The organism is Niveispirillum sp. BGYR6 (assembly GCF_027568365.1).
GTDB lineage: Bacteria > Pseudomonadota > Alphaproteobacteria > Azospirillales > Azospirillaceae > Niveispirillum.
The window spans coordinates 1-57,671 of record NZ_JANLNL010000016.1 but is presented as its reverse complement, the minus strand read 5'-3'; the positions used below and the strand labels follow the sequence as shown (position 1 = coordinate 57,671).

The following is a 57,671-nucleotide window of genomic DNA, read 5'->3' as shown; positions in this document are numbered from 1 at the left end:
TGCTGCCGGATTGGCAGGTACAGGCCAGCTACACCTATGCCAAGCCGGATCTGCCGCAGGGGTTCGACGTCAATGTCGGCCTGCCGCGCCATGTGGCCAAACTGTACAGCACCTATCGCCTGCCCGATGCCTGGAACCGGCTGACCGTCGGCGGGGGGGCCCGCTGGGAAAGCCGCAGCCGCTTTGTCGCCCGGGGTGATTTCGCCAGCGCCGTCTATTCCGTGCAACGGGACTTCATCATCCTGGATGCGATGGCGAAGTATGACCTGAATGACGCGCTGACCGCCTCACTGAACATCAGCAACCTGCTGGATGAGAAATATTATGCCAGCACCAATGTTTACAGCAACTTCTACGGCGAACCGCGCCGCTTCTCCCTGTCCCTGACCTACCGATACTGAAGGAGGCCCCATGCGCATCACCGGCCATCACCCGCTTTGGCGCATCGCCGCCGCCGTGCTGGGCGGCTATGCCTTCACCTGGGGCTTCATCGCCCTGGGTATGGCGGGCGCCTTCGCGCTCGGCATGTCGTTCCACGATGCCGAACATCTGACAGCCATCATCGGCTTCCTGATCTATCTGGTGCTGTTCCTGTGGGCCTTCGCGGCCCGCAGTCTGGCACGGGTCTGGACCGTGACGGCGGGCGGGGCGGTGGTGATGGCCGGTGCCGCCAGCCTGATCCAGCATCAGCTAACCTGACCGACAGGAACGAAGGAAACCACCCATGTTTCAGAGCTTCCGCCTCTCCATGGCCTGGCTGCACACCTGGTTCGGCCTGACGCTGGGCTTCGTGCTGATGGTCGTCTTCTTCTTTGGCGCGCTGTCGGTATTTGACCGGGAAATCGACCGCTGGGCCGTGCCGCAATCCCGCTTCGAACCCCAGCCGATGCCGCGCTTCGATACGATCCTGCGGCCGGTGTTCGAGCAGATGCAGCCGACAAAGGAGGCCATCGCGGCGATGGCGCCGCGCGTCAACGGCCCCATGCCGGAGATCTATCCGGTCATCGAGCGGATGGGGGCCTATACCACCCACCGTGACCCGGTGCTGAACCTGTTCGTCGGTTTCGACGTGCCCAATGCGAAAGACCCGGAAGAAGCCATCTGGGCCTATCGCACCATCGATCCGCGCACGGGTGAAAGTCTGCCCGATGACCGGCTGAAGATCGGCAGCGAGTTCTTCTATCCGCTGCATTACAGCCTGAACCTGCATTGGCGGGATATCGGATACTGGGTCGTCGGCTCGGCCGCCCTGGTGATGCTGGCGGCCCTGGTCAGCGGCGTGGTGATGCATCGCAAGATCTTCCGGGAATTTTTCACCTTCCGGCCGGGCAAAACCAGCCAGCGCAGCGTGCTGGACCTGCATAACCTGACGGGCGTGGTGGCCCTGCCCTTCCATTTCTTCTTCGCCTTCACCGGGCTGGTGATCTTCGCCGGCATCTATTTCCCCGTCGGCCACACCCAGTTGGACCCGCTGCATGAGATGAGCGAGCGGCTGGAGGCGGCGGAAACCGGCCTGCCGCATGACAGGGCCGGCGTATCCGCCCCGCTTGCCTCCGTTGATGCCATGGTGGCGGATGCGCAGCGGCGTTGGCATGACAAGGGCATGGCCGGCGAGGTGGGTTTTCTGGTGTTGCAGCATGTCGGCGACGCCAATGGCTATGTCAGCGTCTATCGCGCCGGCACCGACCGGATTGCCCTGACGGGCGAGGGTATTCATTACAAAGCCGCCACCGGGGAGCTGCTGCGTGAAGACCCGGCCCCCGGCTTTGTCGATAATCTCAACGAGTTCCTGACGGGCCTGCATCTCCAGCATTTCCGCCATTGGCTGCTGCGCTGGCTCTATGTGCTGGGCGGCTTGACGGGTTGTGTCTGTATCGCCACCGGCTTCATCTTCTTTGTCGAAAAGCGCAAGCGCCAACACGCCAAGCAGGGCGTCCAGGGCGCCCGGCTGGTGGATGCGCTGGCGGTCACCACGGTGACGGGCATGGTGCTGGCTGCCCTGGGAATGCTGATCGCCAACAAGCTGCTGCCCGACAGTTTGCCAGCCGGCTGGCCGCCGCGCGGCGATCTGGAACAATATGCCTTCTGGGCAAGCTGGCTGCTGGCCTTCATCCATGCGCTGGCACGCAGCGGGCCGGTGGCGGCGGGCCTGCTCTCCCCCGCCTGGGCGGAACAGTGCCGGGCCATCGCCGTGCTGGCGCCACTGGCCGTGCTGTTGAACTGGATCATCACCGGGGACCATCTGCTGCGCACCCTGTCGGCCCTTTACTGGCCGGTGGCCGGGCTGGACCTCTGCTTGCTGGCCAGCGCCGGCGTGGCGCTGCTGGCGGCAGCCAAGCTGAAGCGCCGGGCCCTGGCGGCCCCCGCCACCAACAAGGCCAAGACGGGAGCGGCCCATGCCTGAGATCGTGATGTTGAGCGTGGCCATGCTGGCCAGTATCGCCGGCATGGGCTGGCTGGCCCTGGCGATGGAAGCGCATTGGGGCCAGGTTTTCGGCCCCCGCGCCCAGCGCCCGCGCACCATCCGGGGCCTGCGGGTGGGCGGCGGGCTGGCCCTGGCCCTGTCGCTGGGCCTGTGCCTGGGGGCCGATCACCCCACCATGGCGGCCCTGGTCTGGATCATGACCCTGGCCGCCGGGGCCTTGACGGTGGCGTTTACCCTGTCATGGCGGCCGGGGCTGCTGCGGGTATTGCTGCCAGGGGTTTGAGGGGGACCATTCGGAGCGGTGGGCACACCGCTCCGAATGAACGGGGGTCTACGCAACACTGTGCAACGGAATTAAGGGGGGTGTTGCGTAGCGGAACCGGCTGTCAGTCCTTTGTGTCATTTGCACGCCAAGGGCTTATTTATGCTGCCAGCGCTGAAGCTTTAACCCTTCAAGGGATAGCGATCTCCATCCCGTCATGATAAACTCTATCTCATGAAAACAACATCCGCAAAACTTCGAAACGCCCCCAAATCCGGCCAGTTCATCCTCACCAGCGCGCGAGGGGGGAAGTTCTGCGCAGTTGAGGGGCTTACACTCTCGCCACGGATGGCAACCACCCTGCAGCAAGGTGCCGAACAAGGTCTCTCCGGGGATGAACGGCGGGCGTTGGTGATGGAAACCCTCCGGCGGAAATAGGGGTCCATTGCTCTATACAGCACACACCGACCCATTATGGATTCCCGGAACCACGGTTCTTCGAAATCGGCTCGGCATTACGAATCAGACCGAGCTAGACGAAGCGGAGTTGGCCTTCTTCCTTATTCGGGCTGACGAACCCCTTCCATCAGGCCATTTGGATATAGCGCACTATCGACGCATCCATCATCACCTGTTCCAGGATGTTTACGAATGGGCGGGAGAGTACCGGTCAGTCCGGATCGGCAAGGGCGGCAATTGGTTTTGCTTTCCTGAATATATCCCCCAAGCGCTGGGACAGGCATTTGCGGATTACGGCCCCATCGATGAAATTGCCAAACGTTCCATCAGAGAATTTGCACAGCTTACCGCGCATTTTCTGGCGGAAATCAATGCTGTTCACCCATTTCGTGAGGGGAACGGGCGCACACAACTGACTTTTCTGACAATGTTGGCAGCAAATGCAGGTTATTCGGTGAATGACAGCATCCTTGAGCCGAAGGAAGTGCTGTCCGCCATGATTGAGAGCTTTTGCGGGCAGGAGGAACGATTGTTCCGTTTGGTTCTGGCCTATATCTGTTAGGCCGCCCCTCACCCGCACACATTCTCCGCCGGTGTCGCACAGTAAAGCTCATACAGGGTCTGGATCACCCGGCCGGCTTCTTCGCTGGCCAGGGCGTAATAGATGGTCTGGCCGTCGCGGCGGGCGCGGACGAGGCCGTCCTTGCGCAGCAAGGCCAATTGCTGCGAGACCGCCGTTTCGCGCACGCCGATGCGCTGGGCCAGATCGCCGACGGAGCGTTCGCCCTGGATCAACTGGCACAGGATCATCAGGCGGGAGCGGTTGCCCAGCGCCTTCAACAGATCGACCGCACGGTCGGCATTGGCTTGCATGTCATGCATATTCATATCCATGCAGATAGAGCGGATTTCAGGGGGCGTCAACGGAGGGAGGGGCGTGACACGCGACGTCGAAGAGGGGGATGTTGGTTTTCATGCAACCATCACCGTCACCCCGGCGGAGGCCGGGGTGACGGTAGAGAGGGTGGAATGGTTACGGAAAACCACTGCACCCAAGAGACTGTCGTGAATAATGGCTTCAGAAAGCCCCCCTACACCACCTTCTCCCCATCGCGCAGCACGATGTAGATGCACGGGATCACCAGCACGGTCAGCAGCGTGGAAGACGCCAACCCGAACAGCAGCGACACCGCCAGTCCCTGGAAAATCGGGTCGGTCAGGATGGTGGCGGCCCCGATCATCGCCGCCAGGGCCGTCAGCAGGATCGGCTTGAACCGCACGGCCCCCGCCTCCAGCAGCACCTCCCGCAAGGTGTGACCCTTGCCGGCCCCGTGGCGGATGAAATCCACCAGCAGGATGGAGTTGCGGACGATGATGCCGGCCAGCGCGATGAAGCCGATCATCGAGGTGGCGGTAAAGGCCGCCCCCAGCAGCCAATGGCCCAGCATGATGCCGATCAGCGTCAGCGGGATCGGCGTCAGGATCACCAGCGGCAGGCGGAAGCTGCCGAACTGCGCCACCACCAGCACATAAATGGCCAGGATCGCCACGCCAAAGGCCGCCCCCATGTCACGAAAGGTGACATAGGTGACCTCCCATTCCCCATCCCATAACAGGCTGGGTTTACTTTCATCCGCCGGCTGGCCGGCCAGCCGGATGCTGGGCTTGGGCAGGTTGCCCCAATCATGCGCCGCTATCGCGTCGGCCACCGCCCCCATGCCATAGATCGGTGCCTCAAACCGGCCTGCCAGTTCGGCGGTCACCATATCGGTGAAATAACCGTCGCGGCGGTACAGCACGGGCGTTCCCTCCTCCCGCGTCACCCGCAGCACCTCCCCCAACTCCACCACCCGGGTGGAACCGGGGATGGCATTGGCCGGTACGGGGGTGGCGGCCAGCCGCTCGGTCCAGGCGCGGGCATCCTTCGGCAGGGCGATGCTGATATCGATGGGGTACCGTTCCTCCCCGCGATGGGAATAGCCCATGGGCGTGCTGCCCAGCACGGTCCGGATCGCCGCATACACGGCCGATTGTTCAACGCCCAGAAACTCCAGCTTGTCCTGATCGATGGATAGGCGCAGGCGCGGCTGGGGCGTGCCGAAACTATCGTCAATATCGGTGATGAAGGGGATGGTGGCGAACAGCTTGCGCAGCTCCAGCGCCACGGCGCGGCGGGTGGCGGTGTCGGGGCCGTAGATTTCCGCCAGCAGGGTGGCCAGCACCGGCGGGCCCGGCGGCACCTCCACCACCTTCAACACCGCCCCTTCCGGCAGTTTCAGGGCGGCCAGCAGCTTGGCGCGCAGGTCCAGGGCGATGGCGTGGCTTGCGCGATGCCGTTCCCCCTTGGGCAACAGGTTCACCTGCACATCGCCCAGTTCCGGGCTGGCGCGCAGGAAGCTGTGGCGGACCAGACCGTTGAAATTGAAGGGGGCTGCCGTGCCGGCATAGATTTGGGCTGACCGCACCTCTGGCAGGGTGCCGGCGATTTCCGCCGCCTGGAACAGCAGGCGCTGCGTGTCCTGCAGGCTGGCCCCGCGCGGCAGGTTCAGTTCCACCGACAATTCCGATTTATTGTCAAAGGGCAGCAGCTTCACCGTCACGCTTTTCGTGGCGAACAGGCCCAGCGCCACCAGGGTGGCAACCCCGATGACGGCCAGGAAAATCCCGGCAGGACGGCGGGAGGAGAGCAAGGGAGTCGCCACCCGGCGATAAAGCCGGCCCAGCGGCCCGCCATCATGGGCGCTTTTATCCCCCGCCGCATCGGCCCCTTTGCCGGAAAATTTCACCATCAGCCAGGGGGCCAGCACCATGGCGGCGAAGAAGCTGAACAGCATCGCCGCCGAGGCATTGACCGGGATGGGGGCCATGTACGGCCCCATCATGCCGGAAACGAACAGCATGGGCAGCAGGGCGGCAATCACCGTCAAGGTGGCAACAATGGTGGGGTTGCCCACCTCCGCCACCGCCTGCACGGCGGCGGTCAGCCGGTCGCGCCCATCCTGCATCGCCCAATGGCGGGCAATATTTTCCACCACCACAATGGCATCATCCACCAGAATGCCGATGGCGAAGATCAGCGCAAACAGGCTGACCCGGTTGACGGTGTAGCCCATGATATGGGCAGCAAACAGCGTCATCAGGATGGTGACGGGGATGACCACCAGGGTCACCAGCGCCTCCCGCCGGCCAATGGCCAGCCAGATCAGCGCCACGATGGACAGGGTGGCCAGCCCCAGATGGAACAGCAACTCATCGGCCTTTTCAGAGGCCGTCTGGCCGTAATCGCGCGTCACCTCCACATTGATGCCATCGGGGATCAGGCGGCCCCGCAGGCTTTCCACCCGTTGCAGAATATTTTCAGAAACGGTGACGGCATTGGCCCCGGCCCGCTTGGCCAGGGCCACGGTGACGGCGGGAACGCGGACGAAGGCGCCCTTGTCGTCCCGCACCAGGGTCCAGGTGCTGCGGTCCAGCGGTGCGCTGTCCAGCACCACCTGGGCGACATCGCGCACATAAACGGGGCGGCCATCGCGGCTGCCGATCAGCAGCAGGCCGATATCCGGCACGCCGCCCAGCGTCTGCCCGGCGGCCACGGTCACACTGCGCCCACCCTCCAGCAGCCGCCCGGCCAGGAAAGACCGGTTGGCGCCCTGCACCTTGGCCGTCAATTGTTCCAGCGTGATGCCGTAGAGCGCCAGCTTCTCCGGGTCGGGCTCCACCCGCACCTGTTCGCCGATGCGGCCGGACAGAAAGCTGGGGCCGATATCCGGTACCTTGATCAGGTCGGTGCGCAGCTTTTCCGCCAGCTTGCCCAGGTCGCGGTCGGTCCAGCGGCCGGCCTGATCGGGCTTGGGCGACAGGGTGAGCGTGACGATGGCCACATCATTGATGCCCCGCCCGACAATCAGCGGTTCGGGGATGCCGGTGGGGATTTCATCCAGATGCGCCCGCACCTTGGCATGGACGCGCAGGATGGCATCATCCTCCGGCGTGCCCACCTTGAAGCGGGCGGTCACCATCACCTGATCGTCGGATGTCTGGCTATAGACATGGTCAACGCCATTGATACCCTTGACGATGGCTTCCAGCGGTTTGGTGACCAGTTCCGCCGCATCCGGCGCCTTCAAGCCATCAGCGCTGACCAGAATATCCACCATGGGCACGCTGATCTGTGGTTCTTCCTCCCGCGGGATGATAGCCAGCGCGATCAGCCCGGCCACCAGAGAGGCCAGCAGGAACAGAGGTGTGAGCGGGGAACGGAGGGTGGCCCGCGTCAGCAGACCGGAAAGTCCGAGCTTCATGGCTGCACCAGAGTATCGCCGTTGTGCAGACCGGAGAGGATTTCCACCCCGGCCAGACCGCCGGGCAGCGGGCGGGGCTGGCCGCGCTGTACCGGCACCGGCTCCACCGTGCCATCGGGCCGACGCACCTGCGCGAAATCCAGCCCGAAGCGGCTGGTGAGATAGCTGGCCGGCACCAGCATGACGGGCCGGTCGCCCGCTTCGATCCAGACGCGCACACGCTGGCCGACATAATAATCGCCCAAGCCATCCACCTTGGCATCGGCCTGCACCCGCCCCTCGGCAATCTGCGGATAGACCAGGGTAATGGCCCCCTCCCCATTGCCGGCACCTTGGGCGATGTCCTGTGCGTCCAGCCGCACCGGCGCGCCCGGTTTCAGGCTGGCGGCATGGCGCTCGGGTACCGACAGGCGCAACACATAATCCCGCCTGGCGATGGTGGCCACCACCTCCCCCGCCAGCACCACGGAGCCTTGGGTGACAGGCACGGTCAGCACCCGGCCGGCGGCGGGGGCCAGCACCTGACCTTCGCGCATCTGCTGGCCCACCACGGCGCGTTCGGCCGTGCGGGCCTTCAGATTATTGGCGGCCACATCCAGGGCAGTGCGCAACTCATCCAGCCGCTGCCGGGTGATGAAGCCGTTTTTCGACAAAGCTTCCCCACGCTGCAGATCGGCCTGGGCCTGGGCCAGTTGGGCGCGGGCGGCGGCGATCTGGGCTTCCAGCCCGCTTTGCAGCAGGCCCAGCTTCTCATCCCCGATCAGGGCGATCACCTGACCGGCCGTGACCGTATCGCCTTCGCGCACGGTCAGGCCGGTGATGGTGCCGCCGGTGCGCACCCGCGCCGGCACCTTGTCCACCGTCTCCACCGTGGCGAACACGGGTTTTTCATCCGGCAGGGGCTGAAAGGTGACGGTGAAGTCCCCCCCTGCCGCCAAGGCGCTGGGGACCAGCAACAGGGCTGTCAGGGCGGGCAGCAGCAGGGTGCGCATGGGAGTTTCCCCGGTGGAGTGGGTTTGCTTTAATATTCATATATTCGAATATATCTATCTTTCCAGCCCGTCAATCACCCCATCCCTGCCGAGGAACCGGGGGATGGGATGCGATATATTCATACCTTCACATTTTTGAATATTTGATAGGCTGCTGTCATCGGGCGACAGGCGACGCCCCCTTTATGCGGGAGATGAAGGCGATGATGAATGTTGATAAAGCCGTGCTTTCCTTTGCCGGCACCATGGTGCTGACCAGTGCGGCCCTGGCCTGGCTGGTGGGGCCGGTCTGGCTGTTGCTCACGGTTTTCGTTGGTCTGAACATGCTGCAGGCCGGGATCACCGGATTCTGCCCGGCGGCGATGATCTTCCGCCGGCTGGGTCTGCCGCCGGGGGTGGCGTTCCGCTGAGGCAGCCGAAAAACACAGCAGTGCAGAAAATTGCCCCTGTGAACCAACCGGGACGGTTTGTCCGGTTGCCGTAAGCGCGGGGACGCGGCATCTATGGCGTCCCCGCGCCATGGCGCCGTTGCCGCCCGGTATCATGAAAGACCGTTCCAAGCCTGCCGCCGACCGCCAGCTCAAGCTGGGTGCCCTGTTCCAGTCGCTTGCTGACCTGTTCTGGATCGCCCAGGCCTGGATTCTGGCCACGGCGGTGCTGGCCATGGTGAAGGGGGCCGGCATGGCCGACCTGCTGGGCCCGGCGCTGGGCTTTGCCACCATCGGCATGGCCCGTACCGGGCTGGATGCGGCGGGGCGGCGGCTGGCCTTTCGCTCTGCCCGGCAGACCCTGACCGGCTTGCGCCGCGCGGCGCTGGACCATCTGGGCCGGCGGATGCCGCTGGACCCGACCCTGCCCGCCTCTGGCACCATTGCCGCCCTGCTGGCCGAACAGGCCGAAGCCGTCACCCCCTATCTGCAACGCTATGTGCCGGTGCGCTGGCGCTTGATGCTGGTCTGCCCGGCGCTGTTGCTGGCCGTGGCCTGGCATTCCTGGGCCGCCGGGTTGATCCTGCTGGTGGCAGCACCGCTGATCCCGCTGTTCATGGCGCTGATCGGCATCCGGGCCAAGAAGGCCAGCGAGGAACAGTTGATGGCGGTCGGCGGCATGAACGGCCTGCTGATGGACCGGTTGCGCGGCCTGCCCACCATCCGGGCACTGGATGCGGAAGACGCGGTGGCGGGCCGCATCCAGACGCTGGCCACGAAGGTGAAGCAGCAGACCATGGCGGTGCTGCGCATCGCCTTTCTGTCCTCTGCTGTGCTGGAGCTGTTTTCAGCCTTGGGGGTGGCGCTGGTGGCCGTCTATACCGGCTTCCACCTGCTGGGCCAGTTGGAATGGGGCACCTGGGCCGGGCGGCTGGATCTGGCGCAGGGCCTGTTCATCCTGCTGCTAGCCCCGGCTTTTTTTGAGCCGTGGCGCGACCTGTCCAGCGTCTGGCACGATCGCGCCAATGGGGAGGCCGCCATCAAGGCGCTGGGTGAACTGACCGGGACGGCCGCCGCCATGCCGGAACGTCCGGCCGCCCCGCTGCCACCACCCGGCACGGCGCTGGTGCTGAACGGCATCCGCTTTGCCTATCCGGGTGCGGCGTCCCCGGTGATCAATGGGTTTGACCTGTCTTTGCGGGCAGGCGAGCGGGTGGCCCTGCTGGGCCCCAGCGGCAGCGGCAAATCCACCCTGCTGGCGCTGGCTGCCGGCCTGTTGCAGGCCGACCAGGGAACGGTGCAGCGGCTGGACCGCATCGGCTGGGTCGGCCATCGGCCCTTCATGCAGAATGCCTCCCTGGCCGCCAATGTCAGCCTGGGCCGGCCCGGCAGCGATGCCGGCGGGCTGATCCGCCGGCTGCTGCCGGGCAAGGAGGCCGCGCGGCGTATCGGCGAAGGCGGGGCCGGCCTGTCGGGGGGGGAGGCGGTGCGGCTGGCGCTGGCCCGCGCGCTGGCCGACCCGGAGGCTGCCCTGATCCTGGCCGATGAACCGACGGCCCATCTGGATGCCGATACCGCCGCCGCCATCGGGGACATATTGGTGGCGGCAACGGCGGGGCGTACGCTGCTGGTCGCCACGCATGACCCAGCGCTGGCCGCCCGCATGGACCGCGTTGTGGAGGTCGGGGCATGAAGCGCGATCTGTTGACCATCCTGGCCCTGTTCCACCGCGCCGCCGGTCGCCCGCTGCTGCTGGGGCTGCTGGTTGCCGGGGTCACAACCTTGGCCGGGGCTGGGTTGCTGGGCCTGTCAGGCTGGTTCATCACCGCCACCGGCATTGCCGGGCTGGCGGCGGGGGCGGCGCTGGGGTTCGATGTGTTCCGGCCCGGTGCCGGCGTGCGCGGGCTGGCCATTCTGCGCACCGGTGCCCGCTATGGCGAACGGCTGCTGACCCATGATGCCACCTTGTCGGTGGTTGCGGCCCTGCGGGTGCGGCTGTTCCGGGCGCTGGCGCGGCCAGGGCTGGCGCGGGCGCTGGTGCAGCGGCCGGGGCGGCTGCTGTTCCGGCTGACCGGCGATCTGGATGCGCTGGACGCGCTGTATCTGCGGCTGATGGTGCCGTTGGCCAGCCTGCTGCTGATGGCGCTGGCCGCCGGCACCGGGCTTTATCTGCTGATCGGATGGAGCGGAATCGGCTTTGGCCTTTATCTGCTGGTGTTGGGCCTGACCCTGCTGGGCTTGGGCGTGCGCGGCAGTCTGGCACCGGGCGGGCAGCGGGCGGCCGCCCTGGAATCGCTGCGCCTGCGCGTGCTGGACCTGACCGCCGGCCGGGTGGAATGGCGGCTGGCGGGGCGCGCACAGGCTATGCGGGATCTGGCCCTGGCCGCCGACCGGCGGCTGGCCAAAGCGGATGAGCGGCTGAACCGGTTGGATATCGCCACCGGCATCATCCAGGGGCTGGCCGGCACCCTGCTGATGGCGGGTGCCCTGCTGCTGGGGGCCACGCTGGTGGCTGGCAATGCCATCACCCCGGCGGTGGCGGCCCTGCTGTTGCTGGTGAGCCTGGGCCTGATGGAGCCGGTGGCCGCCTTGCGGCGGGGTGCGGTGGAACTGGGGCGCAGCCTGCGCGCCGCCAGCCGCGTGGCCGCCGACCTGCGCCCCCTGCCCGCCCCGGCCACACAGGCACGCCCTGTGGATGGGGTGGTCCTGCGGCTGGAAAGCGTGCGCTTCCGGCATGATGGCATGGGGGTGGCCTTGTTTGACGGGCTGTCGCTGACCATTCAGGCCGGCCAGCATGTCGCCATCCTGGGCGAAAGCGGGGCCGGCAAGTCCAGCCTGCTGGCGCTGGTGACAGGCGAACAGCGGGCCGAAGCGGGCAGCATCAGCGCCCTGCCCTGGACCCTGCTGGGCCAGGAAACCGCCCTGTTTCAGGATGATCTGCGGGCCAATCTGGCCTTGGCCGACCCGACAGCAGACGATGCAAGGCTGATCCAGGTGCTGGCCGATGCCGGGCTGGCGGACGTGGTGGCGGCCTTGCCGGCGGGGCTGGACAGCCTGCTGGGCGAAGGCGGCAGCGGCCTGTCATCGGGCCAGCGCCGCCGGCTGGCGCTGGCCCGGTTTCTGCTGCGTGACCGTCCGCTCTGGCTGCTGGACGAACCCACCGATGGGCTGGACCTGCCCACCGCCCGCGACGTGCTGGCCCGGCTTAAGGCACGCGCCGACGGGCGGTCCCTGCTGGTGGTGACGCATCTGCGGCGGGAGGCGATGCTGGCCGACCGGCTGATCCGGCTGGAAGGCGGGCGGATCAGCCTGGATGTGCGGCGTGGGGAGGCGGGGTTTGAGGACGCACTGGCGGGGTTGCGGGGGGATTGAGGCCCCCTGCAACGCCAAGCATGGGCACAGAGCCTTACCCTGCTGCGACCTTCTGCACAGGCATCCCTTCGAGGTAACGCTGATCCGCCGATGACAATGATTTTCCGTGCGACAAAGATGTAAAGTGCTTGAAGCAGGTAAAACATGATGAAGGTCATCGCCAACGAAGCCTATGTCCCGGCAATCACTGCTAACCCCGGCTCTTATATCTGCTTTATTGCAGGCAATAAAATTGCAGTTGAAACTTTTGCCATTGAACCTGGAACGCATGAATTCAATTACGAGGTCAATTCGCGCAGCGTGAAGGATGGAATGCCGGAAGCCGTCGTCACGACCCGACAGGCCCTTGAGCGCGAATTCACCGAACGTCGTTATGTAAAACGCAGTCATGTGCCGCTCAGCGTCAGCTTTGCCGATGGCATCACAAAACCGAAAGCCGCAATCACCTATGGTGAAGTCGCGCCGCAGGTCTATGTGTCCAAGGTCGATACAATGTTGGTAGCGTGGAGTATCGAGTTCCTTTGGCACCGGCTGGCCGGGCCAGGGGGCGCGGGCCTTTCCCGCAACAGCAAAAAGCAGGCTGGCAACATGGCACAGGCTTTAGGGAGTGCTGCAGTGGATAGCTTGCCCGACCTCTCTTCCTATTTGCAGGTGCATATTCCCTTCGCTGACCGACAAAAGTTGAAGTCGCTCGGAAGGGGTTTCGGCACAATGGACATTATCGGCACCGAACAGAGCCTGCTTGATCGTTGGGCGACACGGGTATTCGGCCCATGAGGAAGTTCGTTGTTGGAATGATCGGGCTGGTGGTTGCCGGTGGTGCGGCCTTGGCCCTCTCCACCCCGTCAGGGTTCGAGAGGGTCCCTGCAAAAAAGCCACAGCAGCACACGGCGTTGGTCGTGGAAACCCATGATCTTCTGGTGACCAGCCAGATCATGCAAGATGTGCAACAGATGCTGCATGATCGCCCGGCGTTTCAGCAGGCGATGCGCGCCCACGGCGCGCTTTCCGACGAGGGCTATGCATTCCAGTTCACAGGAACCTGCGCCGCCGCCCAAGACCTGATTGCAGCCATAACCGCCGAGGTGCGGAAAACCACCACGGCCCCCGTCAGGTGCATTGAACCTGCCTGACAGGGGCATGACCGGGGAAAGAGATGGGAAAGAGCGCGCCCCTCACCGCGCCGCCTGCCAACCACCGCCCAGCGCCTCCAGCAAGGCCACCGTCGCCGTCAGCCGGTTCTGGCGAACGGTGAGGGCGGATTGGCGCGCGGACAGGGCGGCCGTCTGGGCGGTAATCACCTCCGTGTAGCCCACCGTGCCGGCCTTGTACTGGTTCAGCACGATGCGTTCGGCCTCCGTCGCGGCCGTCACGGCCTGATCGCGGGCATCGATCTGGCCTTGCAGGGCGTTCAGGCTGGAAAGCTGGTCCTCCACCGCCTGCAGGCTGGTCAGCACCGTCTGGCGGTAGCTGGCCACCTGCTGATCATAGGCGGCGATGGCCTGGGCCTTGGCGGCGTCACGCGCACCGCCATCGAACAGGTTTTCCGCCAGTTGCGGCCCCACCGACCAGACGAAGTTGGAGGCGCGCAGCAGATCGCCGAGGGCCGAGGCGCTGAAACCGCTGCTGGCGCTGAGCGTGACATTGGGGAAATAGGCGGCACTGGCAATACCGATCTTGGCATTGGCCGCCGCCATCCGGCGTTCCGCCGCCACAATATCCGGCCGGCGTTCCAGCAGGCTGGCCGGCAGGGCCGCCGGGACCGCCGGCACCTGGGTCGGCAGATCGGCCACGGGCAGGGAGAAATCGGCCGGCGGCTTGCCCACCAGCACGGCGATGGCATGTTCCAGGGCCGCGCGCTGGGATGTCAGCGCGATGGCATTGGCCCGGGCGCTGTCATATTGCGCCTGGGCCTGGGCCACATCGGCCGAAGAGCCCAGATCGGATGCACGACGGTTGCGGGCGATTTCCAGGGAGCGCTGATAGGCGGCCACCGTGGCCGCCAACAGCTTGGACTGGCTATCCAGGGAGCGCAGTTGGAAATAGGCGGTGGCCAGCGCCGTCTGGGCCGACAGGCGGGCGGCTGCCAGTTCGGCCGCACTGGCCTGGGCCGTGGCCCCCGCCTGTTCGGAAGCCCGGCGGACCGAGCCCCAGATATCCGGGGCCCAGCTTGCCCCCAGCGTCAGGCTGCGGCTGTTGCGGTAACTGGTTGTCTCCCGCCCGGTCAGCGTGCTGCTGCTGTTGCTGCGCGCCCGGCTGGCCGCGGCACTGGCGCTGACCGTGGGGAAGAAGGCGGCATCGGCGGAATCCACCGCCGCCAGCGCCTGACGATAGGCGGCCTCTACGGCGGCAAGGTTCTGGTTGCCGACCTCCACCTGCCGCATCAGCCCGTCCAGTTCGGCGTTGGCGAACAGCGACCACCATTGGTCCTGCGCCACGCCGGCAGGATTGGCCTGCCGCCAGCCCTCGGGCTGTTCCTTGAACTGGTTGGACAGCGGGGCCTGCGGCTTCTGGTAATCCGGCCCGGCGGTGCAAGCCGCCAGGGGGAGGATCAGGCCCAGGGAGAGGATCAGGGGATGGGGTTTCATGCGCCGGTCTCCGGTGCCGTCACGTGGGGTATCGGGCGGTCGTCACGCCGTCCCCGCAGCCGGTCGAGGTAAAGATAAACAATGGGGGTGGTGAAAAGCGTCAGAAGCTGGCTGATCACCAGCCCGCCCATGATGGCAATGCCCAGCGGCTGGCGCAGTTCGGCCCCGTCGCCGGTGCCGATGGCGAGCGGCACCGCCCCCAGCAAAGCCACCATGGTGGTCATCAGGATGGGGCGGAAGCGCAGCAGGCTGGCCTGCCGGATCGCCGCTTTCGCCGTCAGCCCCTGGTGGCGCTGCGCATCAAGGGCGAAATCGATCATCATGATGGCGTTCTTTTTCACGATACCGATCAACAGGATGACGCCGATCAGGGCGATCAGGCTGAATTCCGTATCAAACGCCATCAGGGCCAGCACCGCCCCCACCCCCGCCGATGGCAGGGTGGAAAGGATGGTGATGGGGTGGATATAGCTTTCATAGAGCATCCCCAGCACCACATAGACCGCCACCATCGCCGCCAGGATCAGCAAGGGCTGGTTGGACAGCGAGGACTGGAACGCCTGGGCCGTGCCCTGGAAGCCGCCATGCACGCTGGCTGGCATCCCGATTTCCGCCGCCGCCCGGTCGATCACCTGCACCGCATCGGATAGCGACTTGCCCGGCGGCAGGTTGAAGGAGATGGTGGCGGCCGCAAAATGCCCCTGATGGTTGACGGCCAGCGGCGTGGTGCCGAAACCATGGCTGGCAATGGCCGACAGCGGGATCATGGTGCTGGGCTGGCCGGCCGCAGCGGTCTTGGCGATGAAAATCTGGTTCAGGGTGGAGGGTTCCTGCCAGAAGCGCGGGGCCAGTTGCATCACCACATGATACTGGTTCAGCGGGTTATAGATGGTAGATACCTGCCGCTGCCCGAACGCATCATAGAGCGTATTGTCAATCTGGCTCATGCTGATGCCCAGGCGGGCTGCGGCGTCGCGGTCAATGACCAGCGCCACCTCCTGCCCGCCGGTCTGCTGGTCGGAATTGACATCCGCCAGTTCCGGGGACTTGCGCAGCGCCTCCGTCAGCCTTGGTGTCCAGGTGCGCAGATCGTCCAGATCGTCGGCATAGAGCGTATATTGATACTGGGCATTGCCGGGGCGGCCGCCGACGCGGAAATCCTGTGCCGCCTGCAGGAACAGGCTGGCGCCCGGCACCGGGGCCAGCTTGCCGCGCAGCCGGGCGATCACCTGATCGGCGGACATCTTGCGCTCGGCCAGCGGCTTCAGGGAGATGAACATATTGGCGGAATTCAACTGGCCACCGCCGGTGAAGCCCACCACGGTTTCCACCGCCGGATCATCCTTCACGATGGCAACGAAGCGGCGCAGCTTGTCCTGCATCGCCTGGAAGGAGATGGTCTGGTCGGCCTGCACCATGCCCATGATGCGGCCCGTATCCTGCTGGGGGAAGAACCCCTTGGGGATGGCACCGAACAGATAGACATTCAGCGCCACCGTGCCCAGCAGGGCCAACAGCACCAGACGCGGATGGGCCAGCGCCCGGTCCAGCCCATGGCCGTACCAGCCTTGCAACCGATCAAAAAAGCCGCCCTGGCCGCGTTCATGCGCGGCGCGCGGGGACAGAAGATAGGCGCACATCATCGGCGTGGCGGTCAGGGAGACCACCAGCGACACCATGATGGCGGCCGACAGGGTGACGGCAAATTCGTTGAACAGCCGCCCCACCACCCCGCCCATCAGCAGGATGGGGATGAAGACCGCCACCAGCGACACGCTCATGGAGATAACGGTGAAGGCCACCTCCCGCGCGCCCAGCAGGGCCGCTTGGAAACGGCCCATGCCGGCTTCAACATGGCGGGTGACATTTTCCAGCACCACGATGGCATCATCGACCACAAAACCGGTGGCGATGGTCAGCGCCATCAGGGACAGGTTATCCAGGCTGTACCCCATCAGGTACATCACCCCGAAGGTGCCGCACAGCGAAACAACCGTGGCGACACCGGGGATGAAGGTGGCGCGGATATCACGCAAAAACGCGAACACCACCAGGATCACCAGCCCCACGGCGATGGCCAGCGTATGTTCCACATCCTTCAGCGAGGCGCGGATGGTGGTGGTGCGGTCCATCGCCACGGCCAGATCAATATCGCCGGGGATCATCTGCCGCAATTCGGGCAGCATGTCGCGCACCCGGTCCACGGTTTCGATGATATTGGCACCGGGCTGGCGGAACAGCACCATCATCACCGCCGGCTGGCCATTGGCCAGCCCCAGGTTGCGCAGGTCTTCCACGCCCTGCGTCACCTCGGCCACATCGGTCAGCTTCACCGCCGCCCCATTGCGATAGGCGATCAGCAGGTCGCGGTAATCGTCGGCCTTGCGGGCCTGATCATTGGTCAGCACCTGAAAGCGCTGGCCATCCTGTTCAATCGCCCCCTTGGGCGTATTGGCATTGGCGGCCGACAGGGCGCTGCGCACCTGTTCCAGGCCGATGCCATATTTGAACAGGGCGTTGGGGTTCACATCCACCCGAACCGCCGGCAGCGAACTGCCGCCGATATTGACCTGCCCGATGCCCTTCACCTGCGACAGTTTCTGTTGCAGCACCGTGGCCGCCTGATCATAGACCTGACCCGCCGTCATGCTGGCCGAGGTCATGCGCAGGATCATCACCGGCGCGTCGGCCGGGTTGACCTTGCGATATGTCGGATTGCTGCGCAGGCTGGTGGGCAGGTCGGCGCGGGCGGCGTTGATCGCCGCCTGCACATCGCGCGCCGCCCCGTCAATATCCCGGTCCAGGCCGAATTGCAGGATGACGCGGGTGGAGCCGGTGGAGCTGGAGGAGGTCATCTCCGTCACATCGGCGATCTGGCCCAGATGGCGTTCCAGCGGCGTGGCCACACTGGTGGCCATCGTCTCCGGGCTGGCACCGGGCATGGAGGCCTGGACGGAGATGGTGGGGAAATCCACCTGCGGCAGCGGCGCCACCGGCAGGGAGAAATAAGACAGTATCCCCGCCAGCGCGATGCCGATGGTCAGCAGGGTGGTGGCGACCGGCCGGCGGATGAAGGGTTCCACCAGGCTCATGGTGTCGCCCCCCCTTCCGCCGCCGTGGCCGGCTTGGTGCCGCGCAGGCGACGGGACAGGCTGTCAAAGGCCAGATAGATCACCGGGGTGGTGAACAGCGTCAGCACCTGGCTGACGATCAGGCCGCCGACGATGGAAATACCCAGCGGCTGGCGCAGTTCCGACCCCATGCCTGTGCCCAGCATCAGCGGCAGCGCCCCCAGCAGGGCCGCCATCGTCGTCATCATGATGGGGCGGAAGCGCAACAGGCAGGCCTGATAGATCGCCTCTGCCGGGGCCATGCCCTGGTTGCGCTCCGCATCCAGCGCGAAGTCGATCATCATGATGGCGTTTTTCTTGACGATGCCGATCAGCAGCACGATGCCGATGATGCCGATCACCCCCAGATCGCTGCCGGCCAGCATCAGGGCCAGCAGCGCCCCGATGCCCGCCGATGGCAGGGTGGAGAGGATCGTCACCGGATGCACGAAGCTCTCATACAGCACGCCCAGCACGATATACATCGTCACCACGGCGGCCAGCACCAGGAACAGCTCATTGGCCAGCGAGGCGCGGAAGGCGAGCGCCGCCCCCTGGAAGCTGGTGACGGTGCCGCTGGGCACGCCCAACTCCGCCTCCGCCTTTTCAATCGCGTCCACCGCCTGGCCCAGGGCGACACCTGGGGCGGTGTTGAAGGAAATGGTATTGGCGGGGAACTGGCCCAGATGGCTGATCAGCAGGGGCGCCACGGTTTCCTTCACCGTGGCGAAGCTGGAGAGCGGCACCTGACCGCCAGTGCTGGAGGTCAGCCGGATGCTGTCCAACGCCTCCACCGACCCGTGCAGGGCCGGATCGGCCTGAAGGATCACCCGGTACTGGTTGGATTGGGTGAAGATGGTGGAGATGATGCGCTGGCCGAAAGCGTTATAAAGGGCCGCATCGACATTGGCCGCCGTGATGCCGTAACGCGCGGCACTGGCCCGGTCGATGGTGATATAGACGGCCAGCCCCTGGTCTTGGGCATTGCTGCCGACATCGGCCAGTTCCGGCAGGGTGGACAGCTTTTCCACCAGCTTGGGCGTCCAGGCCGCCAGCGCGGCCGGATCGGCGTTCTGCAGCACGAACTGATATTGCCCGCGCGAAACGGTGCTTTCCACCGTCAGATCCTGCACCGGCTGCATATAGAGGCTGATGCCCGGCACGGCGGCGGTCGCCGCCCCCAGCCGGCGGATGATGGCGCTGATATCGGCGCTGCGCTCTTCCTTGGGCTTCAGGTTGATCTGCATCCGGCCGGTATTCATGGATGCGTTGGTGCCATCCACCCCGATGAAGGAGGAAAGGCTTTCCACATCCGGATCTTTCAGCACGATATCCGCCAGCTTCTGCTGGCGTTCCGCCATGGCACTGAAGGATGTCGTCTGGTCGGCCTGGGTGATGGCCTGGATCAGGCCGGTATCCTGCAGGGGGAAGAAGCCTTTGGGGATGGTGATATAGAGAAAGGCCGTCAGACCCAGCGTGCCCAGCGCCACCAGCAGGGTCAGCCGCGCATGGCGCAGCACCCAGCGCAGGCAGACAGCATAGAAATCCAGCACCCGGTCGAACCAGCCCTTGGGCTTGGCCGCCTCCTGCTCCCCCTTCTTGTGCGGGCGCAGCAGCACGGCGCACAGCATCGGCACCAGGGTCAGGGAGACAAAGGCCGAAATCAGGATGGTGACGGCCAGGGTGATGGCAAATTCCCGGAACAGCCGACCCACCACATCGCCCATGAACAGCAGCGGGATCAGCACCGCGATCAGGGAGACGGTCAGCGACAGGATGGTGAAACCGATCTGGGCGGAACCTTTCAGCGCCGCCTGCAGCGGCGTCTCCCCCTCCTCCAGATAACGCGCGATATTCTCAATCATCACGATGGCATCATCGACCACAAAGCCGGTGGCGATGGTCAGCGCCATCAGGGACAGGTTGTTGATGGAGAATCCAGCCAGATACATCACCGCGAAGGTGCCGACCAGCGACAGCGGCACCGACAGGCTGGGGATGATGGTGGCCGGCACATTGCGCAGGAAGACGAAGATCACCGCCACCACCAGCGCCACCGCCAGCCCCAGCTCCACCTGCACATCGGCGACCGAGGCGCGGATGGTGACGGTGCGGTCGGTCAGCACCGTCAGTTCCAGGGAGGCCGGCAGGGAGGCTTTCAGTTCCGGCAGCAGTTTTTTGATATTATCCACCACCTCAATGACATTGGCACCCGGTTGGCGCTGCACATTGACGATGATGGCCGGTTCCTTGTCCTTCCATGCGGCAAGGTAGGTGTTTTCCGCCCCATCCGTCACCTGCGCCACATCGGACAGGCGGATGGGCGCATTGTTGCGATATGCGATGACCAGATGCCGATATTCATCGGCACTTTTAAGCTGGTCATTGGCATTGATGGTGTAGGAGCGCGACGGCCCGTCAAACGTGCCCTTGGCAATATTGACATTGGCGGCGGCAATGGCGGTGCGCATATCCTCCAGCGTCAGGCCATAGGCGGCCAGCGCGTGCATATTGGCCTGGATGCGCACGGCCGGACGCTGGCCGCCGCCCAGGCTGACCAGCCCGACGCCGGGCAGTTGGGAGATTTTGCGCGCCAGCCGGCTATCCACCAGATCGGCCACCTGCGGCAGCGGCATGGTGGCCGAGGTGATGGCCAGCGTGATGATCGGCGCATCGGCCGGATTCACCTTGGCATAGATGGGCGGGGCCGGCAGATCGGTCGGCAACAGGTTGGAGGCGGCATTGATGGCGGCCTGCACCTCCTGTTCGGCCACATCCAGGCTGGTTTCCAGCCCGAACTGCAAGGTGATGACCGAGGCCCCGCCGGAACTGGCCGAGGACATCTGTTTCAACCCCGGCATCTGGCCGAACTGGCGTTCCAGGGGGGCGGTGACCGAGGAGGTCATCACATCCGGGCTGGCGCCGGGATACAGCGTCTGCACCTGGATGGTGGGGTAATCCACCTCCGGCAAGGCGGAAATGGGCAACATGCGATAGGCGACAATGCCCACCAGCAGGATGGCCACCATCAGCAGGGTCGTCGCCACCGGCCGCAGGATGAAAATCCGCGACGGGTTGACACCGCCACCCGTCCCACTGGCCGACCCGCCGGATTCAACCGGGGTGTCTGTCATTTGCCGGCCCCCTGGTGCTGGCCCGTGTGCTGGCCCGGTGCACCGTCAGCGGCGGCGGCACGGTCGCCCGCCACCTTGGCCACCATGCCGCCACGCAGCTTGTCGGTGCCGTCGGTCACCACCTTTTCCCCCGGCTCCAGCCCGGCGGTGATGGCGACCTGCTGGCCAAAGGCGGGGCCAGGGGTTACCGGGCGGACGGAAACCTTGTTTTCCGCGTCCAGCACATAGACGAACGGTCCCTTGGCCCCCTGCAGCAGGGCGGCGCTGGGGATCAGCGTGGCATCGGTCCGCGTCTCCACCCGCATTTCCACATTGACGAACTGGTTGGGGAACAAGGCCTCGTCCCCATTATCGAAGCTGGCACGCAGCTTCACCGTGCCGGTGCTGGTATCGATGGCATTGTCCAGCGTGGTCAACCGGCCTTCGGCCAGTTTGGTCTTGCCGGCCCGGTCATAGGCGGTGACGGCCAGCGTGGCCCCCTGGCGCAACTGCGCCCGCACCGCCGGCAACTGATCTTCCGGCAGGGTGAAGATGATGCTCATCGGCTGCATCTGGGTGATGGTGACGATGCCATTGGCATCACCCGTGGTAACGTAATTGCCGGGATCGACCACCCGCAGGCCGACCCGGCCGGAAACGGGGGCGGTGATGCGGGCATAGGTCAGGTTCAGCCTGGCCGTGTTGATCTGGGCCATGTCGCTGGCGACTGTGCCCTCATATTGCTGCACCAGGGCTTCCTGGGCCGTCAGTTGCTGGCGGGCGATGCTGTCCTGCTGCACCAGCACGCGGTAACGCTCCAGATCCAGCTTGGCATTCTTCAGCAGCGCCTGATCGCGCTGCAACTGGCCCTGATACTGGCTGAGCGACAATTCATAGGGGCGGGGATCGATCTGGGCCAGGAAGTCGCCCTGCTTCACCGTCTGGCCTTCCTGGAAGCCAACCTCCACCAGTTGGCCGGAAAGCTGCGGGCGGACGGTGATGCGCGACAGCGGGGTGACGGTGCCCAGTGCGCGTACGGTGACCGGCAGTTCCCCCTTGGTCACCGGGGCGGCGACCACCGAAGGCACCATGCCGGCACGGCCGCGCCCGATATCCGCCGCCGGCGGGCGATGCAGGATGACCCAGCCCAGAAGCCCCACAACCGCAACGCCGCCCAACACCCAGGCACCAAGCCGGAGCCGCCCATTCGCCATCTTGATCACCGGTTTTTAAACAATCTTATGGGATTTCATACGCCGCTAAATCTTTCGCCCTGCATTACTTTTATTTAACACGGGCTGGCAGCAGCGCCCCCCATCCCATGGTGATGGTGGCGTAAAGGCAGGGAATGCGTATTTCAGGCAGCGATCATTGCTGCCCCTGCCACAAGGTTGCATAGATGCCTTGCTTGGCCAGCAAGGCGTCATGCGTGCCCTGTTCGACCAGACGCCCCTGATCCAGCACCAGGATCAGGTCGGCATCCTTCACTGAATGCAGCCGGTGGGCAACAACCAGCGTGGTGCGGCCCTGGGCGAAGCCGTCCAGAAAGCCCTGCACCGCCCGTTCGGTCAGCGAATCCAGCGAGGCCGTGGCCTCATCCAGCAGCAGGATGGGGGCATCCTTCAAAATGGCGCGGGCCAGCGCCAGCCGCTGGCGCTGGCCGCCCGACAGCCGGGCCCCGCCCTCCCCCACCGCCGTGTCATAGCCATCGGGCAGGCTGGCGATAAATTCATCCAGCAGGGCAGCCTGGGCGGCCATCCGCACGGCGTCCCGGCTGGCACCGGGGCAGCCATAGGCGATGTTGGCATGGATCGTATCGTCGAAGACGCCGCTTTCCTGGCTGACCAGGGTGACGTGCTGGCGCAGCGAGGACAGGGTGACACCCCTGATATCCTGCCCCTCAATCAGGATACGGCCAGCATCCGGATCATGGAAACGCGGAATCAGGTTCAGCAGGGTGGATTTACCGGCCCCCGACCGGCCGACCAGCCCCACCTTGGCCCCCGGCGGGATATCCAGGCTGAGGCCGGTCAGCGTCGCCGGGCCGTCTCCATAGCCGAAATCCACCTGTTCAAAGCGGATCGCCCCCTGCGGCCGGGGCAGGTCAACCGCGTCGGCCGCCTCCGCGATCACCGGGGCGGTGTCGGCCAGATCGAACAGCCGGGCCAGGGCGGCATCGGCATTGCGACGCGCCACCATGGCGGCAGCCAGCCGGCGCAGCACCAGGGAGATGGCGACGAAGCCGCTGGTAAAGGCCACCAGCGTGCCCGCCCCCGGCCCGGCACCGGACAGGCCCGCCCCGCCCAGCAGGATCAGCGCTGCCAGCCCGATGCCGCCAATCAGCTCCATCAAGGGGGTGGAGAGCGCATGGACATGGATTTCCCCGGCATAGGCATTGGTGGTGCGGTCCATGGCGGCCCAGGCGCGCGCCACCTCCGGCCCTTCCATGCGGTAGGTCTTCACCTGCCGGATGCCCTGCAGCAACTGGCCCAGCCGGGCGGCCATGCGGACAATTTCCGCATTCAGCGTGGCAGAATGGGCGGCGGCACGCCGGCCCAACTGGCGGATCGGCAGGGCGCCCAGCGCCAGCGCCATGAAGGTGAACAGGCTCAACCGCCAATCGACCCAGAACATCCAGCCGACCAGGGCCAGCATGGTGACCAGATCGCGCCCCACCGCCCCCAGCCCCGGCCCCAGCATATTCTGCACCAGCAACGTATCCCGCTGCACCTGGGCAACAATGCCGGTGGAGACACGGGCCTGAAGATAGGCCAGATCGGCCCCGATCAGCCGCGCCACCACCTGTTTCTGCAAGGTGGAAACGGCGCGCGTGCCGGCCACAGAAAGCGACATCATCTGGCCATAGCCACCGACACCGCGCAGCGCGGCGAACAGCACGGCCGCCCCCGCCAGCAGCGCCAGTTCCCCGCCGGAGACGCTGGCGGCAAAGGCGCGGTCGACCACGCGTTTCAGCAATTCGGTCTGGGCCAGGGTGCCCGCCGTCACCAGCCCGGTGCCCAGCACCCAGACCAGCAGGCGCCCCCGCGACTGCTGCCAGATATCGGCGAACAGCCGCCCCCATAGCCGCATGGCCGCCCTTGTCCCCGGCATCTCAGAAGGTCCGCGCCAGGGTGAATGCCAGATAATCCCGGTCGGCCAGCCATTGCCGGTCAGCGGAGCCGATAAAATGGGTCAGGCTGATGCTGGCCTTCCAGACGGAACGATAGGTGGCGGTGACGCCCAGGAACAGGTCGCCCGCCCCTTCATTCTGCACCCGGTAGCTGAGGCTATGTCCGCTGAGATTATAGCCCAGCCCGATGGGCACGGTCAGGTCCAGGTTGGGCAGCACCCGGAAATAGCGGGGTTCGAACAACACACGCAGCTTGGATGCCACCGGCTTCCATTGCGGGCTGACCGGTGTGGGCTGATGGTCCAGCACGGCATCAAACGTGGCCTCCGCATTCAGGTCGGCGCTGTCCCACAGCGCCGTGCGGCCGAACGGGGTGGTCAGCGATAATTGCCCATGCAAGGTCTGCCCCGTGACAAAGGCATTATCGCCGGCCGTATCGGCATAGCTGGAACTGGCCAGATAGAGCGGCATATGGCGGCGATAAGCCAGTTCACCGGACACCATGCCCTCACCGGCAGCGGCGCTGAAACTGGCGCCATAAAGCTGGATACCGCCGGGATAGACCAGTTGATAGCGCCCGACGCTGCTGCCGGTGGCGCCGGGGCGGACCCAACTGCGATATTGCGGGTCCATGGCGTTGTAGCGCAGGGCGTAGAGCCCGTAATCCACCCCATCGGCCTGGATATGCAGGGAGGCACCATATTGCCCCCTGGCCGATGGGGTGACATCCGGGCCACGGGAGAGAAAACGGCCGGGCGCGATATAAAGCCGGTCGCCACCCGCCCCCAGTTGATCCAGATAGCTGAAATAGGTGCCGCTGCCCGACAGCCGCGCCGGCCGCCATTCCAGCTGATGATAAAAGGACAAGGACAGATCGGCCGCCGGCTGCAGGGTCAGGGCGACCTGCCCCACCGGGCGATAGGCATCGCTGCTATAGGCACTCTGCGTGCCGATGGGGCGGGTATAATCGACCGGGGCCTGCGAGGCGGCGATGGAATTGGCGTCATAAAACAGGCTCTCCCCCCAGAGCAGCGTCTGCCGCCCGGCCCGCAGGGTCAGCGGCATGTCGGCCAGGGTGACGCTGCCGTAGGCGAAGGCTTCGCGCAGTTCGGCATGGCGGCCGTAAAGGTCGGCCACGGCGGGGGCGAAGCGGCCGGGGGCGGCGGCCGACGCATTGCCGGCGGGCAGTTGGGCGGCATCGGTACCCTGCCGGTAAACCCGGTCATACCAGGCCATGGCGCTGGCATGGACACCCCATTCCCCCTTGGCCATATCCAGGGCAGAGACCAGATCCAGCCGGTTGGAGATCAGGCCCGGTTTGAAATTGCGGTCGCCATCATCCCAGTTCAAATCCGCCAGCAGGGCCGCATCCTGGCTGTTGAGACGGCTGGCCAACGTATAGCGCAGCATATTGTCCCAGCGGATGGTCAGCCCGTCGGCACTGTAGATTTCCCCCCCAAGCGCCGGCACGCCCGGCAGCAGGCAGGCACAGCCCAACAGCAGCGGCCTGATCCGACGGGACAAAGACGGGCGGAAATGAGTTGCCACTTGTGTCACTTCCCACCCTGGGTAATGATCGCCCCGCCCTGTGGCCCGACGCCGCCGCCGGGCCGCATGGGCAGAACCGGCAAGAGCAACGGGCCGTTGCGGCCTACACGCCGGAGAACAGGGCGTCCGGTGCCGAACCCTATGCGAATATTCGCTGTCCTGTCCATTATCCTGCTGGTCAGCCTTCCCTCTGCCATTGCTTGGGCACAGGTTTCCGAACAAGAAGCAGCGGCGCTGAAAACCACGCTGACGCCCGTGGGGGCGGAACGGGCCGGCAACAAGGATGGCAGCATCCCCGCCTGGACCGGCGGGCTGGTCGATCCCTCCTATGCCGTGACCAGCGGCCCCCGGCGCGATCCGTTTGCCGGGGAAAAGCCGCTGTTTTCCATCACCGCCGCCAATTGGCAGGACCATGCCGACCGGTTGCCGGAAGGGGCGAAACAATTGTTCCGGACCCATCCCGGCTACCGGATGGATATCTATCCCAGCCACCGCACGGCGGCGGCCCCGCAGGCGGTCTATGACAATATTTTCCGCAATGCCACCAGCGCCCGCCCGGCGGCGGGCGGCATCCAATATGGGGTGGAAGGTGCCATTGGTGGCATCCCCTTCCCCATCCCGAAGGACGGCTTCCAGGCGGTGTGGAACCATCTGCTGGCCTATTGGGGGCCGGCGCGGGAATTGACGGTCAGCACCTATGTGGTGCCGGCGGGTGGGGCGGTGGAACTGACCAGCGCCTATCGGGAGATTGCGGATTTCCCCTATTACTATCCCGGTGCCAAGCCGGCCGATCTGGACGGCTATTACTTCAAAAGCATCCGTCTGGCGACGGCCCCGGCCTCGCGTATCGGAGAGGGATATCTTTACTGGCAGTCGCTGGATATCAAACGGCGGGAACTGGCGGCCTGGCGGCTGTTGCCGGGGGAAAAGCGGGTGCGCAAGGCCCCGCCCATTTCCTATGACGTGCCAGACCCCAATGCCGCCGGCTATATGACGCAGAATGAATATTACATCTTTTTCGGCGCGCTGGACCATTACAGCTTCAAGCTGGTCGGCAAGGCGGAGATGTATGTGCCCTATAATAACAACCGGCTCTATACGCTGCCACTGTCCGGCGTGCTGGGCAAGGACCACCCCAACCCGGATGCGCTGCGGTACGAGCTGCACCGGGTCTGGGTGGTGGAAGGCACGCTGGCCCAAGGCGCCCATGATGTGGTGCCACGCCGCCGGCTTTATCTGGATGAAGATACCTGGATGGCTGTCTATGCTGATGGTTGGGATGAAAATGGCAAGCTGTGGAAATTCGGTCAGGCGAGCATGTACCTGATGCCGGACGTGCCAGCGGTCGTGATCGGCAGCCAGTTCGTGCATGATTTTGAACTGGGCGGTTATGCCTTCACCTTCGCCTTCAACGAGGCCCCGCAGCATTACCAACTGACCGCCCCCCACCCGGCAACATATTTCAGCCCGGAGGCGCTGGCCGCCCGGTCGCGGTGAAGGGGAGCCGCTTTTAAAAATTCTCATAATCAGCAAAGCAAACGCGCATTCCCTGGGGCGGCATCGGCTGTCCCGGCTTGGGGGCGGCGGTCAGGAACCAGCCCTCTGGCGGGGGGCCCAGCACGGCGCGCAACTGGTCATGCAACGGGTCGCGCCGGTCGACCATGAAGCGGATGGAGCCGGCGCCGACGCTGCGGCCGAACCGGCGCAGTTCGGCCAGCAGGGCCGGCAGTTCTGCCGGGGTGACGGGTTCCATCCCCCCAACCTTCAGCACCCCGCCGGGAGAAAGCAGCAGAAGGCGGCCCCGGATGGTGACGACATGCGCCCCCATGGCCCGCCGGCTGGCCAGATAATCCCCATCATGCCGCACCCGCCAGAAGGATGGCTGCCCGGCAGCATCCATCGCCGGTGCCGCCACCATTCCCGGCGGCAGGTCGGCCGCCGCAACCCCAGCCAGCGCCAGCGGGGCCCAGAGCCGGCGGCGCAGCCGGGCACCCAGCCCACCCGCTGGGGCCAGGGGGATTTCAAACGGATCAATCCGGCTGATTTCCTGATGGGCCAGCCGGCGTTTCAGCAAGGCCCCGCTCATCGGGTTGCAGAAGCCGAAGGTCAGGTCGCCGCCATCGCGCCAGATCTCCTCCATCAAGGCTTCATAGAGCATGGGCGTGGCCCGCCCGTTGCGCAGGCCCTTGGCGATGAAGATGTCGCACAGCTGCCAGCCGCTGAGCACCTGTGCCGCCGCCTCTATGCGGAAATGGATGGCACCGATGCAGCCGACAGGCTGGCCATCCTCATACAGCACATAGCCCTTGCCCGGCCCGGCCGGGCTGCCGGGGCCATATTTGCGTTGCCAGCGTGCCGGGTCCAGCCGCTGGCCCGTCACGCCATTGATGACGGCGACCATATGCGGGATGGTGGAAGGGGTCAGGGGGGCGATGGACAGGCTCATGCCGCGTAAGCCTCGTGCCCATAGCCACCGGCGGCCACGATGGCGCGCTGTGCCCTGGCACTGATGAAGGGGTTCACGCCCAGCCGGTTGATCAGGCGGGGATCGCCAACATCCTCGGCGCGGGCATAATCAGTCAGTCCCTGGCGGCGATAGCCCGCCTGTTCGGCCAGATCGGCCAAAGCCGGGCTGTAATCCCCGTCCGGCCAGGCGAAATCATGCACCGGCTGGCCGCTCACCCCCTCCAGCCAGCTCTTGCCCAAGGCCAGTTCGGCGGCCGCCTCTGCCCTGGACAGGGTGGAGAAGTTGCAATGGCTGACCCCATGGCCCCCCAGCCGCACCAGCGGATGGCGGCCCAGCCGGGCCAGTTCCCCTTCATCCAGCAGGCGCCAGTAATCCGCCAGGTCCGCCGGCAGGTGGGTCTGTGATACGCCATTGCAGCGATGTCGTTCCAGGACGGCCAGCAATTCGGCCAGGAAGCCGGGCGGGCTTGTCTTGCACAGGCGTTTCAGCGGCACGCCATCGCGTTGGCGCCGCCATTGCCGGGCGCTGTCCTGCACGAAAACATCCCCCGCCACCGTCAGCGGGCCGGGATATTCCCAGGCCGTCAGGTCCAGCCGATCAGCCCAGAGATAGGGTTCATGCTCCCCACCCGGCAGGAAGTCCCGCGCATGGGCCAGTTCCCGCACCGCCCGGATGGCGGTGACATACAGCGTCGCCGGCACCCCCGCCGCCGACAGCACCGGCAGCGCATGGGTGAGGAAATTGCGATAGCCATCATCAAAGGTGACGGCTACACGCGGGCCGGCCGCATCCGGCCGGTCAAACAGATCATCCAGCGGCACGAAGCGCAGGCCGGGGATGGCGGCCAGCATGGCCAGATCGGCAGCCAGCCGGGCGGCAGAGACAAAGCGCGTGTTGAAACGCCGGTCGCCGGTGCGGGTGACGCCGTGATAGATCAACACCCGCCTGGCATTGGCCGGCATCGGCCACGACCGCCAGCCGCGCAGTTCAAAGCGCAGGTTCACCAGCCGGGATTTCAACATCATCTTCCCTTTCGGGTGAAAGGATCAGGCCGTCAGCCCGATATAGGCCATGCTGGCCAGCCGCTGCATGATGGCGGCCGACATGTCGCCCGCCATCACCATGGACAGCCGGTCATCCTGCCAGACACAGATGCGCAGATCGGCCCGTTTGAACTGATCAAACCGCACCGTGCCGTCGGACTGGCGCAGATAGATGGTGACCAGTTTACCCTGCGCATCCCGATAGGCGATGCTGGCCGCATCCTCCTCCAGATGCACACCGGCCAGCGTATAGCCGGCCCGGCTGAGGTCCGGCACCTTCACCTTCAGCTCCATGATCCGGCTCAACGCCTCATTATAGGGCGTCAGGTCCGCCGGCGTGCCGGGCAGGCTGGCGGTACGGGCATCCAGTGCCAGCGCCACCACATCGCCCGGTGCCGCACCGGGCCGCAGCCAAAGGGCCCCGCCGCCGGCCACCAGGATGGCGACGGCCGCAGCGGCGGCAAACCGGCGCCAGTCGCCCCAGCCCTGGCGGGCGGCAGGAATGGCGTTTGCCCGGTCGATCAGGTGCTGCGGCACCGGCCGGTCGATCAGGGGGCCGTAAAGCTGTTTCATCATCGCCTTCTGGGCGCGATAGTCGGCGACGCGGGCGGCCAATGTGGCATCCGCCTGGATCATCGCTTCCACCGTGCGCGCACGGTGGGGCGGCAGCTCGCCATCGATAAGGGCGTGCAACTCTTCCTCCGTGATCGGTGGCTCTATGGGTCGATGCTCGCTCACATCTTGTCTTTCGGTGCCACGGGCAGCGGTATGACCTCCGCGCCTTCTCCTTGTAAAACCGACCGCAACCGCTCACGTGCCCGGGCCAGACGGGACATCACGGTGCCGATCGGGATTTTCAATTCCTCCGCTATCTCGCGGTAACTTAGTTCCTCCACACTCACCAACAACAATATTTCACGGTGTTCGGGTGCCAGCCGATTGACCGCCGCGATAAAATCCCGCGCCGCGCCGGTATCGACCGGCGGTGCGCTCAACTCCACCGCATCGACCAGTTCGGTAATGTCCTGCTCCGTGCCCCGCGTGCGGCCCTTGCGAATCTCATCGGTATAGAGATTGCGCAGGATACGACGCAGCCAAGCCGACAGCAGCGGCATTTCCCGCAACTGCGCCGATTGGCGCAGTGCCCGTTCAATGCAATCCTGCACCAGATCGTCAGCCTGGGCGACATTGCCCGCCAGCGTCATGGCATAACGCCGCAACGCCGGAAGCTGCGCGATCAGCGCATTGGCAAACTGTTTGGGGCGTGTCACGGCTACCGGCTCTCCGACACGGATCGGGTACGGGGTTGGGGGGGTACGACGTACCGTCGCCGCATCAGCATATAATCACCATCCACCGGCTCCCAGGGCTGAATGCCCCGGAAAGTCACGCCTCACCCTCTCAGACGGATAGGGTGGCGGGCTTATTCCCGGTCCCTTCGATTTTCGCGCGAAAATCTTTCAAAAGTTTTTTCGCAAGGGGCGGGAATAAACCGCACCGCCCATCCGTCACAGGTCCGGACCCAATGGGGAGAAGCCGGATGTTTGTGGGGAAGACGATGATGAAGGCCGCTGGAACGCTGGCCATGCTGCTGGCGCTGGGGACTGCCGGCGCGGCGCAGGCCGCCGGTGATGCCGCCGCTGGCGAACAGGTCTTCAAGCGCTGCGCCGCCTGCCACACGGTGGAAGCGGGCAAGAACAAGGTGGGGCCCACCCTGTTCGGTGTTGTCGGCCGCGCGGCCGGGTCGGTGGATGGCTACAGCTATTCCCCCGCCGTGAAGGCCGCCGCCGCCAAGGGGCTGGTCTGGTCGGAAGAAACCTTGACCGCGTACCTGCAGAACCCGCGCAAATATCTGGATGATTATGCCGGCGACGCCTCGCTGGCCAATAAGATGCCCTTCATGCTGCCCGATGCGCAGCAGCGCGCCGATGTGGTGGCCTATCTGAAAAGCCTGGGCGGTAAATGATGATCGGCCGCCTGCTCCCCGCTTTGCTGCTGGCCTTCGGGCTGGGCGTTGCCGCCCAGGCTGAAACCGCTGGCATGACACCCGATCCCGCAGCGCTGCGGGCCGAAATGGCACGCATCCATGCCGGCAAGGTCGATGACAAGGCCATGTTGCGCATTGATGCCGATATCGCGGCCCTGCATAGCGGCATGGGTGTGACCCTGCCAGGTGCGGGGGCAGGCCACGCCGCCGAACCCACCAAGCCGGCGGCGGAAAAGGCGCCGGCGACCTGGAAATGGCTGGATGGCATGGCGGCATCGCAGGAACGCGCCGGCCAGACGGAGAGCAAGGCGGCGGCGGTGACCCAGGTTGCCGCCGCTGAACCCGTTGCGGCGCCCCCCGCACCGGCCAGCATCCCCCCGGCAACCGACCGCACCTTCGTGGGGCAGGAGACCTGCACCGCCTGCCACCAGCAGGAAAGCATGAACTGGGCCCATACGGTTCATGCCAAGGTCTTCAACCTGAACCCGCAGAATGACCGGCAGGCGCAGAATTGCGAGGCCTGTCACGGCCCCGGCTCGGCCCATGTGGAAGACCCGTCGGACCTGACCAAGATCATCGCCTTTTCCAAGAAAAGCAAAACCCCGCTGCCGGAACAGAACGGCCAGTGCCTGACCTGCCATGAAGGCGGCCAGCGGATTTTCTGGCATCAGAGCATCCATGACAGCAATCAGGTCGGCTGTTCGGACTGCCATAACCCGATGACCAATTTCGGTTCGCGCGGGTTGACGGCCAAGGAAAGCATCAACGAGACCTGTTTGCAGTGCCACAAGGCCCAGCACGCCGAATTCTCCCGCCGGTCGCATATGCCGCTGCTGGAAGGCAAGCTGTCCTGCACCGACTGCCATAACCCGCACGGTTCCAGCACCGCCCCGCTGTTGAAGGCCGACAGCGTGAATGAGGTCTGCTACACCTGCCACGCCGAAAAGCGCGGGCCGTTCCTGTTCGAACATGCCCCGGTGCGTGAAAGCTGCCTGAACTGCCATTCGCCGCACGGGTCGAACTTCGAAGCCCTGCTGACCGCCCCGCGCCCGGTGCTGTGCCAGCAGTGCCATTCCCAGTCCAGCCATCCCGGTGCCCTGCTGACGGCGGGCAACATGGCCGGTGGTGCCATGCCGGACCCCAGGCTGCTGGCCACCTCCTGCTCCACCTGCCACACCAATGTGCATGGCTCGAACTCTCCCTCCGGCTCCAGGTTCGAACGATGAGGAAGCGGCTGACATCTTCCCCCGCCCGCTGGCTGCTGGCAGCGGCCCTGCTGGACATGATGGATCTGGCTGGCGCCGCCCAGGCGCTGGCCGACAGTTCGGCCACCGGCTATGGCGGCCCCGGCAATGTGCTGAACCCGCAGGGCCAGCTTTACAGCCGGGGGCGTGACGTTAACGGCCTGTCTGTGCTGGATGATGTGACGCGCACGCCCACCGGCCTGATGTACCCGCTGCCTTTCCTGACGCCGGAGATGAAGCAGAGCGAGGCCAACCCCGATTGGTGGCTGCTGCGCTGGGCGGAGGCCGGCTATATCGGCACCTTCGGCAAGAACAAGGGGGCGGCGGCGCTGAAGGAATATGGTGCCTGGAACAGCGGGCCGGTGCTGACCAGCATCGGCTTTGCGGCAGAAAACCGCAAAACCGCGCTGCATGTCTCAGCCCTGGGCCAGAATGTCGGGCGGGAGGATCAGTATTATCAGCTGGAAATCGGGCGCTATGGCGTGTTCAACACGCTGTGGTATTTCGATTCCATCCCCCACACCTATTCCACAACGGCCAAATCATTGTGGGATGGGGTGGGCAGCAACCGGCTGACCCTGAAGCCGGGCCTGACGCCCGCCAAATCCACCGCCGCGCAGGTCAATAATGTGGCGGCTGCCGCCGATGCGCTGACCTTGAAAATCACCCGCGAGAAGGCGGGCAATGCGCTGTCCTATACGGTGGATGAGAATACCGAGCTGTTCATGCGGGGCTCGGTGGAAATGCGCAAGGGCACCCAGCCGATCAGCGCCACCTTTGGCTATCCGTTCCAGAACGGGGCCACCCAGATCGCCCTGCCGATCGATTACCAGACCTATGACATCACCGCCGGGGTCCGGTACAAGGAAAAGAACTTCCTGGCCAATTTCGCCTATGCCGGTTCCTTCTTCCATAATCAGAACCGGGAACTGGTCTGGGACAATCCGGGGCTGAATTCCATCAATGCGCCCGGCATGTATATCCCGCCGGTGGGCCGGCTCAGCCTGCCGCCGGATAATTATGCCCATAGTTTCAAGGGCGATGCGGCGCTGGTCCTCTCGCCTTCCTCTCGCCTGACGGGCAGCCTGTCTTATACGATGATGCGCCAGGATGATGATCTGCTGGCCCCGACCATCGGCACCGGCATCATTGCCAGCGGGCGCGACAGCATCAATCTGGACCAGTGGAACAGCACCGGCGCCCTGTCGCAGCCCTCTGCGAATGCCGCCATCAATGTGCTGAATTACATGGTGCAATATCAGTACACAGTCTCCCCCGACCTGGGCCTGTCGCTGGAAGCGCGCGGCCGGAACGAGGAGAACCGCACCAACTACGTCGCCTTCAACCCGCAGACGGGCCAATATGGCTATATCGCCCTTGATGGCGGGCTGGCCCCCTTCATCCCGTCGCAGAGCGGTATCTATCGCCCCAATCAGGCCGGCAGCCGGGTGCAGATCCGGAACATGCCGTTCGCCAATGATCGTCTGACCCTGAAGGCCAAGGCCGATTACCGGCTGGACAAGCATCTGAAGCTGGACGTCTCCTACACCAACGATGCCGTCGACCATTCGGTGCGGGAGGTGACGGACAGCAACGACCATATTGGCCGCCTGCAAGTTTCCACCACTGGCTATGAATGGGGCACGGCGCGCCTGTCCTATGAATATGCACGGCGGACGGGCAGCGATTATGTCTCCAACCCCTATGGCGGTTCCTATTCCACCTCCCTGCCGGGTTACATCCCGGCAAGCTCTGCCGGGGATGTGGCCTGGGTGCTGTCGGACCTGCGGAAATTCGACATGGCCGACCGCACCCAGCATGTGGTGCGCGGGCAGAGCAATTATATCCTGAGCCCGCGCAGTGATCTGCAGGTGACCGGCAGCCTGAAGCTGACCGATTATGATGCCGCCTATGGCCTGCGCTCCACCCGCGCCTGGGATGCCAGCACGGCCTATAGCTACCAGATGTCGGCGGCGACCAAGTTCACCACCTTCCTGACCTATCAGAACCAGAACCGCGACGTTGCCAACATCAATGCCAGCGGCCAGGGCGTGACGGGGGAAGCCGGCGGTCGGGCCTATCCGCTGGCCAATAGCTGGAAAGAGACGGTGGGGTCAGACATCTACACCGCCGGGCTGAACGGCCTGCATAGTTGGGGTGATTTCACCCTGAACCTGGATTATGTCTTCGCCCATGCCAAGACGGCGATGAATTACCGCTTCGCCAGCACCGAGGCGTTCTTCAATGTGATGAGTGCGGCCCAGGCCGGCAGCGGCTTCCCCGCCATCACCTATAACAGCCATATGGTGAAGGCGGAGCTGCGACACCAGTTGACCGAAACCGTCTCCTACCGCGTGTTTTACCGCTTCAACCAGGAACGGGTGGTGGATTTCCACTATACCGGCCTGCAGGCGGGGACGACGGGGGACAACACCTATCTCGGCGTTCGCCCGGAGAATTACGTGGCGCAGACGGTGGGGTTCTTCGTACAGTACACGTTTTGAAGGGGGGCGATCCCCCGCCCCTTATGGGGGCGGGGGTTGGGGGGAAACGGTCACCCGCAGCGCGGCAACCATATCGATTTCCATAATATCCTGGCTGCCGATCACCATCAATGTACGGCCAGCCCGGACCAGCCCCCGCACCGAGCCCACAAAATCCAGGCTCTGCTTGACCGGTTGGGCGGAGAAGCCCGACGACAGGGCCAGATGATTACGTTCCAACCCGATCAGCAGGTTGGGGTTGGCGTTCCCGTGCAGGGTGCGCAGTTCGGTATATTCACGCCAGCCGGAAATATCGACCGGTTCCGCCAGGGTAAGCGCCCCGTTGGGCGCCTGCGGATCGAACAATGTCCAGCCGGCGCGATCACCCTGCTTCCAGCCCAGCCGCAAGGTACTGCCCGGCCCCGGCTCCAGCGCCTGGGCCTCCAGGTCATCGGGCAGCAATTGCGGCAGGGGCAGCGGCGTTGGCACCTCATCCTCCAGCCCGACCAGCGCACTGCGCCCCAGATAGGAAACCCGGCCCTCCCGGTCGGCAACCAGCACACTGGGGGCCGCCGTGGGCGGCAGGTCGGCAAAGGCTGGCAGATAAAGACCCGCCGGTTTTGCCGCCGCATCAAAGGCAATGACACCCGCCAGGGTCGGCACCAGATATTCGACCGCCCCGGCCTTGTCCCGCCGGGGGACCGGCAGACCGGTGGCAACCTCATCCGTGAAACGCCCCTCCTTGAGGGTACGGCTGCCGATACGCTGGCGGCGATCCACCGCCTGCATGGTCAGCCCATCGGCATCCTGTTCGTACCGCCAGAGCCCGTCCGTCCCCAGATCGTCGCGGCAGCCGGCCCCGCCATCAACCGCCTGCAGCGCGGCATTCAGCGCCAGGGTCCGCCGTTCGGCAAATTCCAGGCACAGGCGGCGGTCATTATCAGCGCCGCGCGCCACGGCGATGCGACGCACCGCGCGATGATCCAGGCGATCATTGGCCGGGCGCTGCAAATCGTTCAGCCCCTTGCCCGCCGACCGGTACCAGCCGGCCCCCTCCGTCAGCACCTCCAGCCCGTCGGGGGTGAAGGCGCGGATCTGGGCGATCATGTCCAGTGACAGCCGGCCGCTGGAAAGGCTGACCGGATCATCCCGATAGGTGGCGGCCAATTGACCGGGCTTGCCATCGACATGGCCGGTCAGTTGCCATTGCCAATGATTATCCCCCGTCGCCGCCACAAGCACGGGGTCGGCAAAGGGATCCTTATCCGCCGGCTGGAAAACGGGCCGGGGGGCAGCCGGGTTCAGGGTGCCGTGATAGACCTGCGCCGTATTGGCATTGCACCGGACCCAGCTTTCCCCATCGGCCCCGGTTTCCAGATCGCTGACCCGGCAATCATTGGCGGGGTGGGGCAGGACGACCAGTTGATCGGGGTCGAGCCCCAGAGTGCCATCGGATAACTGCTGGAACGGCACAAAGCCGGCCGCCGTGGCCGCCCAGGGCTGCCCCTTCACCAGGGTCACACGCTCCACCGTATCCAGGGCCAGCCGCTTGCCCTTCCAGGCAAGATCGGCCCAGCGGTCATTATTGCCAAGGTGCTGGAACCGCAAGCCGCCGCGCTGTTCCTGAATCAGCCGCAGCCGCGCGCCGGCATAGGGGATGGACTGGCCGGCGCTCTGCCGCAGGGCGGCCTTCTCCGCCTCCCCGACGATCGGTTGCCAGGCACTGCCATCATCGTGCATCACTGCGCCATCGGTGATCCAGTACAGCCCGCCGGGAATATCCAGCCCCGCCTCCCGCAGCGGACGTTCCAGGCAGAAAAGCCGGGCATCACGGGACATACCAGGGACGGTCAGGCGCAGGCCGGTCCGCAATTCCAGACCCGCACCGGGATGATGCATCACGGGGCCATCCTCCCACAAGGTGGCGGCCCGGCCCTGGCAGATCACCATGTCGCGGATACGATCATGGGGCAGGCGCCCCCCGCTGATCATCGCCGGCAATACCGGCGCCTTACCGCCCGAAACCACATATTCCCCGGTCACACGGCCCGCGGCATCGCGCTGCCAGTGCCACCAGGGCGCCCTGGCACGGACCGTGATGTCCGCCATATCCGCTGTGGCGCAGTTCTTATAGGTGGTTCCATCGAACTGAACACAGCGACCGGCAGAACGGGCCGCCAATATATCGGCACTGTCCACCGGCTCCCCCATGCGCAGCACGGGGCTAAGCGGTCCGCTGCCGCCGGCCCGCATGTCCAGCAGCCGGCTGATCGTGTCGAAACCGAGATCATTCTGATAAAGGGTGTGAACCTCCAGCCCCGCGTCTGTGCCCAGGAAAAGATCGTTGCCCCGGATATGGACGGTATTCACCCGGTCAAAGGGGAAGCCGTTTTCCAGCGTGATTGGCTGCCAGACCGACCCGCCGGACAGATCATCCAGACGCAATTCCGTGACCACCCGCCCGGCAATCACGGCCATGCGCAAACGGGGATGATCGATCAATTGCCGGTTCAGCTGCGGATTGGCGCCATCAGCCAGCGGCACGAAATTCTGTGCCGCGGCATCCCAGCCAAAGGTACCGCCATCGCCCCGCGCCAGCAGCATCCGCGCACCCGGTTTGGGCCGCATTGACCAGATGGTGTCGATGGCCTGATCGATCGGCTTATGGGCTGCCTGTCCGGTGCGGACCGCCTCCATCGTGCCGACGGTCAGCCCCGCCCCATCCACCACCACCACGCTGTTGCTGTCAATCCAGCCGGCGGCGCGGATCAGATCATCGCTGAAGGCAAGGCCCTGGCCCGTGGTAACCAGGGCCGGTCCCTGCACCATCACCCCCTGCGGGGTGGCGCGCCAGCGCCAGCGCGGGGAACTGGCAAGCTCCCGCGTCAACAGGTCGGCCGCCGTTGCCGGCTGCCACCTGCCGGCCATGCGGCGGTACCAGGAAGCGCCATCGGCCATGAACAGGTCACCCCCATCGCGGCCAAACAGGCGCCCGGCAGAGGGCAGACGACCCGACCAGCCGGGATCAGCCCCCACCAGACCATCGGCCGGCAGGATGCCCAGGGAAGTCTGCACCTGCACCTTTCCATCCGCCAGCGCCACACCGGCACGCCGGTCCCAGCCGAAACCAGCCGCACCATCGGCCCCCTGCGGCTGCCCCGCCACGCGCAGACTGGTTTCAACCCGTGCCTGACGCAGCTGTTCGGTCCAGGTGGCATCGCCCTGGCTGATCAGGTGGCGACCATCATCCGCAACCATCGCGCCGCCGGTAAGGGCCACCCCACCCCGGTCAAACAGGAAGCGGCCATGGGCGGCGGCAACCGGGGCCGGCATGTCCTGCGGCTGGAAGCGGTTTTGCGGGTCGGTCAAGGACAGGCTTCTTCCCTGGAAGCTGAGAATGCCATAGCGGCTGGCCAGCCGCGTCATCCCCCCGGTATCGGCCACGGCCATGCCGGAACCGGCGAAGATGAACCGTCCATCCCGCACCAGCTGTTCAGGTGTCAGCGAGGCCAGCCCCGTCATCCCGACAAGCTGGAAATGCCGGCTGGAGCGGTCCCATTTCAGCCAGCCGGCATCCAGGGCCGGCAGGGGCTGCGGCTGGGGCGCAATGGTGATGCCCAGCGGCACTATTCCCCCGGCCGTGCGGCCCTGCACGGTGCTGCCATCCGCCTGCAACCCAAGAATGGGATTAATGGCCGGAACACCATCCAGGCGCGGGCCGATCCGGTTGCGCCAGGACGGCCAGACATCATTCACACTGGCAGAGGCGACCGGAAGCGCATTGGTTGTGGCCAATGGCTCCAGCCCCGACGCCCCCATCCGGGTTTCCAGAATCCGGCCATCGGCCAGACGGATGGTCAGGCTGATCGGCAACTGATCGTCAATGCTGAGGATGGGTGAATTGCCCGGCAACGTCAGCGACAGTTCCGATCGCAGACAGGCATCCGGCTTTGTTCCGGGACAATTGCCCGCCACCAGCCGGGTGAGCATGGGGCCGGCGCGTAACCACCATTGGTCGGTACGCGTAATCCGGAACAGTTCCTGCGCTTTTGTCAGATCGATGTCCGGGGCCAGTGGCGGCTCCAGCCAAATTTCACCATGCACCTGGGTGCGCAGCCGCCGGTCGCTGCCCAGCATGGCCGCGCTGCTGCCGTTCGCAACTGTCAGCGCCTGAATGCCCACGGTCTTTGGCAGTTTGAAAAAGGCAGCGGCATCTTTCAGCGCGCCCTTTTCAAACATCTGATTGGTGCCGCGCAGCCAGATATTGCCGTTGCCATCGACGCCAAGGCCCGTCACGCCGGTCGCCTGTGCCACCAGGGTACCGGCAGCATCAAGTGCCACCACCTGCCCAGCGGCATCGCGCAGCCACAAGACCGTCCCTTGCTGCCGTGTCTCCACCACCGGCCCCAAGGCCCCCAGCGCACCGGGGGCTTGGCGTTCACTGCGGGTATCAACATCATGGAGCCGCCAGCCGCGCGCCGTCTGGAACAGGACCAGGGGGCCATTCTCAAAGGCCGCCGTCACCGTGGCCGGGTCCAGCGGCATGGCTGGTTTCGTCGTCAGGCGGCAGGTACCGTCAGACTGGCAGGCCTGAACGGACCCATCGGCCAGAAGCCGCACTACCCGGCCATCATCGGCCAGCATGGTGGGCTGTCCCGCCACGGGCACCACCGCATCAAACAGGCTCTGCACCGGGATCGGGCTGGCGCCATCATCGGGCAGGTTGGCGCGCGCCACCCACCAGCGTTTGCCGCCATCCTCCTCCACCACCAGCCTCCGCCCGCGCAGCACCAGCGTGCGGCTGGCGTCGGACTGGGGCAGCAGGATGTCGGGCGCAAATCGCCCGGTGGCGGGGTCGAACCGCTTGATCCGGTCCCCCATCAAGAATACCCAGCGCCCGCCATGGGACACGGCATCCAGCATCCCGGCCGCCGACTGGCCGAACGGGGCGACCGACGGAAGACGGAGTTCGGCCAGCGTGGCGGTCTTATCAGCGCCATTCCAATTGCCGAGATAAGTGCGACCGTCCGGCAGTCGGGCTGTCACCGCCTGACCATCCCCATCGGGTTCCAGGTTCAGGTCACGCAGGCCCCGCAGCGGCCCAGCCTCTGATCGCATTTCGACGCGCGACCAGGCATGATCGGCCAGTTGATAAAGCAACAGCCCCTCTGGCACGGCGAAGGCCAGCCGGTCCCCCAGGCTGAAGACGCGCAGCAAGTTGTCGGTTGCCGGCATACCGGCCGTTGCCGCCAGCAATTGGGTCTGCTGCCCCTTCGCCCATTCGATCACCGCACCATCAGCGGCAATCCAGACCAGCCGGCCGGCCGTTTCATCAATGGCGACGCTGCGGAATTCCCGCCAATCCTCCGGCAGGGCCACCGCCTGCGTGCTGCAACTCTGCGGCCGGGCGATCTTGTCCAGCGGCACAAGCTGGACATGGCCCGCCCCGTTCCCCGCCACCAGGACAAGGTGATCATCGACCACATGGATGGCGGTGATGGCGCGCGACAGCGGGCGCACCGGATACCAGCTCCGCGCCATCTCATTATAAAGACGCAATCCATCATCGGTCAGCGCCATCAGCCAGCCATCGCCGATCATGCGGGCATCCAGCAGGTGCTGGGCCCGGCCACCGGCCGACGGGTTACGGAACAGGCACTGGTCCGCCTCAGGTTTTTGCGGCGATGTCTGACTGTGGAGCCGCAGATGCCGGGCCCCATCCTTCTCCCGCACCGTCAGGATGTTACTTCCCAGGGTTGCGGACAGTACACGCCCCCCATCTGGCGCAATGGCGCCGCCATCCAGATGAAGCCGGCCATCCGACAAGGTCAGCGGGCTCCAACCCAGCTGATCGACAATCTCCACCGGGGCATCACCGGGGAAGGACCAGCGATAGAGGACAGTGCGCGATGACAGGTCATACATATCCACGCTGGACCGGCCGGCCAGGAAAAGGCGCTGGCCATACACCAGCACATCGCTGGGGGCCGCCGCCTTCAGCTGAATCCGCTGGGCACCGATCAGGGCGGTTCCATCCGACGACCCTGGCTTCACCTCGCCCAGGCGTCCCTGATCCGTGGTGAACAGCAGCCGGTTGCCACGCCCCGCCAGACTGTTGACATTGCCCTGGTCAATGCCGGTGCCCATCGGCCCCACCCAGCGCCGCTCTGCATGATCATAGCCGATGATACCGGCGCCTGTGGCAAAGGCCGTTACATCTTCCACAGTGACCACATCGCGCAAGGACAGGCGATCCAGTGCCGGGATGGCGGCACCGGTCAGCGGCTTGTCCCTGTTCACATCCAGATGACGCAGGCTGCCCGTGCCATCGATAACGGCAATGCCGCCACCGGCCCAGGCGCGGGCCTGACGGATGGGGCCGGCAACCATCTGGCTGCCCCCCGCGGACGTGGGGGCCTGATTGCCACCCAATGCGGACAGATCAATGGCCTTCGCCGTCACCAGCCCCCCGGCCGAGACCAGTCCGAATATCCGCTCGCCGGAGACCAGGGTCCGGGTACGGCCATCGGTCAGCCAGTCCGGCAGCAATTGCACATTGATATCCGTATAGAGCCTCCGGCGGACGTCATGCAGCAGGGCCTGACGCGGCCCGGTCAACAGGATGCGGTCGCCGGCTGCATAGGCGGCATTGAAAAGCCGGGGATCACCGGCAGTGCCCCCAGGCTGAAACAGCGTTTGTGGATTGCCGTCCGGGGGCAAGGCGTAAACTTCCCCGTCATCCGTCAGCGCCATCATCTGCCGGTCAGCGCCGACAAGCTGCACCACCTGCTTGCCCGGCAGCCCCCAGTTCTGTTTCACCGCCCCCCGGGTCACCTGGGCGACACCCCCGGTATAGGCATAGAAAACATTTTCCTGTTCGCGCCGTGCCGCCAGCACCGGCCGATCATCCAGACGCGTCCAGTTATGCTGGGCCATGTCATAGACGAAAACGCCCTTGCGCCCCGCCACCAGCAGGGAACGGCCCTGGATATCGGCAAAGAACAGGCTGGCCATATCCAGATCGGCATAACGGTTGCGTTCATCCATCAGAACAACCGGCTTGGCCGCCGGCCCGTCCAGCGTCTGCACGCGCAAGCACCCTTCACCACCGATCTGGCAGGGGCGCCTTTCCAGCACCAGAAGCCGCCCATCCTCCAGCACCAGCAAATCGCTGACCGTGGCCGCCAGGATGGGAGAGCGCACGGCGCGGGGTTGCCCGCCATCAGGGTCAAGGAAGGTAAGCCCCTGCTCCCCGCCAATGGCGAAACGATCCTTCCACCAGACGGCGACATTGATCCGGCCCGACGGCATGGAGGGGGCGGCGCCCCCCAACGGCAGCCAGTAACGCTGTTTCAGGTCATACAGGCCGCCGCCCTGGGCCTTGGTCCCCATGAACAGCCATTGGCCATCGGTTGACAGGGAAGCTGTGGTGGCCGCCCCTGCCTCCACAGGGCGGCCATCGCTGCCCATGAAGCGGCTGTCGCCGATCAGCGCCTGCCAATGGCTGTTCAGGCGGCGCGCCAGGGCGCCTTTTTCGCTCAAGGCCCATAGCGATGCGGGATCAGCGCAGGCCGCCGCCGTCACCGCATCGCCACCGCAGCCGGCGCGCAATTGCACGATGTCACTGCCCAGGGCGGGCAATTGTTCCACCGGGCGTTCGCGTGACCAGAGACCGGTCGCCTTATCCAGATGATGCAGGGCGCCGCCGGTCTGGCTGACGGTCAGGGTTTCCAGCCCCGGATGCCAGGCGGCGGTGATCAGGGTTTTTGCCGGCAGGTCACGGCGCAGATTGTCCAGAATGCGTTCATCCGCGACCGGGGCCACCACAACCGGGTCCAGCCAGCCCAGCCGCCGCACCACAACCATGCCGGCATAGGCCACAAGGCCCAGCACCGCCACCAGCAGCACAACCATCATGAAGAAGGGCAGGTCCGCACGGGCCCGCAGCGGCAGGCGGCGGACGGCGGCCGCCACCTCCCGGTCCCGCGCGCGCTGCCAGGTCTGGATACGGGACAGGAATGGCTGGTCAGTCATGGCGTGGCCTCCGCGGCCCCGGCGATCCAGGCCAGACGACGGGTCCGGCCGGTCAGATGATCATGGTCGCCCGGCGTCAGCAAAGACGGGTCGGGCAAGGGTGGTTCAGACAGACGTGCAGCCAGTTGCCAGTGCGGCAGGTCCGGTGCCTCCGCCAGCCAGGCGTCGGCAAAGGCGGCAACCGGGGCCGGCAGTCCTGCCGCACGGCCAAAGGCCAGGGCTGACAGGCTTTCCAATGTGGCATGGGCCAGTTCGGCCTCCCCCGTCTCCGTCGCAGCGCACAGGGCAATCAGCACGGACAGCCGGCCGCAGGCAGGCGGGCCGGCTTCCGGCGCGGACAGTTCCCGACCAAAGCCCCGCAGGCCCCGTTCCGCCATGGTGCGGATCAGGTCCAGCAGGCCGCAGCGTTCCATGATGGCCGCCGCCACCGGCCGCAGCAGGGAGAGGTCACCCGCCTTGCCGGATGCCAGCCGGCCCTGCAGTGCCGTCACCAGAACCTGCACCTCCCCCGCCAAGGTGGCGGGTGCCAGCAGGTCACCCGGAACCGGCGTGGCGGTCAGGGCAGTCAGGTGATCGGCCATCAGCCGGGTCAGTTGTTCCATGGCCGCGCGGACCGCGCGCGCATCGCCCTGATCCTGCTGAATGCGCAGCAATGTTTCCAGCAGATCGGCCAGGATGGTGAGGCGCGCGGCAGTGCTGCCATCCGCACGCAGGCGCATGGCCATGCATAATTGCGTCAACGCCAGCAGACGGGATAGCGGCAGGCGCGCTTGCGGCTGCTCCAGCACCATCTGTCGCGCCTGTTCTGCCAGCATTTCCAGTTGGTGCGGGCGCAAGCGCGTCCGCACGGTCAGCCGGTGCCACTGGTCAATCATCCGACGCCCGACCGGATTGGCCAGCAGGTAGCGTGCCGCCAAGCCATGGGCACCCCGCAACAGCGGTCGCCTGGAAAGAAAGCCCGCCAGCGCCATCCCCAACAGCAGCAGGATGACCAGCCACACCACCAGCGACTGGGGAAAGCCCCAGGTCCAGAGATAGCCTTTCAACAGCAGATAAAGCCGGTCATGCAGCCAATAGGCCGCGTATCCGGGCCCCGTCTCGTCAAACCAATGTCGGCGGGTGCCCAGCATCAGCAGAACCAGCACAACCGACAGGCCCAGCGTGACCAGCCAGCGCCGCGCCAGCCTGCGACCCAAACCCTGCTCCGCAGGCGGCAGCGTGGCCCGGCGGAAGCGGGATGGCGTTGTTCCAGCCAGGGCCGTGCGCTGTCCCGTCATGGCCGCCCCCTGTTCGGATCTTTGAGCAGCTCGCTCACAGCGAACATGATCGCCTCCGCATAATGCGGGAAGATCAGGGCCAGGATGCCCAGGGTCAGCAGGAGCAGCAGAAAGCCCGTGAGGATCGGGTGGACCTGTACCCACAGGGAAACGATCAGGATGCGCAGGCGGATGGCCGGCCAACCCCAGACGATCCGCCGGGCCGTGCGCTGCATGGCAAGCCGTTCCACCAACTGCCGCTGCCGCAGTTCCAGCAGCAGGGCGCGGTTGCGTCGCAGCCGGTTTCTCCAGCCGATCAGATCGGCCGCCGCCGCCGCTTCCATCCGGACGGCATCCGCCAGCCGGGCCGCCGTGACGCCCGGTGCCGGTGCCTGCGCCCTTGCTGCCGCCAGGGCCTTGTCATGATCGTCCAGGCGTTGCCGGAACGACACCCCGTCCCCCGTGCTCATCGCCCTTCCCTCATTTCAAGCAGCCTGTCCTGAAGCCGGCGGTGGGTTTCCTTCAGCCGGGCCACGCGTTCGGTAACGGAATCCTCCAGTTTGGCCAGGGTGGCGTCGGAGGCCTTGATGGCCTCGTAAACCTGTTCCTCCAGCTGTTGGCGCACCTGCTTGAAACTGTCGCTTTCGCTGTGCAGTTCGGCCTTGACCTGTTCCAGCGTCCGGGCACGCTGGGTCAGTTCGGCTGTCGCCCGCTCGATATCGTCGATATCCCGGTAAAGCTTGTCGAAACTATCCAATGCAGCGGCGGTGCGGGCAGCGGTTTGCCCTGCCTCCTGCGCCAACTGATCCAGCAGGTCGCCCAACTGCCCGCCCAGATGCGCCTGTGCCCGCGCAGCGGCATCGGTGAAGAGGCCGATGGCCGCTGTTTCCTCCGCCGCCACGCGTTCGGCCAGGGTCGCCCGGCCCGCCTTGGTGGCCAGATCGTCGATCAGGCTTTCCAACTCCAGGCGGTGCCGCAGTTCCAGATTGCGGTTCAGCCAGCCAATCCGCTGGCGCAGGGGCACAAAGGCCGCCCCATCCAGCACCTCCACCACGATGGCGCCCGCCGGGTTAGGACGGAACAGGTAATAGGGCTCCGGGGGAATGGCCTGGGCACCACGGTCGCCATGGAACCAACTGGACAGGGTCTGGCGCAGATAGCTGTCAATATCCGCCTGATCCCAGCTATGCAGCGGCGGAAACAGGGTCTGCTGTTCCGGCACGAAGACCAGGCTGCCCGGCCGCGCCGCATCATAGAAGCGGGCGAAGAAGGGATCGACCCGGAACAGCATCGGCCCGGCCTGCCGCTGCTCCCGCCAGAAATATTCCGGCAGGAAGGAGGAAGGGGCCGTTTCTTCCGGCTGGATCAGCAGGTAATGAACGCCGTCATCCGCCCCCGTGGCCTGGAAGCCATAGCGGATGCGGCCATCATCAATATCCTGCAAGGTAAAGCGCCGCAGCGCATCGGCCAGGGCCGGCAAGTCCCGATCGGCAAAGCGCATCAGAACCGGTTGCGGTCGGGTGAGCCCGGCGAGATAGGCGGAGAGTTCGGTATAATAGGCGATCTTTTCCTGCACCCGCAGCAGGTCCATTTCGGCACCCGCCCCGGGATAATCAGCCCGCAATTCCAGCTCATAACCCACCAGCGGCTCAACCGCCCGCACCCGTTCCGCCAGTTTTTCCACCATGGCGTCAGAATTGACGAGGCTGTGGATGCGCACCAGTTCCGTCGAAGCCGACGCCGGGCTGGCTGCCGGCCACAGCGCTGTCTTGTCCCGATAGCGCAGCCGGTTCAGCGGATAGAGATCAACCTCCCGCCGGCCATCCTGAACGGTGACAGTGATGGCCAGCGCCGGCTCCCCCCGCGCCACCTCCATCTGCGGAAGAAGGGCCGGCCGGATTTTCTGGAAGGCGGCCAGGGCCTGCGGATCAGGCGCCGTGCCGGGTGGCAGGAAAATGCCGCACCCATCGGCCTCATAGCCTTCCAGCACGATGGCGGCCGACAGGAAGCCGCTGCCCAGCAGCCCCTGGAAAGAGGAAACCCGCGCCTCGTCATCGCGCAGATGGAACAGGAAGAACCCCTCGTCGGCCCCTTCCGCCGTGCGCGCTGCGGCGATGCGCACGGCGGTGGCATGGGTGTTCAACTGGTCGAACTGCCGCCAGGCTTCCGCCTCATCCCCGGCGGGCAGCAGCAGCAGCACTTCTCCATCCAGAGGGCTGGCCGGTTCGCCGCGCCGATGCATCGCGCTGTCCAGCAACAGCGTCGGGGTGAAGAGGAACGGATCCTTGAAGATATCGGCATCCGGATCAAGATGCGCCACCTCATCATCATAGGGGCCCATGATGGCGGTCAGACGCTGGCGCATCCGGTCGAACATCTCCTCCCGCCGCTTGCGCTTGTCCGGCGATCCGATCTGGACCGAGGGATCAGGCACCAGAATGCGCAGATAGCCGCCGCCTTCGAATTGCAGGCGCAGCCGCGCCTCCCGGCCCGTATCGGCGAAGCCCGCCTCAACCAGGGCGGCCAGAACCTGCAACGCTTCCGTAGCGGTCAGCGAAGGCAGGAGAAAACAGCGTTCAGCCACCAAAGATGGCCTCCTGAAGATGAGTGAGCCAAAGTCCGATCAGGCCACCGGCCAGCCGGTGCATATCCACCCCGCCGGCGGCAGGGTCGCCATCCGACACAGGGGCGCCCGGTGGGGGCAGGTTGTCCGCCAGGTGACGCAGGGGCCCCACCTCAAATGACAGGGCCCAGCCATCCAGGTCCGCCACCCGTTGCGGCACCCAGAGGATGCTGGCCGACTGCCGCCGGCCGGTCATCAGCCGCAGCGTCTGCCCCGCCATCATGATGGCCGACCGCGCCTCCCCGCTGTCAAGGCCGGCCGCCGGGCGGGGCAGCATCAGCATGACATGCACGAAGCCGTAATCCTTCAGATCCAGCCGTCCGGCTTCATTGTCCCGGCCGGCGCCCGCCGGCATCCGAGCCAGCGCACCGGCCGCCCAGCGCGCACCCGCGCGCAGGGTTTCCACCGCATCGTCGCCCTCCCCCACCGGCGGTTCCAGCCCCGGCGGATAGGCCCGGCGCCGATCCAGCAGACCGGGCAGCCAGTCCAGCGCCCAGACGAAGCGCAGCCGTTCTTCCGGTGTCAGATTGGCGCTGTGTGGCAGGGACAGAGCCTGCGGCAGGCTGGCCGCCCCATGGGCCAGCCCGCCCATCCGGTCGCCATCCAGCCAGATGAAATCGCTGAGCCGCAGACCGCCCCCCTGCAACAGCGGGGCGAGCCGCGCCACCATGTCAATCCAGGCGACCTTGGCCAGCCTTGCCGCTGTGTCACGCGCACCCAGCGGCATGGCTCCCACCAGCAGCACGTCACGGCGGTTCTGTTGAAAAGGCGGCCGGTGGCGCACCATGAAACCGCTATTCACCAGCCGATCGAGCATCATCAGCGGCTCATTGGTATATTCGCTGACCAGCATGTCGTTCAGATCGTCCATGCTGCGGGACATCCGGATGCCGGTCACCCCGCCTTCGCGGGGGCGGACCCCACCGGACTGCATATCGGATCGGCGAAGCTGCTGGGCGCGGGTCCGCTGCACCTGCATCGGCCCCAGCACCGGTTCCAGACGGGTCAGCAGGGCCACCGTCTCCGGATCGGCCTCCGACAGGCCGCGCCCGGCCGCACCAGCCCCCAGCCCGCGCGACAGGGCCGCCGCATCAATCCCGCGATGCTGCCAGAAGAAGGCCGGCGGCCCGCCAATCCCCATGGTCAGGTCGCTCATCGCCGCTTCCAGCGCGCCTTCATAGTCGGCCAGAAAGCTCTCCCCATCCGGCATCAGCGCGTGCCCGTCGCCGCCGAACAGGCAGCAGCGATCGATGCGCTTTTGCGCCGCCAGCAGCAATGGCAGCACCACGCGGTCCAGCAAGACAAAGGGAATGGCGGGGGCCACCACCGTGGCCGGGGAACGCCGGCGGTCCCTTCCCCCTTGCGGTTCAGCATCTGGCAAGGCCCCGCGCGCCAATTTGTCGATCACCCGTGACCAGTCGATCAGCCCGCCCCGGCGGGTGCCGATGGGCGGCGGGCCGCCATCCTGCAACAGGGCGCGCGCCAGCCGGCCGGCCATGCGCGGCGTGATGCCGGCATGGCGGTCGTGCAGATAATCCACCAGCACCGGCAGCAGGGCCGCCACCGATGCGGGCAGTTCCGCCGCAGCCGCCTGCAGGACCGGCTGCCAGACCGGGGGGGCGAGGATCGTTATCTGCATCCCCTGCTCACTCCACCGGATAGGGCAGCTTTTCCATCTTCTGGATCACCATCGGATCGACGGAATCCAGCAGGTGCTTCCAGAACAGGGCCAGTTCGGGACGGCCGATGGTCAGCGGCTTGTCGGTCTCCGCCCCTTCCTCCACAGCGCGCAGCAGCCGGTGCATGGTCATCATATAGCTGAATTTCACCAGCCGGCGGTTGGAGACCGCACTGGCATTATATTGCCGCGCCGTCTTCACCAGATGGGAGAGGTTGCCCAGCAGGGCCTGGTTATCGCGCTTGATCGTATCGGCCCGCGTCAGGCCACGGATTTCCCGCCGCAGGTCGGCCACCTTGTCCAGCAGGCTGGTGAGGTTGGGCGTCTGGTGCGTGCCATAGGTTTCCAGCCAGCCGCGCTGGATCAGATCGCCAAGTTCCTCCGGCGTGTCGCGCACATTTTCCACCCAGCTTCGAATGACGAAACGGTCATAGATGGCGCGCAATTCCCCACCGCGCGGCACATCATTGGTGGCGGCGAACATGCAGTGCATGGCGACCGGGCGCACACTGCCCCGGTCATGGAACACGCGCTCATTCATGAAGGACAGGATCGAGTTCAAGATGGCGCTGGACGCGTTGAAGATTTCGTCCAGGAACACGACCTGGGCATTCTGCATCATGCCTTCTTCCAGGCGGACCATGCCCCGGTGCTCATGCAAGGCGGCGATATCATAATGGCCGAACAGTTCCCCCGGCTCGGTGAAGGGGGTCAGCAGATATTCGAAATAGCTGTCATGGCGGCTGGCCGCGTCATTCTCATCCAGCACCCCGATGGCACCGCAAAAGGCCCGGATCAGGCGTGATTTGGCCGTACCCGGCGGCCCCACCAGCAATAGTGGCTCCCCGCAGGCCACCGCCAGGATCAGCGCCCGGACATGCACATCCATGCCGATGAACCGGGCCTTCAGCAGGCTTTCCACACTCAACAGCAGTTTCAGCGTGTTCTTATGATTTGCAACCAGGGACTTCAGACTATCGGGACCGAGCATTTCAACCGCCAATCGAAGCAGGGGAATTGGGAATGGGCGATGGGGAGGCAGAAAGGGGTGGTGGAAGGGCTGTCAGGGACGCCGCCAGTTCCGGGCCAAACCGTGCTGGCAAATCAGGCAGATGGGTCAGCAGACGACGCAAGACCCACCAATCCCAGAACCCCGCCCAGTCCGGCGTGGTCGGGATCAGCGCCGTGATCATCTGTTCAAGCCGCCGGGCCCGCCTTGTTGAGGGGAACCAATGTTGCGGCCACCACCAGCGGCGCGGGCGCGGCCCCACGGCCGCCAGCAGCAGCCAGCAGGTCTCCGGCGCCAGACGCGGCACCGGCATCTGGCCAGGGATGATCAGATAATTTTCGCGCAGGAAACCCTGTATCAGCGCCGCCACGGCATGGCGGAAATCCAGATCGTCCCAGGCCAGACCCGCCACCAGCCCCCAGGCGGGCGGGGGCATGTAATATCCGTCAACCTGCTTGCGCCTTGGCCGTAACCAGCGGGGCAGGTGCCGGGACAGAGCAGTGTCGGCGACGCCCGCCCAGCGGTCGGCAAAGGCCGCCTGTACCGTCAGCAACTGGCCCATTTCCGCCGGGCGCAGTTCGGTGTAGCGCAGCCGGACATCAAGCATCCCCCATTGCCCACGCAGCCGCTTCTCATCCACGGCCGGGGGGCGCATCAGCCGGTCCAGATCGGCAACCGGCAGCGGCGGGCCTGTATCCCGCATCTCGGCCCACAGCCGATCAACCTTCTCCCGCAGGGAGGCCAGTGGCCCCCATGGCGAATATCGCCGCCTGTCCGGCAAGGGGGGCGGGCTCAGCAGCCGGTTCAGCATCACCAGCACAGGCGGGCGCAGCCCCACGGCCACCCGCTGGAACAGCAGGCCATCGCGCGGCAGGCCGGGAACCGGTGGCAAAGACCGGGCGTCGGAAACGGCATCGGTCACGGCAGCCACCTCCACAGGGCGATCAGGGCAAGATAAAGGGCGGTCGCCAGCACCAGCAGCCAGGGCCACAATGGCAGCGCCGCCGGCGGACGCGGCACCGCACCGCCCAGGATGAAGGCGGACGGGTCGTAACTGCCGCCGCTGGCCGCCGCCAGGCCGCTCAGCAGGGCAGTATCGACGCCATAGCTCCATTGTTCCGACCCGACGGCGGGGGCGCCTTCAGCCATCGTGCCCAGACGGATGGGGATACGCTGTTCGCGGTCCAGCGCATCGGGCCCGGTTTCACGCAGCACCAGCATGGCCGTCCCGCTCACCGGGGCGGCGGGCAGACGCAGGCGGAAACGGCCCCAGGCGGTGGGGTCCTGCTCGCTTCGCAAGGGCTGATCGCCATTGGCCGTCCGCAGCGAGGCGGAGACCTGCTCCACCAGCGGCACGCGACCATCCCGCACGGTCAGCGACAGCAGCAGGGTCGGGATACCATCCTGTTCCACCAGATCAAAGACATAGCGGTCACGCTGTGGCCAGGCGACCAGATGTTCCATCCAGGATTTCACGCTGCGGGCACCCGCACCCGACGCCCAGGCGGCAGGCACATTGGTGGTGAAAACACCCGCCATCCCCGTGCCGCTGTCCAGAAAGGCCAGCACGGGATCAACCGGATGCGGGCGGGTGGCCGCCAGTTCCACCCCATCGCGCACGAAAGTCACGGCATTGCCGTCCAGATCGCCCGGCGGGTCCGGCAGCAGGCCAGAACCCGGCAACAGCAGGTCCGGACGGTAATGTCCGGGTTCAAAATGTTTGGAGCGCTTTTCCGGCTGCATGAAGCCCAGATGCAGCCCGCCGATGGCACCGGGTTCGTTGATGAAATGCATCTCCCCCATCCGCGCCATCTCGCGGTTGACAGAATTTTCGGTCTGACCGATGGCAAAGATGGTGGTCATGCAGCCGGGCAGACGGGCCCCCAGGCTGAACTCCCCATCACTGATGAAGAACAGGCCGCATTGCTGGGCATTCTTCACCGCCAGCCGCTCCAAAGCGCTGTTGGGGTCCGTGCCGCCACCACAGGAGAGCGAGCCCAGGCTCGCCCGTGCCTCTGCCTTGCCGGCGGCGCTCATCGTGACGTTCCGCAGCAGGTCGCTGTAGCCACTGGCAAAGCTGGTGATGGTGAGGCTGTCACGCGGGCGCAACTGATCCACGATATGGGTACCCAGCCGCTGCGCCAGTTCCAGCGGCTGGCCGCACATGGAACCCGACGTATCCACCATGATCACGACCTGACGGCCCGGTGGTTCCACCAGCATCTCACGCGGCTTGGATGTCACCGGCAGCAACGGGTCGAGCGCCGTTTCCTCGTACCCCATCAGGACCGTCGGATCCTCATCCCGGCCCCTGTGCGGGCCGTTGGCGAGAAACAGGCCGGCCCCATTATCCTTCACCGCCGCCGCAACGCGTTCGGCCTGGCCAAACGCCAGACGATTGGCGGGCACACCATCGATCACCACGACATCGATATCATTCAGGGCAAAGGGCTGCGCATCGGCATAGCGTTCAACCTGATAGCTGTCGCTGGGCAGGGCCGACAACCAGCCGGCCGGCCCCAGCGCGGCGATCCGCGTGGGCGTATCGACCAGCGTATAGGCACGGCGACGCTGCGACGCTCCCCCCTCTGCGGGGGTGAGGTCGATATCCAGGAACTGCAAACCGCGATCCGCGAAGATGACGGGAATGGTGACAGCACCGCTGGCGCCGGCCGGCACCTCCGCCTCGGCCTCCACCGGGGTGCCTTCGCCGTTCAACTGCACCCGCAGTTTGAAGCGCCCTGCCCGGTCCAGCGGGTTGGCAACCACCAGCCGCAGCCGGGTTTCCACCCCCGCCGCCACACGCGGCGGCAGGTGGCTGGCCATCAACCCGATGCCGGGCGACGGGCTGGCAACGGGCAGGACATGGACCGGAATGCCCAGGCGGCCGGCTTCCCCTGCCGCTTCCAGCGCGTCGCCGCGCGTCTGCAACCCGTCGGATGCCAGCAGGATGGCCCCGCCGCCGGCATCGCGCACCTTGCGCGCCGCCGCCCGGATGCCGGCGGCCAGATCGCTGTTTCCCTCCGCCGGCCCTTTCTGGCCCGCCAGTCCCGGCAAGGCCCCCGCCAGGGACGCAAGCGGCAGGCCCGGATGGACCGCCACACTGCCATCAGCGACAAACAGCACACTGGCACTGTCGCGCGGATCGGCCGTGCGCGATGCCTCGCCCACCCGGTCGGCGACACGTGCCAGGGTGGTTGGCAGTTGCTCGGGCGTGCGCCGGGCACTGGCGGAACTGTCGACCAGCACCGCCAGATGCCGCCCCTCCCGCCCGGCCTCCCGGCTGAACCAGAGACCGGCAGCCGACAAGGCCAGCAGCCAGCCGATGAGACCGGCCAGCACCGGCAGTGCCAGAACCCAGCGCCCCCGCCCACCCCGGCGGGCCTGCCAGCACTGGAAACCAGCCGCCAGAAAGGCGGCCAGCGCCGCCACCAGCGCCAGCGTGCCGGCCCAGCCGCCGCCGTCACAGCCGATCCCGGCCCCGGACAATGCCCCCGGCAACAGGCAGTTCATGCCACCCTCCAATATCGGGCGGCATAGGCACGTTCCAGGGCGAACAACAGGGCGGCAGCGGCCACCAGCCAGGGCCAGACGGGGAGACCCCCATCCTGGGCGGCACGGGGCACCAGATCATCCAGGCTGCCGAAGGAGGCCGGTTCCCCCGTCATATCCCCCTCTGCCGCCGCGGTATCAATCACCGTTCCCTGCGGCGTCAGCCAGCGGGCCGGTGCAGGGGCCGCGCCTTCCGACATCAACCAGCGCACACTGTTGAAAAACAGCAGCATGGATGCCTTTTCCACCTGCCCCTCACCCGTCAGGGGCAGGCCGGGAATATAGGCGGTGCGGGGCACGTCCCGCGCCGCAATCCAGGCATGGCGGGCGGTGTCGGCAGCAATGGGTGTGAAACCTGCCGGCAGACGGGCCGCATTCATACCCGCCTGATCCAGCACATCGAAATTCACCCCGGCCAGGATGGGATGACGATCCGCAAACAACGCGACGGTGGAAGCCGACCCCCGCCGATAGCCGGGGCCGACCACCAGGGTCGGCTCCGGCCCGGCCTGTGCCGGATCATCCACCACCTTCAAGGTCGGGTTAACCGTGCCAAGCGCCCAGCCCAGCCGCGTCGGCAGGGTCCGGTCGGACAGGCGCCAGTCCACGCGCGGCTGTCCGCCGGCATCCACCACCAGTTCCGCCAGATCATCCCCGTCATAGGCACCGGATGGCGACAAGGCCAGTCGATAGGTGCCGGATTTGGCCGGTTCAAAGACAATGCGCCAGGGGCCATAAGGGGACCATTCCGCCCGGCGTTCCAGAAGGGTGCGGCCATCGGGGCCGAGGATGGTCATCCTGGCATCGCCGGGCGGCGTACCGGTGGCGGTGATGGCAACCGCCACCTCCCGCACCGCGCCGGAGAAGGGATCGCGCTGGATATCCACTGCGCTGATCCCGATATTATCGACCGGCTGGGCCACATCGATCCAGACCAGCGCCCGATCGGTTCCGGCCGGAACGGAGGGGGCCGGCCGGTCGGTCACCACCACCACATGGCTGACCGCACAGCCCCCGCTGGCCGGCAGCCGCAGGGTGGCCAGCGGCAGCGCCAGATTTGTGCCCACCGGTTGCGGCATCAGCCCCTTCAGCAGGGCCAAAGTGGCATCGGCCGTGCCATCATCCAGATGGTCAGTGCGCTGCTGGTTGAAGCTGGAAAGCCGGAAACAGGGGGCATCCTTGCCCGCCTGCGCCTGGGCCCGGCGGATCGCCTGTTCCACCGCCGCCCGCGCCAGATCCAGCCGGGTTCCCGATCCCTGCCGTGTCGCCATGCTGTAGGAACTATCGACCAGCAGCCAGACGCCCAGCCTTGTCCGGCTGATGCCGGTCACCCGCCACGCCTCCAGCAGGATGGCGGCCAACAACAAGGCGATGACCCCGCATTGCAGCCAGAAGGATACCGACCGCACCGGCATACTGGGTGCCCAGCGCCAGCGGGCCGTGACCGGTTCCGGCAGGTCCAGCAGGAAACGCGCCGCCGATACGGTGACGGTGCGAAACTGCGGCAGCCGCATATAGAGCACGACCAGCCCCAGCAGACCGGCCAGAATGGCGATGGCGGCAATGATCATGCGCGCCTCGCAAACAGGCGGGCCAGGACAGGTTCCTGGAAGAAACGGTCGGTGAAGAAGGCAGCCCCGCCATCGGCCATCGGTTCCGCCGGCCAGCGCCATTGCACATGGTCGATCCCGCCGCGCCGCGCCGGTTCCCACAGGCCGCGCGTATGGGTGGAAACGCGCTGTTCCACCATCAGGGCCTGATCCGTATCGATATGACGGCGAACCGGACCGGCGGGCAGGCCCGGCCCGCTGGCCAGGGTCGGCCCCAACAGCATGGCCCGTTCCGCCGGCCAGCTATCCAGTTCCACCAGGATGACCCAGCGCGCCCCTTCCTGCGCCCGGGCCAACAGCCGCTGCCAGCGCCCCTGCGGATCATCGAAATAAAGATCGGTGAGGACAATCCACACAGCGGTCGGCGGCAGCCGGCGCAGGATGGCCGCATCATCAAAATCATCCGTCGCCGGCTGGGTCGCCGCGCGCTCCAGGAAAGCCAGCGCACGCGCCGGCAGCCGACGGCCGCTGAACTCCTCCAGCGCATCCTCGGTGGCGAACAGCCGGTGCAGCAGCACCCGGTCGCCAGAGGCCAGCGCCACCCCGGCAATGGCCCGCGCCAGCCAGAGGGCGACATCCAGTTTCCGGCCCGCCGCCGGCAGCCGCATACTCTCCCGCGTATCCACCGAAACCGCGATGGTCAGGCGTTGTTCGGCGGCATAGGTGCGAACCAGCGGTTCGGCCAGCGGCCCCAGCCGGGCAGAGGCCGCCCAGTCGATATGACGGAAATCATCGCCGGGCAGATAGCGCCGATGCTCCCGGAACTCCAGGCTCTGCCCCTGGATACGCCGGAGATGCGCGCCCACCTGCCCTGCCGGCAGGCGCCGGCCGGCTTTCAGGCGATAGGCCTCCAGCAGCGTAGGGTCCAACGGGAAGGGGGGCAGGGGCGGCGCCATCGGGGTCAACGTTCCGGCAGGGCCACGCCAGCGGCACGCAGGGATTGCCCGATCAGGTCACGATATCCCGCCTCCGTCGGGGCGGTCAGCATCACCAGTTCGGCCAGCAGCGCATCATGCCGTTCATCCCGGCCGGGCGGCACGGGTTTGTAACGGCCCTGCGCCTTCTCCAGGAACCGGTGTTCCCAATCGAACACCAGTTTCAGGCGGTGGCGCAGCACCGGCATGGCCACCCGGCCCAGCGCCGCCCCCGCATGATCCACCCCGCCCAGGAACAGACCAGCCCAGCCCTTGGCCCCCAGCATCATCGCCGTGGCCGCCCGGGGACCGGCGCCATAATCGACGAAGTGCCGGCTCCACTTCTCCAGCGCCTCCTGGGTGCGCTGATCGATGCCCACGGCTTCCGCCGCACGGTGGTTGGTGGCCAGCACGATATTGACGATATGGTCCTTGACCACCGGCGGCGGGTCCAGCGCCCGGATGGAAGCGCCGATACGGTGGAAGAAACGCAACGCATCCTCCTCCCCCCAGCTTTTCCCGGCGGCCGTGGCCGCCGGCCCGGCGGGGGCGGCCGGCGGTCCGGTCACCTTATCGATGATGGAACCCAGGGTGCCCGCATTGGGAAACGGCATCCTGACCTTGAACATGAAACGGTCGGCCTGCGCCTCCGGCAGGTCGAACACGCCTTCCTGGTCAATCGGGTTTTGGGTGGCCAGCACCATGAAGGGCGGCAACACTGACAAGGTATCCCCCATGCCGGTAACCGGCACCGGCGGACGCAGCTTGTGCGTCTGGCCCAGCACCGTCACCTGCCCCTCCGCCATGGCTTCCAGCATGGCGGACTGTGTCTTCGGCGTGGCGCGGTTGATCTCGTCCGCCAGCAGCAGCCAGCGGAACAGCGGCCCCGGCTGAAAGGCGAACCGGCCCATGTCACCATCCACCGGCATCTTGGTGCCGGTGATGTCGGCCGGCATCAGGTCGGGCGTGAACTGGATGCGGCCCCAGCGCTTTTCGTCAAAGCCCAGATTGGCGCACAGATCCTTGATCAACTGGGTCTTGCCCAGGCCAGGATTGCCCTCCAGCAAGACATGCCCGCCGGTATAGAGCGCCACGATCAGCAGCCGGAGCACCTCCTCCAGCCCGAACATGGTGCGGCCCACCCCGTCCTGTACCGACTTCACATAGTCCAGATCATTCCGGTGCAGCACCGGCGTCCCCATATCAACCATGGACTAGCGTCCCCCTCCCATCACATGCCCAACCCAGGCGGGCAGCGGCTGCTGTCCCGACTGGGAGGGCGGGTCGTTCCTGCGTGCCGGGGCCGGAACATCCGATACCGGCACATTGCCCGCCCGTTCCGTTGCCACCGCACCACCACGCAATACCGGCAGGTCGATCGACAGGGCCTTGCCTGCCTCCTGCGTACTCGGCAGCGCCATGGGGTCGAAGCGCTGCAAGGGCGGCATCGGCTCCCCATCCGTCACCCGCTCCCGGCCCATGCCGGGGACACGCACCATCTCTGTCCCCTCTCCGCCGGAGCCCCCGACGGTGATCGAAACGATGCGGGCACCACTGCCCGCTGCATTCGCCCCCCCGCCGACCGCCACCGTTTGAGCTTGGCCAGCACCGGCGGCCCCCCGCGCCACCCCAACGCCAGAACGCTGGCCGCCCGCAGAACCCTGGCCGCCACCGGAACCCTGGCCGCCGCCGGAACCTTGACCGCCACCGGAACCCTGACCGCCGCCGGAACCCTGACCGCCACCGGAACCCTGGCCGCCACCGGAACCCTGACCGCCGCCGGAACCCTGACCGCCACCGGAACCCTGGCCGCCGCCGGAACCCTGACCGCCACCGGAACCCTGACCGCCGCCGGAACCCTGACCGCCACCGGAACCCTGGCCGCCACCGGAACCCTGACCGCCACCGGAACCCTGACCGCCACCGGAACCCTGACCGCCACCGGAACCCTGACCGCCGCCGGAACCCTGACCACCGCCAGAACCCTGACCGCCGCCGGAACCCTGGCCACCGCCAGAACCCTGGCCACCACCGGAACCCTGG

Annotated in this window: 40 protein-coding genes (1 of these 40 running past the window's edge); 15 read left to right on the top strand and 25 right to left on the bottom strand. The window is 66.0% G+C overall.

Going from position 1 to position 57,671, the window contains the following annotated elements; translation table 11 throughout:
- The 5 genes from PCJ49_RS23370 to PCJ49_RS23350 all read left to right on the top strand — a co-directional run.
- Window positions 1–401 carry the 3' end of a TonB-dependent receptor gene (locus PCJ49_RS23370; protein WP_269913087.1) on the top strand. The gene continues 2,059 nt to the left of window position 1, outside the view, so 401 of the gene's 2,460 nt are visible here — the last part of the coding sequence; the start codon falls outside the window, past its left edge; the stop codon is at window positions 399–401.
- A gap of 10 nt (window positions 402–411) precedes the next feature.
- Window positions 412–699, top strand: coding sequence for a DUF3649 domain-containing protein (locus tag PCJ49_RS23365; protein WP_269913086.1), 288 nt, complete (start codon window positions 412–414; stop codon window positions 697–699).
- A 25-nt stretch (window positions 700–724) separates the two neighbouring features.
- Window positions 725–2,404, top strand: a complete 1,680-nt coding sequence (locus PCJ49_RS23360) for a PepSY-associated TM helix domain-containing protein (RefSeq protein WP_269913085.1) — start codon at window positions 725–727, stop codon at window positions 2,402–2,404.
- Window positions 2,397–2,708: a DUF3325 domain-containing protein gene (locus tag PCJ49_RS23355; protein WP_269913084.1), complete on the top strand. Its 312-nt coding sequence runs from the start codon at window positions 2,397–2,399 to the stop codon at window positions 2,706–2,708. Before PCJ49_RS23360 ends, PCJ49_RS23355 begins: the two co-directional genes overlap by 8 nt.
- Window positions 2,709–3,234: 526 nt before the next feature.
- On the top strand, window positions 3,235–3,708 hold the full coding sequence (locus PCJ49_RS23350) for a Fic family protein (protein ID WP_269913083.1): 474 nt from the start codon (window positions 3,235–3,237) through the stop codon (window positions 3,706–3,708).
- Between the two features lie 8 nt (window positions 3,709–3,716).
- Here PCJ49_RS23350 and PCJ49_RS23345 read toward each other — a convergent pair whose 3' ends face one another.
- From PCJ49_RS23345 to PCJ49_RS23335, 3 genes are all read right to left on the bottom strand, one after another.
- A complete protein-coding gene (locus PCJ49_RS23345; protein WP_269913082.1) occupies window positions 3,717–4,028 on the bottom strand; it encodes a metalloregulator ArsR/SmtB family transcription factor in 312 nt (103 codons plus the stop codon).
- Window positions 4,029–4,237: 209 nt separating this feature from the next.
- Window positions 4,238–7,447, bottom strand: coding sequence for an efflux RND transporter permease subunit (locus PCJ49_RS23340; RefSeq protein ID WP_269913081.1), 3,210 nt, complete (start codon window positions 7,445–7,447; stop codon window positions 4,238–4,240).
- Window positions 7,444–8,439 (bottom strand): efflux RND transporter periplasmic adaptor subunit, encoded by a 996-nt coding sequence (locus PCJ49_RS23335; protein ID WP_269913080.1) that lies wholly within the window; start codon window positions 8,437–8,439, stop codon window positions 7,444–7,446. The genes PCJ49_RS23340 and PCJ49_RS23335 overlap by 4 nt, the downstream gene beginning before the upstream one ends.
- A 206-nt stretch (window positions 8,440–8,645) precedes the next feature.
- On the opposite strand from PCJ49_RS23335, the gene PCJ49_RS23330 reads away from it, so the two are divergent.
- From PCJ49_RS23330 to PCJ49_RS23310, 5 genes are all read left to right on the top strand, one after another.
- Window positions 8,646–8,849: a DUF2892 domain-containing protein gene (locus PCJ49_RS23330; RefSeq protein ID WP_269913097.1), complete on the top strand. Its 204-nt coding sequence runs from the start codon at window positions 8,646–8,648 to the stop codon at window positions 8,847–8,849.
- Window positions 8,850–8,958: 109 nt separating this feature from the next.
- Window positions 8,959–10,560, top strand: coding sequence for a thiol reductant ABC exporter subunit CydD (cydD, locus tag PCJ49_RS23325; protein ID WP_269913079.1), 1,602 nt, complete (start codon window positions 8,959–8,961; stop codon window positions 10,558–10,560).
- Entirely contained in the window at window positions 10,557–12,239 is a 1,683-nt protein-coding gene (locus PCJ49_RS23320; protein ID WP_269913078.1) for an ATP-binding cassette domain-containing protein, read from the top strand. Before cydD ends, PCJ49_RS23320 begins: the two co-directional genes overlap by 4 nt.
- Window positions 12,240–12,383: 144 nt before the next feature.
- Window positions 12,384–13,016: a hypothetical protein gene (locus PCJ49_RS23315; RefSeq protein ID WP_269913077.1), complete on the top strand. Its 633-nt coding sequence runs from the start codon at window positions 12,384–12,386 to the stop codon at window positions 13,014–13,016.
- Window positions 13,013–13,372 carry a hypothetical protein gene (locus PCJ49_RS23310; protein WP_269913076.1) on the top strand — a complete coding sequence of 120 codons (360 nt, stop codon included), beginning with the start codon at window positions 13,013–13,015 and terminating at the stop codon, window positions 13,370–13,372. Before PCJ49_RS23315 ends, PCJ49_RS23310 begins: the two co-directional genes overlap by 4 nt.
- Window positions 13,373–13,414: 42 nt before the next feature.
- Here PCJ49_RS23310 and PCJ49_RS23305 read toward each other — a convergent pair whose 3' ends face one another.
- The 6 genes from PCJ49_RS23305 to PCJ49_RS23280 all read right to left on the bottom strand — a co-directional run bounded on the left by PCJ49_RS23305 (window position 13,415) and on the right by PCJ49_RS23280 (window position 25,737).
- Window positions 13,415–14,827, bottom strand: coding sequence for an efflux transporter outer membrane subunit (locus PCJ49_RS23305; RefSeq protein ID WP_269913075.1), 1,413 nt, complete (start codon window positions 14,825–14,827; stop codon window positions 13,415–13,417).
- A complete protein-coding gene (locus tag PCJ49_RS23300) occupies window positions 14,824–17,919 on the bottom strand; it encodes a multidrug efflux RND transporter permease subunit (protein ID WP_269913074.1) in 3,096 nt (1,031 codons plus the stop codon). Before PCJ49_RS23300 ends, PCJ49_RS23305 begins: the two co-directional genes overlap by 4 nt.
- Window positions 17,916–21,071, bottom strand: coding sequence for an MdtB/MuxB family multidrug efflux RND transporter permease subunit (locus tag PCJ49_RS23295; protein WP_269913073.1), 3,156 nt, complete (start codon window positions 21,069–21,071; stop codon window positions 17,916–17,918). The genes PCJ49_RS23300 and PCJ49_RS23295 overlap by 4 nt, the downstream gene beginning before the upstream one ends.
- The gene (locus PCJ49_RS23290; protein WP_269913072.1) at window positions 21,068–22,264 is read right to left on the bottom strand and encodes an MdtA/MuxA family multidrug efflux RND transporter periplasmic adaptor subunit; all 1,197 of its coding nucleotides are present in this window, start codon (window positions 22,262–22,264) and stop codon (window positions 21,068–21,070) included. Before PCJ49_RS23290 ends, PCJ49_RS23295 begins: the two co-directional genes overlap by 4 nt.
- A gap of 154 nt (window positions 22,265–22,418) precedes the next feature.
- A complete protein-coding gene (locus tag PCJ49_RS23285; RefSeq protein WP_269913071.1) occupies window positions 22,419–24,161 on the bottom strand; it encodes an ABC transporter ATP-binding protein in 1,743 nt (580 codons plus the stop codon).
- A 1-nt stretch (window position 24,162) separates the two neighbouring features.
- The gene (locus PCJ49_RS23280) at window positions 24,163–25,737 is read right to left on the bottom strand and encodes a DUF1302 family protein (RefSeq protein WP_269913070.1); all 1,575 of its coding nucleotides are present in this window, start codon (window positions 25,735–25,737) and stop codon (window positions 24,163–24,165) included.
- 132 nt (window positions 25,738–25,869) lie between these two features.
- Here PCJ49_RS23280 and PCJ49_RS23275 point away from each other — a divergent pair, with 132 nt between their 5' ends.
- Window positions 25,870–27,225 (top strand): DUF1329 domain-containing protein, encoded by a 1,356-nt coding sequence (locus tag PCJ49_RS23275; RefSeq protein WP_269913069.1) that lies wholly within the window; start codon window positions 25,870–25,872, stop codon window positions 27,223–27,225.
- Window positions 27,226–27,238: 13 nt separating this feature from the next.
- Here PCJ49_RS23275 and PCJ49_RS23270 read toward each other — a convergent pair whose 3' ends face one another.
- From PCJ49_RS23270 to PCJ49_RS23255, 4 genes are read right to left on the bottom strand one after another with little or no spacing between them, the layout of a single operon-like run.
- Complete coding sequence (locus PCJ49_RS23270) at window positions 27,239–28,174, bottom strand: hypothetical protein (protein WP_269913068.1); 936 nt, start codon at window positions 28,172–28,174, stop codon at window positions 27,239–27,241.
- Window positions 28,171–29,220, bottom strand: coding sequence for a polysaccharide deacetylase family protein (locus tag PCJ49_RS23265; protein ID WP_269913067.1), 1,050 nt, complete (start codon window positions 29,218–29,220; stop codon window positions 28,171–28,173). The genes PCJ49_RS23270 and PCJ49_RS23265 overlap by 4 nt, the downstream gene beginning before the upstream one ends.
- 21 nt (window positions 29,221–29,241) lie before the next feature.
- The gene (locus PCJ49_RS23260) at window positions 29,242–29,931 is read right to left on the bottom strand and encodes a hypothetical protein (protein ID WP_269913066.1); all 690 of its coding nucleotides are present in this window, start codon (window positions 29,929–29,931) and stop codon (window positions 29,242–29,244) included.
- Between the two features lie 41 nt (window positions 29,932–29,972).
- Window positions 29,973–30,509 (bottom strand): RNA polymerase sigma factor, encoded by a 537-nt coding sequence (locus PCJ49_RS23255; RefSeq protein ID WP_244559574.1) that lies wholly within the window; start codon window positions 30,507–30,509, stop codon window positions 29,973–29,975.
- 269 nt (window positions 30,510–30,778) lie between these two features.
- Between PCJ49_RS23255 and PCJ49_RS23250 the strand changes: the two genes are divergently transcribed.
- From PCJ49_RS23250 to PCJ49_RS23240, 3 genes are read left to right on the top strand one after another with little or no spacing between them, the layout of a single operon-like run.
- Window positions 30,779–31,204, top strand: coding sequence for a c-type cytochrome (locus tag PCJ49_RS23250; RefSeq protein WP_244559575.1), 426 nt, complete (start codon window positions 30,779–30,781; stop codon window positions 31,202–31,204).
- On the top strand, window positions 31,201–32,451 hold the full coding sequence (locus tag PCJ49_RS23245) for a DmsE family decaheme c-type cytochrome (RefSeq protein ID WP_269913065.1): 1,251 nt from the start codon (window positions 31,201–31,203) through the stop codon (window positions 32,449–32,451). Before PCJ49_RS23250 ends, PCJ49_RS23245 begins: the two co-directional genes overlap by 4 nt.
- Entirely contained in the window at window positions 32,448–34,973 is a 2,526-nt protein-coding gene (locus tag PCJ49_RS23240; protein ID WP_269913064.1) for an MtrB/PioB family decaheme-associated outer membrane protein, read from the top strand. The genes PCJ49_RS23245 and PCJ49_RS23240 overlap by 4 nt, the downstream gene beginning before the upstream one ends.
- 21 nt (window positions 34,974–34,994) lie before the next feature.
- On the opposite strand, the gene PCJ49_RS23235 is transcribed toward PCJ49_RS23240, so the two are convergent.
- Genes PCJ49_RS23235 through PCJ49_RS23180 form a run of 12 tightly spaced genes read right to left on the bottom strand, consistent with a single transcriptional unit; the run spans window position 34,995 to window position 57,127 of the window.
- Window positions 34,995–42,986: a hypothetical protein gene (locus PCJ49_RS23235; protein WP_269913063.1), complete on the bottom strand. Its 7,992-nt coding sequence runs from the start codon at window positions 42,984–42,986 to the stop codon at window positions 34,995–34,997.
- Entirely contained in the window at window positions 42,983–44,263 is a 1,281-nt protein-coding gene (locus tag PCJ49_RS23230; protein ID WP_269913062.1) for a hypothetical protein, read from the bottom strand. The genes PCJ49_RS23235 and PCJ49_RS23230 overlap by 4 nt, the downstream gene beginning before the upstream one ends.
- On the bottom strand, window positions 44,260–44,712 hold the full coding sequence (locus PCJ49_RS23225) for a hypothetical protein (RefSeq protein WP_269913061.1): 453 nt from the start codon (window positions 44,710–44,712) through the stop codon (window positions 44,260–44,262). Before PCJ49_RS23225 ends, PCJ49_RS23230 begins: the two co-directional genes overlap by 4 nt.
- Window positions 44,709–46,826 carry a hypothetical protein gene (locus tag PCJ49_RS23220; RefSeq protein ID WP_269913060.1) on the bottom strand — a complete coding sequence of 706 codons (2,118 nt, stop codon included), beginning with the start codon at window positions 46,824–46,826 and terminating at the stop codon, window positions 44,709–44,711. The genes PCJ49_RS23225 and PCJ49_RS23220 overlap by 4 nt, the downstream gene beginning before the upstream one ends.
- Window positions 46,819–48,504, bottom strand: a complete 1,686-nt coding sequence (locus tag PCJ49_RS23215; RefSeq protein WP_269913059.1) for a hypothetical protein — start codon at window positions 48,502–48,504, stop codon at window positions 46,819–46,821. Before PCJ49_RS23215 ends, PCJ49_RS23220 begins: the two co-directional genes overlap by 8 nt.
- A 7-nt stretch (window positions 48,505–48,511) precedes the next feature.
- Window positions 48,512–49,534, bottom strand: coding sequence for an AAA family ATPase (locus PCJ49_RS23210; protein WP_269913058.1), 1,023 nt, complete (start codon window positions 49,532–49,534; stop codon window positions 48,512–48,514).
- A 1-nt stretch (window position 49,535) separates the two neighbouring features.
- Window positions 49,536–50,474, bottom strand: a complete 939-nt coding sequence (locus tag PCJ49_RS23205) for a hypothetical protein (RefSeq protein ID WP_269913057.1) — start codon at window positions 50,472–50,474, stop codon at window positions 49,536–49,538.
- Window positions 50,471–53,065: a VWA domain-containing protein gene (locus PCJ49_RS23200; RefSeq protein ID WP_269913056.1), complete on the bottom strand. Its 2,595-nt coding sequence runs from the start codon at window positions 53,063–53,065 to the stop codon at window positions 50,471–50,473. The genes PCJ49_RS23205 and PCJ49_RS23200 overlap by 4 nt, the downstream gene beginning before the upstream one ends.
- Window positions 53,062–54,675, bottom strand: coding sequence for a vWA domain-containing protein (locus PCJ49_RS23195; RefSeq protein ID WP_269913055.1), 1,614 nt, complete (start codon window positions 54,673–54,675; stop codon window positions 53,062–53,064). Before PCJ49_RS23195 ends, PCJ49_RS23200 begins: the two co-directional genes overlap by 4 nt.
- Complete coding sequence (locus PCJ49_RS23190; RefSeq protein ID WP_269913054.1) at window positions 54,672–55,610, bottom strand: DUF58 domain-containing protein; 939 nt, start codon at window positions 55,608–55,610, stop codon at window positions 54,672–54,674. The genes PCJ49_RS23195 and PCJ49_RS23190 overlap by 4 nt, the downstream gene beginning before the upstream one ends.
- Before the next feature lie 5 nt (window positions 55,611–55,615).
- Complete coding sequence (locus PCJ49_RS23185) at window positions 55,616–56,839, bottom strand: AAA family ATPase (protein ID WP_269913053.1); 1,224 nt, start codon at window positions 56,837–56,839, stop codon at window positions 55,616–55,618.
- 3 nt (window positions 56,840–56,842) lie between these two features.
- Window positions 56,843–57,127, bottom strand: coding sequence for a hypothetical protein (locus PCJ49_RS23180; protein WP_269913052.1), 285 nt, complete (start codon window positions 57,125–57,127; stop codon window positions 56,843–56,845).
- 93 nt (window positions 57,128–57,220) lie between these two features.
- On the opposite strand from PCJ49_RS23180, the gene PCJ49_RS23175 reads away from it, so the two are divergent.
- On the top strand, window positions 57,221–57,671 hold a 451-nt coding region (locus PCJ49_RS23175), incomplete at its 3' end, for a hypothetical protein (protein ID WP_269913051.1).

Coding starts and splice junctions, on each gene's coding strand:
- PCJ49_RS23365 (WP_269913086.1), top strand. CDS start 412: ATGCGCATCACCGGCCATCACCCGCTTTGGCGCATCGCCGCCGCCGTG.
- PCJ49_RS23360 (WP_269913085.1), top strand. CDS start 725: ATGTTTCAGAGCTTCCGCCTCTCCATGGCCTGGCTGCACACCTGGTTC.
- PCJ49_RS23355 (WP_269913084.1), top strand. CDS start 2,397: ATGCCTGAGATCGTGATGTTGAGCGTGGCCATGCTGGCCAGTATCGCC.
- PCJ49_RS23345 (WP_269913082.1), bottom strand. CDS start 4,028: ATGCATGACATGCAAGCCAATGCCGACCGTGCGGTCGATCTGTTGAAG.
- PCJ49_RS23340 (WP_269913081.1), bottom strand. CDS start 7,447: ATGAAGCTCGGACTTTCCGGTCTGCTGACGCGGGCCACCCTCCGTTCC.
- PCJ49_RS23335 (WP_269913080.1), bottom strand. CDS start 8,439: ATGCGCACCCTGCTGCTGCCCGCCCTGACAGCCCTGTTGCTGGTCCCC.
- PCJ49_RS23330 (WP_269913097.1), top strand. CDS start 8,646: ATGAATGTTGATAAAGCCGTGCTTTCCTTTGCCGGCACCATGGTGCTG.
- cydD (WP_269913079.1), top strand. CDS start 8,959: ATGGCGCCGTTGCCGCCCGGTATCATGAAAGACCGTTCCAAGCCTGCC.
- PCJ49_RS23320 (WP_269913078.1), top strand. CDS start 10,557: ATGAAGCGCGATCTGTTGACCATCCTGGCCCTGTTCCACCGCGCCGCC.
- PCJ49_RS23315 (WP_269913077.1), top strand. CDS start 12,384: ATGATGAAGGTCATCGCCAACGAAGCCTATGTCCCGGCAATCACTGCT.
- PCJ49_RS23310 (WP_269913076.1), top strand. CDS start 13,013: ATGAGGAAGTTCGTTGTTGGAATGATCGGGCTGGTGGTTGCCGGTGGT.
- PCJ49_RS23305 (WP_269913075.1), bottom strand. CDS start 14,827: ATGAAACCCCATCCCCTGATCCTCTCCCTGGGCCTGATCCTCCCCCTG.
- PCJ49_RS23300 (WP_269913074.1), bottom strand. CDS start 17,919: ATGAGCCTGGTGGAACCCTTCATCCGCCGGCCGGTCGCCACCACCCTG.
- PCJ49_RS23295 (WP_269913073.1), bottom strand. CDS start 21,071: ATGACAGACACCCCGGTTGAATCCGGCGGGTCGGCCAGTGGGACGGGT.
- PCJ49_RS23290 (WP_269913072.1), bottom strand. CDS start 22,264: ATGGCGAATGGGCGGCTCCGGCTTGGTGCCTGGGTGTTGGGCGGCGTT.
- PCJ49_RS23285 (WP_269913071.1), bottom strand. CDS start 24,161: ATGCCGGGGACAAGGGCGGCCATGCGGCTATGGGGGCGGCTGTTCGCC.
- PCJ49_RS23275 (WP_269913069.1), top strand. CDS start 25,870: ATGCGAATATTCGCTGTCCTGTCCATTATCCTGCTGGTCAGCCTTCCC.
- PCJ49_RS23270 (WP_269913068.1), bottom strand. CDS start 28,174: ATGAGCCTGTCCATCGCCCCCCTGACCCCTTCCACCATCCCGCATATG.
- PCJ49_RS23265 (WP_269913067.1), bottom strand. CDS start 29,220: ATGATGTTGAAATCCCGGCTGGTGAACCTGCGCTTTGAACTGCGCGGC.
- PCJ49_RS23250 (WP_244559575.1), top strand. CDS start 30,779: ATGTTTGTGGGGAAGACGATGATGAAGGCCGCTGGAACGCTGGCCATG.
- PCJ49_RS23245 (WP_269913065.1), top strand. CDS start 31,201: ATGATGATCGGCCGCCTGCTCCCCGCTTTGCTGCTGGCCTTCGGGCTG.
- PCJ49_RS23240 (WP_269913064.1), top strand. CDS start 32,448: ATGAGGAAGCGGCTGACATCTTCCCCCGCCCGCTGGCTGCTGGCAGCG.
- PCJ49_RS23235 (WP_269913063.1), bottom strand. CDS start 42,986: ATGACTGACCAGCCATTCCTGTCCCGTATCCAGACCTGGCAGCGCGCG.
- PCJ49_RS23230 (WP_269913062.1), bottom strand. CDS start 44,263: ATGACGGGACAGCGCACGGCCCTGGCTGGAACAACGCCATCCCGCTTC.
- PCJ49_RS23225 (WP_269913061.1), bottom strand. CDS start 44,712: ATGAGCACGGGGGACGGGGTGTCGTTCCGGCAACGCCTGGACGATCAT.
- PCJ49_RS23215 (WP_269913059.1), bottom strand. CDS start 48,504: ATGCAGATAACGATCCTCGCCCCCCCGGTCTGGCAGCCGGTCCTGCAG.
- PCJ49_RS23210 (WP_269913058.1), bottom strand. CDS start 49,534: ATGCTCGGTCCCGATAGTCTGAAGTCCCTGGTTGCAAATCATAAGAAC.
- PCJ49_RS23200 (WP_269913056.1), bottom strand. CDS start 53,065: ATGAACTGCCTGTTGCCGGGGGCATTGTCCGGGGCCGGGATCGGCTGT.
- PCJ49_RS23195 (WP_269913055.1), bottom strand. CDS start 54,675: ATGATCATTGCCGCCATCGCCATTCTGGCCGGTCTGCTGGGGCTGGTC.
- PCJ49_RS23190 (WP_269913054.1), bottom strand. CDS start 55,610: ATGGCGCCGCCCCTGCCCCCCTTCCCGTTGGACCCTACGCTGCTGGAG.
- PCJ49_RS23185 (WP_269913053.1), bottom strand. CDS start 56,839: ATGGTTGATATGGGGACGCCGGTGCTGCACCGGAATGATCTGGACTAT.
- PCJ49_RS23180 (WP_269913052.1), bottom strand. CDS start 57,127: ATGGTGCGTGTCCCCGGCATGGGCCGGGAGCGGGTGACGGATGGGGAG.